Below are 41,735 nucleotides of genomic sequence, written 5' to 3'. Positions count from 1 at the left end.
TGTTCATTATATACTTGTTTGACTAACTTTATTTTGTTTTTCTTTTTCCTTTTTCTCTCTCTTGTTCCTCTTTCATCTGCATGACCTTCTAAAACTACAGTGATGTTAGAATTTTCTCTTAACCAAGCAGCTTGAGCTCTTAAAGTTTCTCTTGAAGCTGTAGTTAATATAGATTCGTTAGTTGCAAAGAACACTCTATCAGCAACACCATCTGCTAAATATTTTACGCTATCTGTTCCAACGTAAACGTCTCCTTGCATTTGACCTGCAATTTTTTCAATTTTAGTTACTTCTTTAGTTTCTTCTTTTGGCGCCTCTACAGCTACCTCTTTTTTTGTTGCACACGCTGTTAAGATTATTCCAGCTGAAATAACTAATAACGTGTTTTTTAAAATTTTGTTTAATCTCATTAATTTGCTCCTTGCTGCTTTTTCAAATACTATTTTTTTCACAACTAATTAGATGTTTCAACCCAAAAAATCAAGAAATTTCATCCTATTTAAAGATAAAATGATATTAATTACTTAATAAAGACGACCAAGATGGGTCAGATGCGTCAGTCTCAGTTGTTATCAATCTTTCATTATAACCAGTTAAATCAATAGACCATAATTTAGCAGAAAAACCTTCGCCTTTAGAATTAGTTTTTGTTTCTCTATAAAATATCAAAACTCTTCCATTGGGTGACCAAGATGGGGCCTCTTGATAATAGTTTTCTGTTAACAATCTTTCACCAGTTCCATCCGTTCTCATCACTCCAATATAAAATTTTCCTTTATGTAATTTTGTAAATGCAATTAAATCACCTCTAGGAGACCAAACTGGTGTTCCGTACAAACCATTACCAAAAGAAATTCTTTTCACGTCACTTCCATCATTTTTCATGACATAAATTTGTTGGTAACCACTTCTGTCAGAGTTAAAAGTTATATATTTTCCATCTGGAGAATAAGAAGGTGATGTATCAATTGAAGGATGATTTGTTATTCTCTCTACTAATCGAGTTTCTAAATTCATTGTATAAATATCTGATTTTCCATCTTTTGCGAAACTCATGATTATTTTTTTACCATCAGGTGAAAATCTAGGAGCAAATGTCATTCCAGGAAAATCTCCAACTACTTCCTGTGTTCCGGTTTCAATATCTAAAAGATAAACACGTGGCATATTTTTAAAATAAGATAGATAAGTAACCATTTGGCTAGCAGGGTTAAATCTTGGAGTAAGTACAAGCTCATTTCCTAAAGTTAGAAATTTGTTATTTGCACCATCTTGATCCATGATAGCTAATTTTTTTATTCTTTGTGTTTTTGGTCCTTCTTCAGCTACATAAATTATTCTTGTATCAAAATACCCTTTTTCTCCTGTTAACCTCTCATATACTTTATCTGATATTATGTGCCCAACTCTTCTCCAATTTGTTGGTACAGTTGTAAATGCTAAAGCCATCATCTCTTTTGCAGCAAGCACATCCCAAAGTCTAAACTCAACTCTTAATTTATCATTAATAAAATTTACTTTACCGGTGATAAGAGCTTGAGCTTTAATTAAATTCCAATCCTCAAATCTTGGTTTTAAATTTGCTATATCTGGAGCTTGTAAAAATGCTTTTTTATCCAAAGGATTAAATAAACCTGAAGTTCTTAAATTATTTTCAACAATTAATGATATTTCAGATCCAATGTTCTCTTTATCTAAAATTTGCTCAAAATTTTTTCTAGACGTTTCATCTATTGATAATGGTGAGACTGCAAGTGGAAGAGGGTTTAAATTTCCCCTTGTAATATCAACTTCAATTAACGCTAAAGCTTTTAATGGAAAAAAAACAAAAATGAAAATTATAAATTTTTTAATCATAAATTCTTTATACTAACCTCCTAACATCTCTCTTGCATCAAAATTTAATTGTAATTCTTTCCATCTCTCGTAACCAGAAGCTGGAACTCTCAAAGGTTGACATAATCTTACTGCTCTTAAGGCACTTTCTGCTAAGACTTTATAAAAACCTTGTCCAGGTTTATTCATTCTAGCATGATCTAAAATCTCAGTTTTGGTGACTGAACCATCTGGTTTAAGCTTTAACTTTATTCTAACTAGTAAATTTTCATCATAAGGCAAACCTAAAGGTATGCTCCAACAACCAAATATTTGGGCCTTTAAAGCATCTTCCTCACTTAAAGTTAGTTTAGAGTTTTCAATGTTTCTCACTTGATCTTGAGTAACATCATTATTGGTTTTCACTTTTTCTGCTGTTTCTTCTTTTGATTTATCTATTAATGCTGCAATATTGTTTGGATCAAATAAATCTTTTTTTTCAAACTCAGATACTTGCTTTACTTCATTATCCACTTTTTCTGGATTTTGTTTTTTTTCCTCTTTGGTCTTTAATTTTTTTACCTCTTTATCCGGCAAAGGGACAGCTTCAGGATTTTGTTTTTCTATCGTTTTGTTTTTTTTCTCTGAGACAACAGTCTTAGTTTTGGTTTTTTTTACTTTTTTAGGTGGAGCTTGTTCTGAAACCAGTTTTTTTTCTTTTTCTTTTACTTTTTCAATAATTTTTTTTGCTTTAGGCGCAAAAGGAATATTTGTTTCTTCTGTTATTTGAATTAATTCAACAGAGACTATGGGTGGAATATCAATGGGTTTTTTTGAGAGAAAAGGCAAACTTAAAGCTGTAAGAACAACTAATGATATATGTAAAGCTGAGGATATAGCGATACTACTACTCTTCACTGTAACTACCTTTGTTTAAGGGGCTCAGAGATTAGCGCAACCTTTGTAAAACCAGATCCAGATAATAAACCCATTATCTCTAAAACTCTTCCATAGTTTATTGTTTTATCACCTCTTACATAAATTCTTGTGTCAGTTCTATTTTTTGAAACAGCTAAAACTTTAGCAATTATATTGTCATACTCTACTTTTGATTCTTGAATAAAAATTTCACCTTTCGCATTAATAGAAAGTGTTAAAGGTTCTGTTTCCTCAGGCAAAGAATCTGCTGAACTCTCAGGTAGATCAACCTGAACACCTACTGTTAAAAGCGGTGCAGTGACCATGAATATAATTAATAGAACCAACATCACATCAACAAAAGGTGTTACGTTAATCTCACTCATTGGTTCTTTTGATGAGCGATTTAATTTAAAAGCCATTTAAATTATTGTTAAAAATCTTTTTGAAAAATTCTCTAATTTTTCTGAATATTTTTTTGCGTCTGTATTAAATTTATTGTAAGCAACTACAGCAGGTATCGCAGCTAACAGTCCTAATGCAGTTGCGAATAATGCTTCTGCAATACCAGGTGCAACTATTGCAAGACTAGTATTTCTTGAAATTGCAATTGATTGAAAAGAATTCATTATACCCCAAACAGTCCCAAATAATCCAATAAATGGAGCAGTTGAACCTACGGTTGCTAAAAATGTAAATCCCTTTTCAATTTTTGACATTTCCTTTTCTATTCCTCCCTCAAGGAACGCAGTCATTCTTTCACTTATATTTGTTTTTGATTTTTTCTTAAGTAAGTTTTCCATAGCATTTTGGAATACCAAAGACATTGGGTCTTCTAAATTATTTGGTAAACTGTTATAAAAATTTTCAGCAGATTTAGAGTTCCAAAATTTTTCTTCAAATTCTTCTGAAGATTTATTTATTTTTTTAAAAAGTCTATATTTTTCTATAATCACCGCCCATGAGTATACCGAGCAAAGTATTAAGCTAATCATTACTGCTTTAACAATTATGTCTGCTTTTAAAAATAAACTTAGAAGTGAAAAATCTGTATTTGTTCCTAAGTCTAATGCATTTGCGGCTATGTCTGCTTCCATAATCACTCTTCACACTTAATTGTGTCATGAATTTGACTATATAATTTTAAAGATTAGTCATTTTTGTATGTTTCATGAAAATAACTAGCTATCAGAATTGCATCAGCTTTATTGGAGTCTTTTTTTTTAGATAAATTTGACGAAAAATAAGGAAATATTTCAATAGCTCTTGTCCTACTAGCATCCTTTTCTGAATTAATTAAATTAAAATATTTTTTCCATTTTGCAGGTCTTACAAAATAAATTGGTAATTGCATTGCACTGCAAATACCTTTTAAAATTCCAAAAGATTGACCAAAATTAAACATACTAGTTACACCTTGACCTGGCATGGCTGAAACTTGTTCTACAACAACTTTAATATTTTTTTTTTCATATGTTTTTATTCTTGAAGAAATTTCATTAAATATCTGAGATCCATTTACTTGTTTTTTATTTTTTTTTCCTTCGATCATTGTTGGCATTTCAATCACATCTTTGATTATTCCATCTTCTAAAAAACAAATAGATCCTGATATACCTGGATCAATTCCGATTATTAACATTAAATATTTCCTAAATTTACGTTTGAAAAAACGTTCTGAACATCATCATCATCTTCAAGATTTTCTAAAAACTCAATCACACTTTCTTTCTCATCATTTTGAATATTAACACTATTTATAGGCACCCACTCAATTTCTGTTGAAATAAAGTTCGCTATTGTATTTTCTAAATTTTTTTTAACATTATATATTTCATTTGAAACACATTGAACTTCATGAAATTCTTCGTGAGAGATGCATTCCTCTGCACCGGCTTCTATTGCCAACTCAAAAATTTTATCATCTGATATTTCATTTTTATCAATCTTTATTATCCCAAGTTGTTTAAAGTTATGAGATGCCGATCCTTGCGTACCTAGACTTCCACCAGATTTCTGAAAAATTGTTCTCACATTGGAAGCTGTTCTATTTTTATTATCAGTTAAAGTTTCTACAATTACAGCAATTTTCTTTGGACCAAATCCCTCATATCTCAAATTTTCAAAATTTGCACCAGATGCAGCTGAAGATTTATCTATAGCTCTTTCAATATTATCTTTTGGCATATTTGCTGATCTAGCAGCCTGTACTGCTGATCTTAATCTTGGATTCATTGCAGGATCTTTGTCTCCGAGCTTTGCAGCTACTGTGATTTCTTTAGATAACTTCGAGAAAATTTTTGAACGTTGCTTATCAGCTTTTCCTTTTTTATGTTTAATACCTGCCCAATGAGAATGACCTGCCATATATAAATTAAATATTTTTTAGTTTATCTCCAAATATATAACTATTAATGTTTTTAGCTAAACCAGTATTTATATCACAATCAACAATAACACCAGATAAAGTCCCTTCCCCAACTGCAGGAAAATGTTTGACCGAGTCTTTTTTTAAAAATCTGTTTAATGAATTCTCTTTATCCATTCCAATTACAGAGTCGTAATCTCCACACATACCAGCGTCTGTTTGGTATCCAGTACCATTGTTTAGTATTCTTGCATCGTTAGTTGGAATATGAGTGTGAGTTCCAACAACTAACGTTGCATGACCATCAAAAAAGTGACCTATAGCATTTTTCTCACTGGTAATTTCACCATGAAAATCAACCACTAATAAATCGTAATCATCTTTTAATTTATATTCACTTAAAAATTTTTTTGAAGTTTCAAAAACATCTTCACACTTTTTCATAAAAACATTTCCCATGAGGTTAAGCACCCCAACTCTTATATTTTTATCTGTTTTGAAAATTTGAAAACCTCGACCAGGTGCAGGCTCAAAAAGATTTTTAGGACGTAACAATCTCTCTTCTTTTTCTATGTACTTCATGATTTCTTTTTGATCCCAAACATGATTGCCTGTTGTAATTACGTTAACACCACAGTTATAAAAATCTTTGCAAATTTCTTCTGTCAAACCCACCCCTTGGGCTGCAGCATTTTCACCATTGGCAATAACAAAATCAATTTTTTTTAATTTAACTTCACTAAGTAAGCTGCTCGTAAGTTTAGAGCACCCCGAAATACCAACAACATCGCCTAAAAATAAAATTCTCAAAATATCAAACCTCTTTCAGTAATTATTAAATCAAGCTTCTTATCATAATTGTTAACTGGTACCTCTTTCAATTCTTGGAAAGAAAAAGCAAATCCAACTTTAAAGACCTTTTTTTTAATTTCAATTTCTTCAATATAACGATCATAAAAACCACCACCATAACCTAAACGGTTAAATTGCTTATCAAAAGCTAATAATGGAACTAGTAATATATCTGGATAAACTTTCTTTTGAGATAATGGTTCAATTATCCCGTATTTATTTATCTTTAACGGATTATCTTTAGACCATTCATAAAAGTCCATTTGGTTATTTTTCTTGATGATCGGTAATGAGGTAATTTTTTTATTTTTACTAAATAGATTTAAAACTTCTAAATCATCTATTTCATGATTGCATGGATAATATCCTCCAACAATTTTTATTTTAAGCTTATTATCTCTTAAAAATTTTATTAATTTTAAAGAATTGATTTTCAAATTTTCTTTAAAATTTTTTTTTCTAAGTGATCTTATCTTTCCTCTTAATTTAGATTTATTCACAAATTTATTGAGATAAATTTTCTTGTTTTGCTTTTTCGACAAAACTTGAAATTTTCTCTGCAGCAGTTTCAATTAAATCTTCATATTTTTTTTGATTAGTTTCTATCTCGATTTTTAATTGGTCATGATTTAAATTTAACTCTTTTATTTCTTCCTCTTTTTTATCTTTATATTCATAAATTAGAGTTTTTAATTCTTTAAATTTATTTGATAAATCTTTTAATTCTTGTTTCTTTTGTTCAACTTTCTTTTTTGTTTCGTAGTATTCATCCATTATTTTAACTGCAGTAATTAATAAAAGTTTATTCTCTCCCAAATTGCCAAGATCATTTTTTAAATGATTAAATTTTTGGTTTATTTGTATTAACAATTCTTCTAGATGTTCCTCTTGCCCATCATCACAAGATAGTAAAAACTCTTTGTTATTAAATTTAATACTTACATTTGCCATTTATCAATCTCTTCCAACAAAGTATCTGTTTCTTGATTTAATTCATCAATTTTCTCAGAAAACTCTATTTGTTTTCTTTCTTCCGCCTTTTCTTTACTTCTGAACTCATCTAATCTTTTTGACAAAATTTCGTTCTGATCTGATAGCTCTTTATATTTTTTTTCTAGCTCATTTTTTTCAATCTCTAATTGATTTTTTTGCAAATTAAGATTTTGAATATTATTTTTCAAATCTGGATTAGTTAGATCTAAATTTTTTAATTCTTCTAAAGCTTGATTAAGTTTTTTTTCTTTTTCGTTTATAGAATTCATATATATATACTTATAATATTAAATAGAATCTTCTTAGTCTAGTCAGGATAATTTTGAGTAAAATACACAACGATTTAGCAAATTGTATTAGATTTTTATCTATAGATGCAGTTCAAAAAGCTAATTCTGGCCACCCAGGAATGCCAATGGGTATGGCAGACGTTGCGACAGTACTTTTTAGGTATTTTTTAAAATTCAATCCACAAAATCCAAATTGGATAAATAGAGATAGATTTGTTTTATCAGCTGGGCATGGCTCAATGCTTCTTTATTCTTTGTTGTACTTAACTGGTTATAAAAGTATATCGTTAAATTCTATTAAAAAGTTTAGACAACTAAACTCTATTTGTGCAGGTCACCCAGAGTATCATCCAAAAACTGGAATTGAAACAACCACTGGTCCACTTGGACAGGGAATAGCAAATGCAGTTGGATTCGCAATAGCTGAAGAAGTCCTCAAAAAAAAATTAGGTAAAAATTTAATTAATCACAAAACTTATGTTCTAGCTGGTGACGGTTGCTTGATGGAAGGCATTAGTCACGAAGCAATGAGTTTAGCTGGCCACTTAAAATTAAAAAATTTGGTGATGCTTTTCGATAATAATAATATTTCAATAGATGGTCCAACAAGTCTAGCTGTATCAGACAATTTCAAAAAAAGATTTGAAAGCTATGGATGGGATTACATATTAGTTGATGGTCACAATGAAAATCAAATTTATAGAGCTTTAAAAAGAGTTCAAAATGCAAAAAAACCAACAGTAATTTCTTGTAAAACAAAAATTGGATATGGATCTCCAAATAAATCTGGCAAGTCGTCTTCACATGGTAGTCCTTTGGGATTAGATGAAATTAAATTAGTAAGAAAAGTACTTAACTGGGAATATAAACCTTTTGAAGTTCCAAATAAGTTATTGAAAGAATGGAGAGCTATAGGAAGCAAGGGTCAGTTAATTGAAAAAAAATGGAACAAATTAATAAAAAAACAAAGTAAAAAATTAAATCTAATCAAAAATAATAATAACTTTAAAAATATTTTAAATTCAGAAAAAATACTTGCAATTAAAGAATCTAAAAGCTTAGCAACTAGAAAATGTTCTGAGCTAACTTTAAGTGCATTAACCAATTCAAATAATAATCTTATTGGTGGCTCTGCAGATTTAGCTGGATCAAATAATACAAAAACAAAAAAACATAAAATTATTACACCAGGAAATTTTAATGGAAATTATATTCACTATGGTGTCAGGGAACACGCAATGAGTGGGATAATGAATGGAATCTCACTCCACAGTAATTTTATTCCTTATGGTGGTACTTTTTTAATATTTTCTGATTACTGTAAACCATCGATAAGATTATCAGCTCTAATGCAACAAAGAGTTATTTATGTAATGACACATGATTCAATTGGCTTAGGTGAAGATGGGCCAACACATCAACCAATTGAACAATTATCTGGTTTAAGATCAATTCCAAATCTAAATGTGTTTAGACCTGCAGACAGAATTGAAACAATTGAATGCTGGGAGCATGCTTTAAAAACTACAAAGACTCCGAGTGTATTGTCTCTAACAAGACAAAATTTAGATCCAATCAGAAAAAAATATTCCTCAAATAATAAATGCTCACTTGGTGCTTATGAAGTGCTTAGAACAAATAAGAAAATTAAATTAACAATTTTGGCAAGTGGTTCTGAAGTAAATCTTGCAATCGAAGTGAGTCATAAACTTGCTAAAGATAAAATTTATTCTAAAGTTATTTCAGTACCTTGTATGGAGCTTTTTGATAAACAAAGTAAAACTTATAAAAATAAAATACTAAATGAAACTAAAAATAAAATCTCTATAGAAGCTGGATCTAGTGATTGTTGGAAAAAGTATGTTGGAGAAAATGGAAAAAATTTTGGAATTAATGAATTTGGTAAAAGTGCACCGTTTAAAGAAATATATAAATATTTTGGGCTAACAAAAGAAAATATAACTAACAAATCAAAAAATTTAATTAAAAACTAATTATGACAATTAAAGTTGGAATTAATGGAATGGGTAGAATTGGTCGAATGGTAGTTCGATCAATAATAGAAAGCCAAGATAAAAAAATAAAAATACAGCACATAAACAATAGATCAAATTCTGAGACTACTTGTACACTGATAAAATATGACTCAATTCATGGTAAATTTAATGCTGATTTAGATTTTGACGAAAGTCACTTAATAATAAACAATGAAAAAATCACATTTTCACAGGAGTCTAATATTGAAAATATAGACTGGAAAAAATTTGATGTTGATTATGTTTTTGAATGTACAGGAAAATTTAATTCTAAAGAAAAACTTTTAGCTCATATAAAAAATGGAGCAAAAAAAGTAATAGTATCTGCGCCATGTAAAAACGCAGACAAAACAATTGTATTTGGTGTAAATGAAAAAGATATAACCAGTAATGATCAAATAATCTCAGCCGCATCATGCACCACAAACTGTTTGGCTCCAGTTGTACATACGCTAAATGAAAATTTTGAAATTGAAAAAGGATTTATGACTACCATTCACGCGTTTACAAGTGATCAGAGAATTCTAGATAATTCTCATAAAGACCCAAGAAGAGCGAGATCAGCAAGTCAATCAATTGTACCAACATCTACTGGTGCATCAAAAGCAATTGGTGAAATAATTCCTAGCTTGAAAGGTAAATTAGAGGGAGTTGCAATGAGAGTACCTACCCCAAATGTTTCACTTGTAGAATTAGTTTTCACTACAAAAAAGAATATCGACAAAGAAAATATAAATAAATCCTTTGAATTAGCATCTAAAAATAATCTAAAAAATGTACTTGAAATTACTTATGAAAAGTTAGTATCAATTGATTTTAATCATAACCCCGCATCTGCCATAGTTGACGGATCGCTTACTAATGTTGTTGGTGACAATATGGGTAAAATTTCAGCATGGTATGATAATGAATGGGGTTTTTCAAATCGTATGTGCGATATTGCAGAGTTTATTCATCAAAATTCTTAATGCAAAGTATTTCCAGATTAACAGACCTGGCAGGTAAAAAAGTTATTTTAAGATTGGATTTAAATGTACCTCTTGAGAATGGTAAAATAACTGACACTACAAGAATTGACAAAGTTCTTCCAACAATTAAATTTTTATTAAAGCAAAATTCAAAAATAATTATCTTATCTCATGTCGGTAGACCTAAAGGAAAAATAATAAAAGATCTTTCGTTAAAACCAATTCAAAAAGATATAGAAAAAAAATTAAATGAAAAAATAAAACTTATTGAAAAAAATATTTATGAAATAAAAAAAGATATGCTTGATAATTTTAATGAAAAAATTTTATTAATTGAAAATATAAGATTTTATCCAGATGAAGAAAAAAATGATACTAATTTTGCAAAACATTTAGCAAGCTTAGGTGATATTTATGTAAATGATGCTTTTTCATGCTCACATAGAGCTCATACATCTGTTTGTGAAATTTCAAAATTTTTACCTTCTTTTTCAGGATTACAACTAGATTTAGAGATTGATGCATTAAAAAAAATTACATCTAATATAATTAAACCTGTTACTTGCATAATTGGAGGATCTAAAATTTCTACTAAAATCAATATTATTAAAAATTTAATTCCAAAATTTGATAACATAGTAATTGTGGGTGCAATGGCGAATAACTTAATTGAACACAATGGACACAATATAGGAAAATCTCTTAAGGAAGAAAATGTTAATTCTATAGTTAATGATATACTCTCATATTCAAAAGAAAAAGAATGTAATATAATTTTTCCAGAAGATGTAATCGTGGCAAATGATTTGAATGGTCAACCTGAAATTAAAGAATTAAATCAAATTAAATTAGATGAAATGATTTTGGATATAGGTCCAAAAACTGTTGAAAGTATATGTAACATTATAGATAATACAAAAACTATATTATGGAACGGTCCTGCTGGTTATTTTGAAAATCCCAATTTTGCTAATGGAAGTGCTGCAATTGCAAAAAAAATAATTGAAAGAAATAAAGAAAATAAAATTTACTCTGTTGTAGGTGGTGGAGATACCGTTTCATTAATTAATTCTTTAAATGCTGCTAAAGAATTTAATTTTGTTTCAACCGCAGGTGGAGCATTTTTGGAATATCTTGAAGGAAAAGAACTTCCTGGTATAAGCGCTTTAAATTGATATGTCAGAACTAAATAAAATAGCTCTTAAAATACTTTCAAATGGCAAAGGAATACTTGCGGCAGATGAAAGTAACGGAACTATGACGAAAAGACTTGAGGCTGTTAATGTTGAATCTACACCAAAAAACAGACTAGCTTTTAGAGAAACTCTTTTTAGTTCAGAAAGTATGAAAGATTGTATCGGTGGTGTGATCTTATACGATGAAACAATAAACCAAATTTCAAGTTTAGGTAAATCAATTCCTGAATTAATCTCTGCTAGTGGAGCAGTACCTGGAATTAAAGTAGATACGGGTGCAAAAAACTTAGCAAACTCTCCAGAGGAAAAAATTACAGAAGGGTTAGACGGGCTAAGAGAAAGATTAAAAAAATACTACGAGCTTGGTGCAAGATTTACAAAATGGAGAGGTGTTTATTCAATAAGCAATAACTATCCTAGCAAACTTGCAATTCATTCCAATGCTCATGCACTTGCAAGATATGCCGCTTTAGTTCAAGAATGTGGGATGGTTCCTATAGTAGAACCAGAGGTTTTGATGGATGGTGATCATTCAGCAGATGAGTGTTTGGAAAAAACTTCAGAAGTTATAAAAAATTGCTTTGAAGAATTAATTTTGAATAAAACTGATTTGTCAGGGATTATATTAAAGCCAAATATGATTTTAGCTGGCAGTAATTCAAAAAACAAAATCTCTAATGAAGAAGTTTCAGACAAAACACTTGAATGTCTTAAAAATTCAGTGCCAACGGAGGTCCCAGGGATAGCTTTCTTGTCTGGAGGTCAATCCGAAATAGAAGCAACAGAAAATCTAAATTTAATTAACATGAACAATAGTACCAATTTTATAATGACCTATTCATATGGTAGAGCTTTACAACAAAGTGCTCTTAAATTTTGGTCTAAAGATACAACTAAAATCACCGAAACACAGCATGTATTTAACCATAGAGCAAGAATGTGTACTTTAGCTGCTCAAGGCAAATGGTCAAGCGATCTTGAGAATAAATAAAAAAAAATTTATCTATCTTATCTCTCCAAATAAAATTAAGAAGGATTTTTACCAAAATCTAAACAAAGTATTAAAATCAGATAAAATTAGTTTTTTTCAAATGAGATTTAAACAATACTCTTTTAAGAAAAAAATTTTGATAGGAAAAAAAATTAGACAAATATGTAAAAATAATAGAGTAAAATTTATTGTTAATGATGACCCAATTATTGCAAAAAAATTAAACGCTGATGGATGTCATTTGGGGCAAAAAGATATGAATATTAAAGAGGCCAAAAAAATAATTAGAAATAAAATTATTGGTATAACATGTCATAACTCAATTAAACTTGCAAAAGAGGCAATTAAAAATAAAGCTAATTACATTGCGTTTGGTGCTTTTTTTCCAACAAAAACAAAAAAAGTTAAATACAGTGCTAAAATAGAAACTTTGAATAAAGTAAAGAAATTAACAAATATTCCTATCGTAGCTATTGGTGGAATAACAAATGAGAACTATAAAAAACTTTTATTGAACAATGTAAATTTTTTAGCTATCTCAGGCTATATTTGGAACAATAAAAAATACAAACCTGTAGAAGCTATAGAAAGTTTAATATGAAAATAAATGCAAGTGAAATTAGAGTTGGAATGCTATTGGAATATAAAAATGATCTTTGGCAAGTTTTAAAAACACAACATGTAAAACCTGGAAAAGGTGGTGCGTTTGCACAGGTTGAAATGAAAAGTGTTGGTAAAAATACCAAACTAAATGAAAGATTTAGATCTAGTGAAACTGTAGAAAAAGCATCACTAGATGAGAATAAATATAATTATATGTATGAAGATGATGTTAATTATTTTTTTATGGAACCCAAAACTTTTGAACAAATTGAAATTAAAAAAGAAATTATTGGAGAACAAGGTAAATTATTAACTGAAAATCTTGAGGTATCTGTAAGTTTTTATAATGAAAATCCAATTTCAGTTGAATTACCAAATCAGATACAGTGTAAAATTGAAACTACTGATGCAGCACTAAAAGGTCAAACTGTATCCTCATCTTATAAACCTGCAACCTTAGATAATGGTTTAAATATTCAAGTTCCACCGTTTATAGAGGCAGGAGACGACGTAATTGTTGATACTCGAAATTTAGAATACGTAAAAAAGATTTGAAATGATATCGATATCTTCAAATCTTAATTTAATGATAAAAGCTGCTGAAAAAGCATCTAAATCTGTAATAAGAGATTTTGGTGAAGTGGAAAAATTACAAGTTTCTAAAAAGGGCCCTTACGATTTTGTTACAAAAACAGATAAAAATGTAGAAAAAATTTTAATAGAAGAATTATCTAAATCAAAAAAAAATTACTCCTTTATAACAGAAGAAACCGGCAAGATAAATAACAAGGACAAGGAAAATTTTTGGATTATAGATCCAATAGATGGAACCACTAATTTTCTTCATGGAATTCCACACTTTGCTATTTGTATTGCTCACATCTCTAATAACGAAATTATAAGTGGATTAATTTTTGACCCAATAAAAGATGAAATGTTTTTCTCTGAAAAAAACAAGGGGGCATATCTAAATAATCAAAGACTAAGAGTGTCAAAAAAAAATTCTACCGAAGATTGTTTATTTTCAAGTAATCATGAAGGTACAAAATTTAGTGACCTAAATATGAGATGTAGTGGATGTGCAGCACTTGATCTCGCGTATGTGGCCTGTGGAAGACTTGATGGTTTTTTTCATAATAAAATAAATATTTGGGATGTTGCAGCTGGTGCTTTGATGGTTGTAGAGGCTGGTGGAATAATTAACGAAATCAACAAGTTTGATATAAAGAATATTGATATCCGAGCTTCAAGTAGTGCAATTAATAGTAAAATGCTTGAAAAATTAGTTAACTTTTAATTGTTTTAAAATTTTCTTTTGTTATAAGTCTCCGCATGAAAAAAAATATTCATCCAAACTATCATACCATAAAAGTAGAAATGACTGATGGCACACAATTTGAAACAAAATCAACTTGGGGTGCTGAAGGTGATTTACTTAAACTTGAAATTGATCCAAAATCACACGCTGCGTGGACGGGTGGAAAGCAGAAATTAATGGATAAAGGTCGAATAAGTAAATTTAATAAAAAATTTCAAAACTTTAAATCAGAAAAGAAAAATTAAATGTCAAATGCACCTCTAATGCCAATGGCTACTGCTGTTTGGTTAGTAGAAAACACAACTCTTACATTTAAACAGATTGCAGATTTCTGCAAACTACACGAAGTAGAAATACAAGGTATAGCAGATGGGGAAGTTGCGAAAGGGATTAAAGCTTATAATCCAATTATTTCAGGACAACTTTCAAGAGAAGAAATAGAATTATCATCTGAAGATGAGAATAGACCGCTACAAATCAAGAGTAGCGATATTGAGATTTCAAATGATGAAAAGAAAATAAAAAAGTATATCCCTCTTTCAAAAAGACAAGATAAACCTGATTCTGCTTTGTGGCTTATCAGACAACATAATATTTTAAAGGATTCACAAATAGCTAAATTGGTTGGAATTACAAAAAATTCTGTAACTTCTATAAGAAATAAAAGTTACTGGAATTACAATAATCTTAATCCTAAAGATCCAGTAGCATTAAATTTATTTTCTCAAAAAGATCTAATGGATGCAATAGAAAAAGCTGAAAGAAGAATTAAGAGAGAGAAAAAGGAAAAAGAAAAACAAAATAAAGTTAGTCAAACAAGTATATAATGAACAAAACTAATAGACATAAATTAATAAAAGTGATAACAAACCACTTTTTTGGAGGTAGTTATTAAAATAGAAGTTAAAGATAATAATGTTGAACAAGCATTAAGGGTTTTAAAAAGAAAACTGCAAAGAGACGGTTTTTTTAAAGTTATTAAATTAAAAAATACATACGAAAAACCTTCCGAAAAGAAAAAAAGAATTCTTCAAGAAAACATTAAAAGAGTTAAAAAGTTAAATAAACTCAAGAATAGAATTTGAATATATCGCGGGGTGGAGCAGTCTGGTAGCTCGTCAGGCTCATAACCTGAAGGTCGGCGGTTCAAATCCGTCCCCCGCAACCAATTAATCTATAATGTAAAATTAGATTTTTTGCTATCGATTAAAAATGCTTTGACTGTTTCAACAGTTAGCTGGTTAAAAGACTTACCGAACTTTTCAATTTTTTCAATTAAAGTTGGTGGGATAGTGATTATATGACACCCTATTTGTTTAGCTTGCAAAAAATTATATGGTTCTCTCACACTAGCCCATAAGATTTCTACATTTTTAAATTTCTTTGCTAATTTTATACTTTTAACAAATTCTGGAATTGGATCTTTGCCAGTGTCTCCTGCTCTTCCAGCAAAAATAGATATAATTACTTTTGTTTTCTTATTTATTACTTTAAGTATTTTTGAAGTTTGTTTGGCTGTGTATACTGCAGTTATATTCAACTTAATATTATTACTATTTAGCTCTTTAATAACTTTGCCTGAAAATTTATTTTTCGAATTCACTACCGGAACTTTGACGTAAACATTTTTCCCCCAAGAATTTATTTCTTTTCCTTGTTCAATCATAGATATTTGATCATCAGCAAATACTTCAAATGAAATTGGTTTGTTTTTACAAACTTTTAGAATATGTTTAGAGTATGATTTGTAATCTTTAGCTCCAGCTTTTCTCATTAGGCTTGGATTTGTTGTAAATCCTTTTACAATCAGTTTCTTATTAAATTTTTTAATTGAAGATAAATCTGCAATATCACAAAAAATTTTTGTATTCATTAAATCTTATAAATTCTTGGTAATATCTTCAGTCATTTTTTTTGCATCCGCAAATAACATCAATGTATTTTCTTTATAAAATAAATCATTATCAATTCCTGCATACCCAGGAGACAAACTTCTTTTAACAAATAACACTGATTTACATTTTTCCACATCTAGAACTGGCATTCCATAAATTGGGCTTTGTGGATCTGTTTTTGCTACAGGATTAGTAACATCATTTGCACCAATTACAAATGCAACATCTGCATTTGCAAAATCGTTATTAATCTCCTCTAATTCAAATACTTCATCATATGGTACATTTGCTTCCGCCAACAATACATTCATGTGTCCAGGCATTCGTCCTGCTACAGGGTGAATTGCATAAGATACCTTTATGTCGTTCTTTTTTAGTGTGTCGACCATTTCTCGAAGGGCATGTTGAGCTTGCGCAACTGCCATTCCATATCCTGGAACAATTATAACTGATGAAGCATTTTTCATTAAAAAAGCTGCATCGTCTGCATTACCACTTTTTACTGGTCTTTGTTCTTTACTTTGACCTCCAGTTGCTTGATCAGTAGCACCAAAACCACCTAATATTACATTAAAGAATGATCTGTTCATTCCCTTACACATTATATATGAAAGTATTGCTCCTGATGATCCAACTAAAGCACCAGTAATAATTAGTGCTGTATTTTCCAAAGTAAATCCAATTCCCGCTGCAGCCCAACCAGAGTAAGAATTCAACATCGAAATCACAACCGGCATGTCTGCACCACCAATAGGAATAATGATTAAAAATCCAATTAAAAAAGATACTGCTATTAATAACCAAAATAAATTGGTAGATTGTGTTGAGCAAAGATAAATTGTTAAAATTACAATTAATATTAATAATAATGCATTTAATAAGTGTTGACCTTTAAAGGTTATAGGCGCACCTGACATTATTCCTTGTAATTTTAAAAAAGCTATAACGGATCCAGAAAAAGTAATTGCACCAACAGCTGCTCCAATTGCCATCTCTATTAAACTTGCAAGCTTAATATTTCCTGGTGTACCTAAATTGAATGCAGCTGGATTTATAAATGCAGAGATTGCAACAAATACCGCAGCTAAACCAACTAAACTATGAAATCCAGCTACTAATTCTGGCATTGCAGTCATCGGTATACGGTATGCTATAAATGCACCAATGCTTCCACCGATAGCTAAAAATATCAGAACATAAATAAATCCAGAGCTAAAATTACCAACTGACAGAAATGTAACTGTTACAGCAATAACCATTCCGATTATTCCAAATAAATTACCTTGTCTCGAAGTTTCAGGTGAGGATAAACCTCTCAAAGCTAAAATAAATAATACCCCAGATACCAAATATAAAATTGCAGATAAGTTTGCAGACATTATTTATCCTTTTTCTTTTTTTTATACATAGCAAGCATCCTTTGAGTAACTAAAAAACCACCAAAGATATTAACTGCTGCTAAAATAATTGCTAAAAATCCATATATACTGGATGATGAAAAAACTTTTCCTTCACTTCCAGATAAAGCTGCAATTATTGCACCTACAATAATTACTGAAGAGATTGCATTTGTGACTGACATTAATGGAGTGTGTAATGAAGGCGTTACACTCCACACAACATAGTAACCAACAAATATTGATAAAATGAATATGCTTAATCTAAATATAAAGGGATCTATCTCCATAGTACTATTTAATAAGTGTTTTCTCTATTATTTCATCTTCTAAATTAATACTTAGTTTCTTATTTTCTTTATCATATAAATTAGAGATAAAATTAAATACATTTTTAGCATATAAATTAGAAGCTGATACAGGCAATTTGTTTAAAATATTTGCCTCCCCCAAAATTTTAATACCATCTTTTTCGACAGTTTTATCAGCTTCAGTAAAAACTGTGTTTCCTCCTTGAACAGCTGCTAAATCATAAATAACTGAACCTGGTTGTAAATTTTTAAACATATCTTCTTTAATAATTTTGGGAGCTTCTTTACCTGGAATTAAAGCAGTACAAATTATTATATCAATTTTTTTTAATGTCTCTGTTAATAATTCTTCCTGTTTCTTTTTAAATTCATCTGAAGCTTCTTTTGCATAGCCACCTTCGGTTTCTAAATTTTCAGATCCTTCAACAGTTAAAAATTTACCACCCAAACTTTCAACCTGTTCTTTAGATGTCATTCTGACATCAGTTGCAAATACAATGGCTCCCATTCTTTTTGCAGTTGCTATCGCTTGAAGTCCAGCAACTCCTGCTCCAACTACTAATACTTTTGCAGCAGGAACAGTTCCAGCTGCTGTCATCATCATTGGAATTGCTTTTTCATAAACTTGGAAAGCCTCCACTACAGCTTTATAACCAGCTAGGTTAGCTTGTGATGATAAAATATCCATTGATTGCGCTCTTGTTATTCTTGGTAGCAACTCTAATGAAAAACAATTTATTTTTTTGGATTTTAAATTCTCTAATTTTTCTTTATTTAAAAATGCATTTAACGAACCTATTAAAGTTTGGTTTTCTTTAAATAACGACAACTTTTCTTCAACTGGCAATCCTAATTGAATGACAATTTCAGAACTTTTAATTATTTCATCTTCATTATCTAAAAAATTAACTCCTAAATTTTTATAATCTTCATCACTGAAACCTAAGTGGGTTCCATAATTATTTGGTAATGTTAAATTAAATCCTAAACTAATATATTTTTTTGCAATTTCTGGAGTTATAGCTATTCGTTTTTCAATATTATGGTTTTCTGAAATTGAAGCTAAATTCATAAAAATTTAAGTTTGATATTATAATAGAAATATTGCCATTAAAACTAAAACTGTAATTACAGCAACTGTTCCCCATAAAACAAATTTGGTAAAATTATTCCAAGTATTTTTATGGTTTTCATTATCCATAAAACTATTTCTGTCTTGCTTTAAATTTTGGGTTCGTTTTGTTAATCACGTAAACTCTACCTCTTCTTCTAACAAGCTTAGAGTTTAAATCTCTTTTTTTAATAGATTTTAATGAGCTTTTAATTTTCATAATTTTAGCTTTTAATAAAGGAACTTACATAATCTTTCAATTGTAATTTTCCATATTTTTGTATTATTTTGTTATTACTTGACATTTTGGTTAAAGCAGAAGCATATCTTTCACCTAATCTTGGTTTTAAGAACTTGATTTTGCTTTTAAACATTTTTGCAACTTCTAATATTGAATATGAGTTTTTATTACTAATACTATAATATTTGCACTTATCAGCTTTGAATGCTTCATAACAAATTTGAACAGTGTCATTAATATGAGTAAATCGTCTTGTCTGAGTACCAGGTTTAACAACAGTTAAAGGTTTTCTATATTGATATTGATTTTCAAATATTCCAATTACAGTTGCCATATCTCCAACTTTAATTTGTCTTGGTCCATAAACATTATAAAAAAAAATAACCTCAAATTTAAAGTTAAACCATTTTTTTAAATTTTCTAACAATTCTAAATTTTTAGATTTTGTAAAAGCATAGGGAGAAAGATTTTTATCATCACCTTTGTTTCCCAAACTTGCAGAAGTTGCTGAATAAATTAATTTTATATTATTATCTAAGCAAAATTTAAAAACTGCTTTTGAACCAATTGAATTTGATTGATAGCATTCATCAAATTTTTTAAAACTTTGAAAAATTCTTGCAAACTCTCCAAAATGAAAAAAAGCATTAATTTTTTTTTTATATTTATTTAATATTTTATCAATTTTTGAAGTATCACCTTTTAAGTATTTAACTCTTTTATGATTGATATGATTTTTTTTTGATCCTGATGAATAGTTATCTAAACTAATTATTTTATAATTAGTTTTCTTCAATAATAATTCAATTAGATTTGATCCAACAAATCCCGCTCCACCTGTAACGATTATGAGATTTTTCATTTTAGATATGCCTGGCAATGTCCTACTCTTCCGTGTCTTAAGACAAAGTACCATTGGCGCTGAAAGGCTTGACTGCCGAGTTCGGAATGGGATCGGGTATTACACTTTCGCAATAATCACCAGGCACATGATGTATATTTTAATTTAGAGCAAAGTCAATTAATAAAAATTTTAAACTACAATAAGTATCTTTTTGTATAATCATTAATTGTTATTGTTAATCCCTTTTTAAGCGAGTTTTTATGTTTCCAACCATATTTTTTGGCTAATGAAACATCTAAAACTTTTCTCATAGTTCCATTGGGTTTATTTTTTCAGTAAGATATTTTAAATTTTACACCTAAGTGTTTCATAATTAGATGTACATATTCTGAGATACTTTTGTCAGTACCTGTTCCAATATTAATCAAACTTTTTGAAGTTTTTTTTAAAAAAAATAAACATGCATCCGCAATATCGTCACTATAAATTAATTCTCTTAATGGTTTGCCGTTACCCCAAATACTTATTTTTTTTGCCTAAATCTGATAGCATCAACAATTTTTTTGATCAGTGCTGAAAAAAAGTGAGACTTTAGAGGATCATAACTATCATTAAGGCCATATGCATTACATGGCATTAAACATTTATAATTTAATTTATATTGTTTGTGATAACTTTCGCACATTTTTACACCTACAATCTTTGCTATAGCGTAAGGTTCATTAGTTGGTTCTAACATTCCAGATAAAAGATATTTTTTTTTATTGGCTGTTTGCTAAATTTTGGATAAACACAGCTTGATCCTAAAAAAATTATGTTTTTTACATCAACTAAATAACTTGAGTGAATTACATTTGTTTGAATTTCTAAATTTTCATAAATAAAATCTGCTGCAAAACTATTATTTGCTTGAATACCACCCACTTTGGCTGCAGCTAAGACAACTGCATCAGGTTTGATTTTATTTAAATAATTCTTTACTTTTTCAAAATTTTTTGAATCAAGTTCATTTCTTTTTTTACATAGATATTTTTATATTTTTTTTCTCTTAATTTTCTTAAAATTGCAGAACCAACCAAACCTTTATGTCCAGCAACAAAGATTTTTGAACTTTTACTAATCATATAATAATCAAATATTATTTAATTCATAAATAATCATATCTTTAATAGATTATCTTATATTATGCTTTAAAAAAAACTAATCACTATATTTATCATGAAAAATTTTTGATAATCTTTTTGATGCTAATTTATGACCTAAATAATTAAAATGATGATCGTTTTTAATATAAAGATAATCATCAACTTTTAAATTATTTAACAAATCGTAAGTGAAAATATTTTTATCTTTTAAAAATTCTTCAATCAATTTTTGATAATAGTTTTTAGTACCAATTAGAGAATGATCAAAGTCAAAATTTAAATTTTCATAAAAATTTGAATACTTACTGTCTAAATACAAATGATCCTCTAGAAAAACTATATTACATGAAATTAAATTTTTTTTGCAAAAATTAGTTAAATAAGTGAAATCATCAATAATAAATCTATCTATTAAATCTTTATTCTTAACATAGCCTAAATGATTTTCAATTTTCATTTCCCTGAAAGTTAATGAAATTGACATCCAAAAAGAATTATTGATGTCTGATTGAGCATTTAAATAAAGTTCTTCATTTACCTCAGATAAATTTTTCAAATAATATTTTTCATCTACATCTAAAGTTTTAATCAGATAATCTACATTTTTTTTTAAAGAATTTCCAAAATCAACCTTCAAATATCTTTTGATAAAATGTCTATAAATATAATTTAATAAAATTGAATTTTTTAAAACATTTTTTAAATTGAATGAATCTCCATCAATATCTCTTATTAAAGAATAATCTATTTTACGTTCTTTTGATTTTTCTATAGCTTCCAAATAATAATCTAAAAAGTCTGATGCATTATCAATAAAAATATATACAGAATGTGGTTTCTCTTTATCATTAATTTTTGTTAAGATTTTCAGATAATGAGGTATTCCTTGACCCGAAAAACCAAAATTGAAAAAATCATAATTTGATTTGTTAAAATTTTGAGTTGAAATATCGATCATATTTTTATTGCTATCCAAAAATTGTTCAATCATAGAATCTCCAATAAAAACAATTTTTTTTAAGGAATTTGAACTTTCATAATTTTCTATTCTTTCACTTAATGATTTTTTTTTTTGCCATCCAAATTTTGACGTTAATTGAGTTTGTTGAATAATAAGTTCTATTGCAATTAGATAAAAAATAAAAAAACTAAAAAAAATAAATATTTTTTTCATTAAACGAAATTAACTTTATATTAAGTAAACTGATTTTGATTAATACTTAAATTAATTAAAAATGTAAAAAAGTTTAATTTTTTATAAAAATGTTGTAGAGATAAATTAATCATATGAAAAAAGCATTAATTTTTGGTGTAACAGGACAAGATGGTTATTATCTATCCAAACTTCTTATAAAAAAAGGCTATTTTGTTCATGGAGTTAGAAGACGAAACTCGATAGTCGAAAATTTAAGAATTGATGAAATTTTTTTTGATAAAACAAAAAATTGTGATCTGCACTATGGAGATGTTACTGACTCTATATCTACTCTCAATTTAATAAAGAAAATTAAACCTAATGAGATTTATAATTTAGCCGCACAAAGTCATGTTGGTATAAGTTTTGATTTACCTGAGTATACTTCAAATGTTGATGGTATTGGTACCTTAAACATTTTAGAGGCCATTAAAAATGTAAATAAGAAAATAAAATTTTATCAAGCTTCTACATCTGAATTATTTGGTGGAGTATCTAAAATACAAAATGAAAAAACACCATTTTATCCAAAAAGTCCTTATGGCGTAGCAAAACTTTATAGTTATTGGATAACTAAATGCTACAGGGAATCATACAAAATGTTTTGTGTTAATGGAATATTATTTAATCATGAAAGTAAATTTAGAGGTGAAAATTTTATTACAAGAAAAGTATCAAAAGCTGTAGCAAATATTGTTTGTAACAAAAATACAGTACTGGAAGTGGGTAATTTGAAATCAAAAAGAGATTGGGGTCATGCCGAGGACTATGTAGAGGCAATGTGGAAAATGCTTCAATTAAAAAATCCAGTAGATTTAGTTGTTTCAACTGGAAAAAGTATATCAATTAAAAGGTTAATAGAGTTATCTTTTAATATTGTTGGAATAAAGATTATTTGGAAAGGTAAAAATGAAAACGAGTATGGTATTGATAAAAAAACTAAAAGAAAGATTGTAAAAATCAATAAAAAATTTTTTAGACCCAATGAAGTTGATAATCTTAAAGGAGATAACAGATTATCAAAAAAAATAATTAATTTTAGACCAAAAAAAAATATACAAGATATTATGTCTGAAATGATTGAAAATGATATAAAATTAATTAAAAATTAAAGTTGAAAAAGATAAATTTTATTGTTTCATCTAAAGATAGATTCCACTCACTAGAATTAGCTTCTGAATTAAATAAAAAAAATTGTTTAAAAAAATTAATTACAACATACCCTAAAAATTTTATAGAAAAAAATTATTATATTCCTAAAGAAAAAATAATTTCTTTAACTTATTTGTTAATAGTAAGAAAAACTATAAATATTCTTCCACTAAAATATCGAAGAATATTCATTGGTTTTCTTAATGAAATTTATGATTTAATTGTTTCTTTTATTATTCCAAAGAATTTTAATGTTTTTATAGGTTGGTCATCAGTATCACTAAAAACTCTTAAAAAAATTAAGAATAAAAATAAACTTACTTTTATAGAAAAAGGATCAATTCATATTAAAGACCAAAATGAAATTATGCAAAAAGAGTACAAGAAATATAACATAAATTATCCTAAAATATTGAGCTCAAGCATAAAGAGAGAGGAAGAAGAATATAAATTAGTTGATAAAATTACCATTACTTCCAATTTTGTTAAAAAAACTTTTAATAAACGTAATATTAAAAATAAATTTTTTTTAAACCCCGTTGGAGTAAATGCCAAAAACTTTAATTTTAATAAAAAAAAAATACAACTAAATAATTTTAATATTCTCTATGTGGGTGGAATCACAATTGGAAAAGGGTTGCCTTACTTAATTAATGCATTTAATGATTTAAATTTAAAAAATTCAAAATTACATTTAGTAGGAAAATCTGAAAAATATATTAAAAATTTGGTAAATAGAATTAATAATCCGAATATTATTTTGCATGGTCATAAAAATATTAAAGAATTAAAGAAATTTTATCAATTTTCTAACATTTTCTGTCATCCTTCTCCTCAAGATGGAGGGCCACTTACTTTAATTCAATCAATGTTAAATGAAACACCAGCTATAATCACATTAAATACAATGTCAAAAGATGTAATAAAAAATGGTGTTGATGGTTTCATAATTAAACCATTCAGTACTAATGAAATAAAAAAAAAATTATTGTTTGCTTTTAAAAATAAAAAAAAAATTGCATTAATGGGTAAAAAAGCCAGACAAAAAGTTTTAGGTAAATTTACGTTTGAGGATTACGCAAAACGATATATTGATTATTCAAAAAAAATAATTTCAAAAAATTAATTCTTTGAAATCATTGCCACATTCCATGTCAGATATTTCAAAAAAGGAAATAATTTGATTAAGAAGTTATCAACTGCCTCTAATGGATAATATATTTTTTCCCAACTCTTATGTTCTTTAATAATATCTTTCCAGTATCTTACCTTATTTGGATTTTTTCTTTGTATGATAAACATGTAAAGAAAGATGAATAAAGTGGTTATCCAAAAAAATTTTAATTCTGTTTTTCTGAAGTTTGATTGAATTATTTTAATATCAATATTTTTTAGAGGAACTTCATCTTTTGTCCTAACTTTATATGCTATCTTTCTGTAGACATTAATTATTGGGTTATAATAATAAGGATCCCAACTAACAAAAATACCATCTTTTTTTAGAAATTTTTTTATTCTTAGAATAGTCTCTTCAATATTCACATGATGGAGTAAATTTCCACAATAAATTATGTCAAATTTTATGTCTTCACTTATGTTAATTTCTTCAGCTGACGATTGAAATGTTTCTAAATTTACATTAAATTTTTTTGCCAATTCATTTGTAGCTTTCAACATTTTTATTGATAAATCTGTTGAATACACCTCTGCTTTTTTAAGTGCAAAATAAACACTTACTTCTCCAAGTCCACATCCAATATCAAGAACTTTTTTATTTTCCAAACTTCCCAATTTTTTAAAAATCCATCTTAATTCTGGAGATGTACATGCTTCGCAAGTAGCAACAGGATCAATTAATTCAACCTGTTCAGACGATGCCCACTCATCATGAAACTTTTGTTCTTCTTTTATTTTATTATTCATTTAAATTTATTTTATCTAAAAAAATATTAACACAGGAAATGAAATATTTATCATTTTTATTTTTTATTTCTTTAATTTCATTAAATTTATTATTTTCTCTCTGATAAAAATAAACATTTTTAATATCAAAAATACAATCTCCTAAATTTGGATATTCCCAACTTACTTTCACACTTTTATCTATAGGTTTAAATTTAATATTATTTATAAGTTTTTCTTTATCAAATTTTCTAACAACTTGGTCATTTATAGTTTTTGATAATATTTTTAAAAAATGATACTTAAAACTTTCAAATCTTATTTTTTTTGGCATTTTTATTCTGTAAAATCTTTTCAATTATTTCCAATACATAATCTTTTGTAAGCGGCCATCTCTTTTGATGTGAATTTAAAAAAAACGTTTTTTGCTCTTTGAAGTTTTGCCTTCATAAATCTCATTGATATTGAAATTTCTGGGTAACTACCATACATACATCCATCACACTTACTAACAATTGATTTTACCTCATTTCTGAAATTTCTATCTTTATAAATACTTGGAAAATTATCATTGTATGCAAAATATTCATTTGACAATCTATAATCACAACAAGGTGCAAATTCACCATTTGGCAATAAAGCAAAATATAAATTTGGCGAGTCGCAAATTTTTTGATTTTTATCTCTCCATGTTATTTCTTTACCAGATATAAATTTTTTTATATCATCTAAATATTGGTCACTATCATAAAGCAAATAACCATTATTTCTCATTTCTCTTATTTCATCAATCAATTTAGTAGCTTTTTCAATTTCATGTTCGTTAAATTTTAAACTTTTATCAAATGTCCTAAATCCCCTTGGAACACTTTGCTCTGTAATATGAATGGGCACCAATGAAGTATGCCATGAAATTTTGCTACCAAACTCTATAACATCTTTTATATCATCAAGATTATTTTTAGACATCACACATCCTAATGATGCAAAACTGTTTTTTTTTGGTAAATACTTACTAAAGTTAACTATAGAGTCTATTGCTCTATCCCAAGATTTTTTAAAGCCACCATTAATTTTATCTTGTATCAATCCATTTAAGCTGTCTAAAGAAATCGAAATATCTTTTCCTCCCGATTCAACTACTTTTGCTATTTGTTCCTCAGATGCTAAACCATTTGTTTGCATCCTTACATGAATACCTCTCATTTCAAACTCTCTTATTATTTCAGGAAGATCTTTTCTCGCAAATGGCTCTCCCCCAGTTAGCAGGACAATTGCCACCTTGATTTTTGAAAAATTATCAGCAATTTTTTTTATTTTATCTATTGAAATTTCCTCTACATCAGCATTTGCATAAATTATATTGCATTGTTCACATGTCAAATTACATCTGGCTGTTATATAATATTGAACATATACTGGCGAATTCTGAATTAATGCACCTTTAGTTAAAGATATAAGAGAATTTTTTGAAAACATTTAATCTAAGTTTATTTTTGTTTTAATTAAAAATCTTGGTCTTTTTTTCACCTGATTAAATATTTTACTCAAATAAATTCCAATTAAACCAATTAAGAATATCTGAATACTACAAAAAAATATTATAACTAAAATTATAGATGCTAAGCCTGGTACAAAAATATCTGTAAATATTTTAATAAATAATACTATTAGACCTGATAAAAAACTAAATAAAGCCATAAATACACCTATTAAAAAAGTCAATTCTAAAGGTTTAGATGAAAATTGTATTAAGCCATTTAATGCTAAGTTTATCATTTTTTTGTTAGTAAATTTTGTTTCACCAGATATCCTTTTTGGCCTATCGTAAAATACTTTTTCACTTTTAAAACCTGTCCAAGATATCATGCCTCTCAAAAAAATTTCTTTTTCTTTTAATTCTAAAATCTTAATTAATACTTTTTTTGTAATTAATCTGAAATCGCCAACATTTTCCAACTTACTTTCAGAGCTTAAGTAGTTAAAGAATTTATAAAAAATTTTTGCTGAATTTTTTTTAAAAAACATATCAGAAGTCCTTTTTTCTCTAATTGCATAGACTACTTCGGCATCTGTATTTTCTATTTTTTTCAACATATCAATAATTAAACTTGGAGGATCTTGCATATCTCCATCCATTGAAATTATAAAATCTCCTTTTGCAAACTCATATCCAGCAAGTATTGCTGATTGGTGTCCAAAATTTCTAGTGAAAGATAATACTTTGACGAAATCATTTTTTTCAGCAATTGAATTAAGTATATTTAATGTATCGTCATCAGATCCATCATCTATAAAAATTAATTCAAAATTGTATTTTGAGATAAGTTCTTTCCTTATAATACTCAACTCATTAAATGTTATCTTTAGAGAGCTTTCTTCATTTAATAACGGTACTATAATTGAAACGAATTTTTTCATAGTTTACTCTTAAAATAATTATTTCAAAATACAACTATAGTTAACAATAAAATCCTCAATTTTTTTGGAGCAATTGTCATCAAATAAGTCTGAATTTATAAAATCATTTTGATCTTTTTCTTTAGAATATCTGCCCCTGTCGATATAAATATAATTTTTATTATTAATAGTATTAATAGCTACTTTAAATTTATTATGTTCTTTTGATTTATCATAATAATTTGGTATGTCATTCACTATATTTGAATGTAAAAATTCATTATCAAAATATAAAGATAAATCTAAATTATCAATAATAATAATAGTATCTTCATTTTTGATATCATTAACAAAATGAATTGTATGATCATAACCTTTCAAGTAGTTACCTTGAACATAATTTTTATAATCTGAGTTTACTTGAAAATAAATTATTAAAACTGATGGTAAAAATACATAAGTTATTAAAAAATTTATTTTTAAATTGCTCAAATTTTTATAATTAAAAATAAAATAAATTAATAAAGGAAAAAAAATAATTAAACTTTTATTTAAAGTATTTGAAAAAAAATTATTTGTTGTAATTGAAATATCTTTTGTAAAAAAAACTGTAAAAAAGAAGATAATAAATAAGGATGTTAATTCTTTTATATTGAATTCAAATTGGAAATTTTCAAACTTCCTTAGAACAATAATTAATAAAGGCAATAAACATTCGTTTAAATATCTTGGAAATAACGCTCCATTTAATAAAGAAATAATAACATAAATTGAAAAAAAAATTATAATTACTAGGTTAGAAAAATTACGAAATACATTTTTAAATAAATTAAAATTAAATATTAAAAAATAACACAATCCAACACCTACCCATAGAAATAAACCTTTTAAAAAATATAAATTACCAATTAGCAAATTTCCTAGACTAGAATTTTGATGAGATGAAAATAAATTTACTAAATTAAATGGTGCATCATAAATATTTAAATAAAAAATATAAGAAATTAAAAAGATAGAGATTGAAAATATTAATATAATTATGGAATAAAAAATCTTCCTTTTTAGTATGATAGAGGACAAAAAAATGCTTATGCAAAAAAACAATGCTGATATTTCTTTAGTCCAAAAATAGAAAAATATAGTTAATCCAATATAAAAAAAATCTCTTAATTTTATATGTTGTTTATCTAATAAATATAATAAAATTACTGGAAATATATATCCAAGTGACATACCGGGATCACTTGAATTAAATGAATGAAAAATAGTTGGGATAAATAACCAAACTAATACAGCTAAATAATCAAATTTTTCTCTAAAAAAGTTTAAATACCAAAATAAAAATACAACTAAAATAATGAAATTCAATATTTTAACATTCAAAAAATAATTATTAGAGAAATGATTTAATATAGTTAAAAGATGACTGTATAAAGTTGTATGAATATGTAAAAAATATCTCGTATCATCTCCAACAAAATTTATAAATAATTCACCATTCTTACTCAAATATTTTGATAAAACTGCATGAATTACTGTATTTCCTGAGATAAAATCAAAAAAATTAAAACTTTGTAAAAAAATAAAAACTAATAAAAATATAATAAAAATTATTTTTTTTTTGTTATTTAAGTTTATAGTCATAGAGTGTTTGCTTTTATCAGACAGAAAATAAATTTTGTTTTTTTTTTTATATCTATATTTTTAATTACAATTATATCATTAAATAATATCAAGAAATATCATATTGTATCATACGACGTACCTGCATTTTATTTAAAAAAAGGTAATAAAAAGTATCACACGAATGGCTTGAATAATTATAATTTTAAATTTTCGTCTCTTAATATTTTTAAAGAAGAATTAGAATTAAATATTGAAAACTCGATCAGACATATTCACTTCACGTCTAACCATGAAATAAGTTGGCTCATAAATAAAGAAAAGTTATTTGAAATACAGAAAGAATTAACACCCGAAAAACTTTTAAAAATTTCTAAGAAAATATTTATTAGTGGTGAAAATCAAAAAAATTACTTAAAATATTTAATTTTTCTTGATCAAATGAAACCAGCTCAACAATATGAGATTTTGTATGACGATACCTCAAAAGACTTTTACATTACTCTTGATAACAAGAAAATTTTTAACCTTCAAAAAAATATCATAAAATTAAATCAAAGTATTTCTGATCCTGAAATTAAAAATCTTTTAAAAAAAAAAAAATTTAAAAAAATTATTAATCAGCAAAGTAAAAATATAAATAAAATTAAAGAAAATATTATTAATAATCAATTTGATAATTTACTGACTTTAAAGGATATGAATATTTCACAAATTAATTTTATTCCTAGAGATATCTATAAAACTTCTAAAAGATATTTGAAAAACAATACCTATTACTATAACACACAAAAATTTGATGAAAAAAATGTCTTATTTGTTGATAAAAATAAAATTTTAAATCTAAAAATAAATGATTGTGAAAAGTATATACATGACAATGGTATTAAATTGGATTGTGTATATTTTCCATTTAAAATTTCTAATGATATTTTAAATTTCAATTTTTTTTAAAAGAAATTTTCTTAGAAATATTATGATTAATATAATAATCACATATTCAAAACCTGACAAAATTAAACTATCTTTAAAAATTAGAGATTTAAAAACAAATAATTGAAAAGCAAAATATAAAGTTTTGGGGAAATCATAGGTAAATTTATTAATTAAAAAAAAAGTAAATCCCAAAAATATTGAGTGGAAAAAAAATAAATTATTTTGAAATAAATAAGATTCAGCAATTATTCCTGGTGCAGCAGTAGTTGCGTATGGCGGTACAAGAGGTATCAATTTCAAGTCTAACATCATAGACCATTCATTATTAAAAAAAATTTTTTCTCCAATCAAAAAACTGGGTAAAAAAGATTTAAAAAATTCAAAATAACTTAATTTATCTAAATTTTGATTCAAATAATATATTGTAGTTATTTCTGTCAAAGTGCTTAAGCGTCCATAGATATTATTTATTAAACCAATGTAATTTAAAATTATTATTTCATAATCAAAAATATGTTGAAAAGATAAATTACCGCTTCTAATTTTAGTGAATAGTTCCCAAAGAATTGGTGAAAATATTGTCACTAAAAACAACATTTTGTATTTTTTTTTAAAATAAAAATATGATATTATAATAAAAATCATATACATCAGTTCTAATCGAGAAAATCTAAGAAAAACAATAATTGAAAATATTAATATTATTGTAATAATTAATTTTTTATCTCTAAATTTTTCAAGATTAAAAACATAAAAAGGTATCAGTAGGAAAAGGCAGGAGTAAATTTTTTTTAAAACTTGTCCAAAAAATTGAATCTTAAGAAAATACGTATTAAAATAATCATCTAATATTGTCAAAAATAAATAAGTTAATACAAAAATAAAAATAAATTTATTAATTTTCTCAAAAATATTATATTTAATTTTTAATTTTGTGACATCCTCTAACTTAAAAAAGTTAAACAATAATAAACAGCTAATAAAAATAGAGCATAAAATAAATATATTAATAAAAACTAAAAACTTAAAATTTAAATCAAAATTATAGTAAAAATTATCAATACCAGAATTAAAGAAATTTGGGAACAATGTATAATAAAATACAAATATTGTTGTAATGTAAAAATATAAAGATGAATATTTGATGTAAGAATTCTTACAAAAAAAAATACTTGCTAATAAAAATACTGAAGAAATAATTAGCAAAGTTATTGAATTATATATAACTAAAAAAAAGATTAATGCTAAGTTTGTAAAAAATATGATAGAAAAATATGTTTTTTTGTAAAAATTTTGTATCATTATTTTTTAATTATAACAGTGATGTAAATAAATTAAATTTGAAACATGAGCTAATTGTATATAATTACTTTCTTTATGAAATTTAATAAAAATTTAGATATAGATGAAGTTGTAAAAAGTATAAAAAAAAACACTTTTTTTTCAGAACAAAGAGTATTATCCAAAGAGGACCTTAGAGATATTCATAAAGAGTTAGATTTATGGAATCTTAACTTAAACAAAAATCAAATCAATCCAACTAAGACTTTTAATGGCTGGTATCATTCAATGGCAATGGCTAGATCAAAAAAAGTGTATGAAATATTAGCATCTGATTTTATTTTAAATACTTGTGAAAAGTATTTTAAAAAGAGTTTTAGGCTTAAAGCTCACAGAGTTTACTCTGTTACATCTGGTGCGCGAATGCCATGGCATTCTGACGATAAATCATCTGATAAAAAACACGATTATGAAGGATTAATTTTTATTTTTTACTTAAAAGATGTTAGCAAAGGACAATTTCAAATAATTAAAGATAGTGAAAACTTCAGTAAAAAATTTCCTGATGCCAAAATTGAAGAGAGAATAATTGACAAAAATTACAAAGATCAAATTATAGATTTCATAATGCCAGAAGGCAGTATGGTAATATACAATGACAAAGCAATACATAGAGCGAAACCATATTTTGATCCTTTTTGGTATAGAACTTCTCTATTTATCCAAGTAGATACAAATATAGACAATGGTGAAAAAACAATTATCAATCCATCATTTGTAAAAAATATAGATCAAAAGAAATTAGATTATTTTGGATTTGGCAAAAATTCTGATTTACCTCATGAGCCTGTTATATCTGGTTATCATACATTGGATTATAAAGACCTTTTTAAAATTATATTTAATTCTGTGCTAAGTATATTAATCCTTAAACCTTACTACTTGCTGCGTAGATCTTTTATATTGAAAAATATAATTAAGAAGTTGTTTCGATAAATTTAATGAAAAATTTTGTTATTATCTCAAATTCTGATCCACAGTATATTTTTTTTAAAAATAAATTAGAAAAAATCGGTTTCAAAAATTATTTTATTATAAATAATAAAATAAAGAAAAGATTTTTTTTTAATTTTAAATTGTCAATTAAAAATCAAAAATTTTTCTATTTTTTAAAATATTATTTGCTTAAATTTTTTTTTTTAAAAAAATATACAAACTTATATTTAAAAAAAAAAAAAGAGTTTTTTGATTTTTTTAGAAAAAATAATAATTATTATAAAACTCATAACTTGTCACATATCAAGAAGTTTAAAAATAAAACTTTAATTGTTTTTGGAAGTCCATTTTTAAATCAACACTCAATTAGAAATTTTAAAAAATGCTATAATGTACATATGGGGGACCTACCTAAATATTCTGGTTTAAAATCTTTTGAAAGAATGTATTTAAAAGAAAAATATATAGGTTTTTCAATTCATGAGATTAATGAGCAAATAGACTCTGGAGCAATTAATCTAAAAAAAAAAATTAAAATAAATAACAAATTAAGTCCATTCGTGAACTATATAAACCTCTACCTATATAGTTTTGATGTCATTGAAAAAATTATAAAAAATAAGATCAAATTAAGACCTAAAAAAAAAAATTATCAAAATAAGTACTATGGTTTTCAGTTTACTGAGCTTGAGTACAAAAAATTTTTAAAAAAATTTAAAGATTAATTTTATCAATTAATCTATTTAAAGCATTGGTAGTTGATAAATTAAGATCTAATATTCTTTGGTATCCATTTGATTTTACCTCATTAAGTTTGTCTAAATTTTTCTTCCAATAGATAATTTTTTCTAATAGATCCTCTTCATTTTGAAAATAATCTGCCTCGATTTTTTCTCTCAAAATTTTCTTTTGATATTTGGTATCTTCTGATAATAAAAAACCCCCATAAGCAGGTATTTCAATTGTTTTGAGATTGAAAAAATCTTGGGTAAAATCTCTCATAAAATTTAAACATATTGAGTTTGAAATTATTTTTTTATACTCAGTTCCGAATACTGGTCTATCTTCAATAATTAGGTTTTTATTTGTATTTATATAATTATTCCACCCACTTCCATAAACATTTATACAAATATTATTTTCAGCTAAATATTTACAATATTTGAGTCTTTTACTATCCATTTTTCCAATAAATAATACTTTTATATTTTTAGTATAATTTTCATCTACAATTTTTTTTTTTTCCAATTCAATAAAAGGTAAGCTTAAATATGTTTTTGGTGCGAGTTTTTTTACTTTACTATTAATTTTTCTATTTCTAAAGAAAGTGTAATAAATATCAGCAAGATTTAATATTTTTAAAAAATAAAATGATTTATTTTGGTTTACAAACATATTATCTTCACACCATATTATTGTTTTAATTTTTTTTTTTTTTATTTTCCTCATTAAAGAAAAGCTAATAAAAGAAGGTTTATTAAATAAAATTAGCTCTACTGGATATTTATTTATAAAATTTTCAATTTTTTTATTAACATTATTAGGGTCAAAGAATATACCAAGTTTCTCAAAAATTATTTTAAAATAATGATAAACATTTTTTTTTCTTTTGGAGTCTATAACATAATGTTTTTCCCTATAAAATTCTTTAACGTTATTATTGCTTATTTTTTTAAAACTATTTTTTAAAGCTGAAAATTTATTAGCAGCAGAACTACTTACATATAATCTGAATTCTTTTTGTTCAATAAGATACTCAGGATCTGAGATTCTGTTTGATAATTTCAAAAAAATTATTTTAAATAATGACTTTAGCTCTCCATGAATAATAGCAAATTGCTCTATACAAAAAATTAAAAACAACTTAAGTAACGAATTTCTGTTTGAAACAAAAATTAATTTTTGTTTAAGAGAAATTAAAGGTAGAAAAATTGAAATTATATAAAATATTTTTAAAATGTTTTTAACTAAAGTTTTAGTAAATAAACTAATTATTCCCAAATTATAATAATAAAAATTTAACTGTATAGTTCCATAACCTCTGATATATCTATTATAGTAAAAATCCTTAAATTTTTCTGGTATAAAATGTTTTATTTGCAAACTTGAACTAAAATTTCCGTATGGTTGTATTTCTCTAATCATATCTGCTAATATAAAATCTTCACCAGCTTTAAAATCATTTCCTCTAATTACTGGTATTCCACCAGATTCTAAATATATTTTTTTTTTGACGACAAATCCCTCTGTAAAAGAAATAAAATTTGAATTAATCAATCTAAAAATGTGATCATCTGATCTTAATCTATATTTATTTTGTAAATCAACATATGAGCCAAAAAATGAATTGTTATTTGCAACTGTATTCAGGGTACTTAGTACTTTAATTGCTTTATTGTTTTTTAGTATTTTCTCTAAATTTTCAATAAAATTTTCTTCAAGTATATTATCTGCATTAATTATACATATATAATCACCATTAGATAATTTTACTCCATCATTACAAGCTTTTGCTAAACCACGTCTATATTCTTTTTTGTCAACTATCAATTTTGAAAATTTTTTTTTAAATTCATAAATTATTTTTGTCGTATTGTCTGTGCTGTCATCAACAATAATTAGTTCAAAATTTTCTTTATTTTTTAACTGGATATAAATATTTTCTAATGTTCTTTTAATATCGTTTTCCTCATTAAAAGATGGGATAATAATACTTACTAAAATCTCATTCATAGATTTTATAGACATTGCAGGCTCTATATCCGTCATTCATTGTATCTATAGAAAGATGACTTCCAGTAATAGAGAACCTAGGATGTAAATCACATCTTAAATTTGTATTATCAAATTCAGGTAATGATCTAAGTTTTTTCAAAGTTTTTTTAATATTATTTTGAATATTGTAATAAAATAACGTTCCAGTGTTTCCATTATCATCATCTGGATAAGTGTCAGAAATAAAACCATCACTAAATCTATTATTAAAAGTCATATGACCATCTTCAAAATTGATATCATTTTCAATCATAATTCTTTCACCATTCACAACGTTAATTATTCTATATCCGTCACCAGTAATCTTTTTTGAAATTAACGAATTATCTTTAATAAAAAATTTGTAAAAGTATTTAAAAAATTTAAATAATAATTGAAACATTACGTGCTTCCTTAATTTTCCAATTTTAGATCCGAAACTTCCGTAGAAAATTAATTGTTCATTACTTTTCCATATAAAATGAGATATTCTTCCACTGTCTATTAATAAACGAAGTTCTTTTGTATTGATATCATACATAAACAATCTGGCATAAATTCCACCATCAAGGATTTTAAATCTGTGTAAAAAAACAAACTTAGTCCCATCAGGACAAAACATTAAATGTTCCAGATAATGAATGGTATTTTTTAATTCCTGTACTGGAAATTTTTTTAATAAATTTTTTATATCAATAATTTTTTCTTTTTTTTTATCTTTAATATTACACAATGAAATCCCATCATCTGAATCTAAATTTTTTTTTTTTTCATTTATTATTGCATCATAACTATAACCTCTCCTAAACCAGTAATTTCTCTCAAAATCATTAGTAATTGAATTTAGTCCATTGTTTGAAACAGAATAAATGGGGAAAGGTAAGATTTCAATTTTCATTGTTTCAATATCATATATTTTAGAAACATACTCTCCATCCATATAATCATTGAATATTATTTTTGTATTAAAGTCTGGTCCCAACCACTGTAATCGACACCCTTGTTGAAAATTTATTGTGCTAGTTGTAGTTAAAAATTTTTTTTTATTTTTTTCAATATCGAAGCAATAAATTTCATACTTTTTTTTTGCGGTTGGTAAAATGCCAATATCATCTATTTTAATTGTCAAAATTTTTTTGTTATCTTTTGACATTTGAGAAACATCATAGTAGCCAAAAAAATGATTTTCATTTTTGGGTGTAGAAAAAACTTTTTCGATTCTCATAAGTCTTAATCAATTATATTTTTGATTGCCACGTTAAAATTAAATTTTTCATCGAGAATTTTTATAGATTTAGTTGAAAAAATCTTTCTATAAATTTTATTTTTATTCAACAAAAAAATTTTTTTTCTTAATTCAATCACATTCTTTACAATAAAACCATTATAGTTATTTACTATTAGGTCTCCAGCAGTGCCTATTTTATCTGAGAGAATTATCGGGATTTTATAATTCATTATTTCATTAACAATCTTTGGAGAAGCATCAAAATTTGACATTAAACAAAAAACATCAGTTTTATTCAAAACCTTATTCATGTCTTTTTGATACAAAAAATCAAAAAAATAAGCATTAACTTTGTACAATCTTGCAAGTCTAATAAGATTTGCTTTTTCAGGTCCATTACCAACTACCAATAAATTAAAGTTAGTATTTTTTAATGCCATAATAATTTTATCAACATTTTTTCTTTTTGTTAGCCTACAAGCTGTCAAAATATTAAAATTCTTACTAATTTTTTTTTTTAATTTAAAATCTAATTTATTTTTATTGATAGATGAAAAGTATCTAATTTTTTTATTATCAACTAAGCAAGGATAAAAAAATAATTTATCTTTATGACAATATCTCTTTAATGAATCCTTATTTCTATTACATGAAAAAAAAACTCTGTTTACAAAATAAAAATATATTTTTAAAAAAAAAAACTTAATAAATCTCTTGAAAAAACTTTGTTTTTTCATCAATGTCTCACCTCTCCAGTAAATTTTTTTTCTTAGTAAAATTGAAGTAATATAAGCGATTAAAGATGTGAAAGTATCATATCCAAAAATAAAAACTATGTCAGGATTAAATTTATAAATTTCTTTTGCAACATAAAGATTTGATCTTGAAAAAAAACCAACTTTTTTTTTTTTATTGAAATAATTATCTAAAAATTTGAAATTATAGCCTTTAAAAACTTCAGGATTTCTTTTTATATAAGTTTTATACTCTGCACTATAGTATCCTTGAAATAGATCTTTTTCACCAAATAAAACTTTGAGTTCGCACACTTTTGATAAGTTTCTAAATACTGGTGCATGATAAGTTGATGCATTACTACAAGTTATTAAAATCTTTTTCATCAATTAAAAATTTAAATTTGCCTGCTATAGTTTTTATTGGTTTATTAGTTTTTTTAAATTTAATATTTTTTATTTTATCATTAAAATAATTATTAATATTTTGTATCGCTTCTAACTCATCAAGATTACCAAAATAAATTATATATAAAAATTTATTTTTAATAAAAAATTGAACAGAATATAAACTATGAAATTTTTTAAATATATGATCAAGGACAATTAATGAATAGTGATGTTTTTTTGTATTAGATATAAATTCAAATGTTTCCCTTCGTTTTCCGATTAAATTTTCTAAAGTATAGATTGTTTCTTCATATATTTTCTCATCTTCATTTCCCAAGTAATCATCTGGAAAATATTTAATTAAAGGGAATGGCTTGTAACTTAGATCTGTTAAGCAAAGCGAATTTTTATAATTTTGTATAAGAAAATCTGACCAAATTAATCTAATTTTTTTAAAATCCATTTCGCTATATCCTATCACACCAGTCTCGGCCATGCCAAATTCAGAAATTATTTTTCCTTTTGGAAAAACATCTTTAAGATTATTTTCACATTCAACAGATAGATTTTCTGAAGTAAAAATTAAATTTATATCTTTATTGTAGCAAAATTTTTTTTCTTTGAGGTAATTTGCTAAAATTGATAATGATGACCCATAAGATAAGATTACCTTAAATTTTTTTTTTTTTATAATTGATTGAATATAATCTAAATTTTTTTCACTTAAATTATATGCAGATACTCTATAACGATTATGATAAGAATCTTTCAAATTATTTAATATATTTCTAAATATTTTTTGGATGTAATTGCCACTAAATTTATGTGAGTGCCCCCATATATATAAAGTTTTGTCCGTAACATCTAAATTATGCCAAGATCTACAAATTTTTGTATTTATGTAATTATTTCTGGAATTGATATATGAAGTTGGAAATTTTGTAATTTCTCCACTGGTCCCACCTGAGTAGGTAAATTTAAAATTATTTAGATCTTTAACAATTAGATCTAAATTCTTATTTATAATATCTTTTGTAAGATAAGGAAAATTTTTAAAATCATTTAAACTCTCAAAACTATTAGGTATTTTATTGTTTATTTTTATATTTCTATAAAATTCTAAATTATTATAACAATAAGACCAGATATAATTTAATTTATATAACTGTATTTCCTTTTTTTTAATATCATCATCAATTTCGAGAATGACCTTTTTTTTATAAATATCCTTTTCAATAGATGGATATTTAATCTTTTGTAATATGCTCATTTAATTTTTCAAAGTAGTTATACCAAATTAACTTTTTGAGTTTAATTTCAACTGATGACCAATCAATCATAAGGTTATTTTTATATTTTAAATTATTAAAGGTGTTTATCAAACTTTTGATATCAACATCTGTATAATTAAAACAATTGAGATTATCAAAATCCTCATTAGGGAATGATTCTTTTGTTAATATTACTGGTGTTTTTGAATTTAATGCCTCAAAACAGCTAATTCTAAAATCAGCCATATCCACACATACAAAATAATCATATTGATTTATTATTTCTGTTTTATTTCTTTCTTCTAAAAATCCTTTTAATTTTATTCTATCGTCGAGATTTAATATATTTATAAGTCTTTTTAGGTGAGATGAATATTCACCAACTCCATAGATATCAAGATTTATTTTTTTATTAGATTTTTTAATTGCTCTTATTACCTTAGAAATTCTTTTGTTAATATCTATTCTGCTTACAATAACCAAATTGATGTTTTTATTATCATCTTTTTTGTAATTTGTTTCCAATTTGTTTATTTTTTGAATTGCTCCTCTAATTGAAATTGCAGGTTTATTATATAATGCTTGTTTTTCCTGTGCTGAAAAAGATGATAAGACAAAAACTTTTTGTGCCTTTCTAATAGATAAATATGAAAAAAAAAATCTTAGAGTTATAAGAATTTTATTTAAAACAGTTATTCTTTTTTTTAACTTTTTAAAAATTCTTATATTCCTCAATAATTGTTTATTTTTTATAAAGGCCTTTTTCAATTTTTTCAAATTATTGAATGCAAATTTGTCTGTTTCATTAAATGATAAAAGACTAGGTTGATGTATATGTAAAAAATAAGAAAAAACGCCCACAATTGATGCTAAATAAATATCAATATGTCCAGACGAGCAAATTATTTTATGAGGTTTAATTTTTTTTATTTGAAAAACTAAGTCAATAATATTTTTTATTTTTACAACTTTATAAGATTTATTTAGAATTTTATTTTCATATGTAAAAATTATAGGATAAAAACCTATATTTTCAAAATATTCATATTCTCTAATTAATAAATTCTCAGCACCACCAATATTATTTAAAGATTTATAAAATAAAACAATGGCTTTATCTTTTTTTAAAAAATTCATTGCAAGCTTTTGATACTCTTTTTATTTGATTATTTGTTAAATCAAATCCTGAAGGAATATAAAGTCCATGATCATATAGATATTTTGAATTAGGACATTTCTGTTTTTTTCCTTTTATATATTTTAAGTCATTAAGTGGCTTAAAAAGCTTTCTGCTATCTATATTTTTTTTATTCAAAAATCTTATTAGATCATCTGATTTCTTGTTTTTCATAACAAACGCGATCATCCACCAGACATTTTGAACATGGTTATCTATTTTTTGAAATTCTATTGATTTTTTATCTAAATACTTTTTGTACAAAATTACATTTTTTTTCATTTTTAATATATTTTTTTTTGCATTGATTGCTTGAGAGTATGCAACAGCAGCTTGGAGATCTGTCATTCTAAAATTAAAACCTATATCTTCATGATCAAATCTTTTTAAATTTTTATCGCCAAAATATAAATTTTTATACTTTTCTATAATCTTATGAAAATTTTTATTTCTTGTGATAACCATTCCACCTTCACCTGATGTAATTGTTTTATTTGCGTAAAATGAAAAAGTACCCAAATCACCAAGTGTTCCTACGTATTTTTTTTTGAATTTGGCAAATGGTGCTTCAGCACAATCTTCAATAATTTTTATTTTATTTGAAATTTTTTTTTTTAAATCAGGAATATTTAAAACATTTCCAAAGATGTGAACAACTATAATTGCTTTTGTTTTTTTTGAAATTTTAGATAATATTTCATCTAAACTTGGTAACCAAGTTTCTTTTTTAACATCTACAATAATAGGTTTTGCACCAAATTTTAGAATTGTATTCAAACAAGAGACTATAGTAAATGCAGGTACTATAACTTCATCACCTTTTTTTAAATTAATTGCTTTAAGTGCACATTCCAATGCACTTGTGCCACTGCTTACTAATGATACATAATCAGTTTTAAATTCTCTTTTAATAAAATTTTCAAGTTTTTTTGAAAATGGACCATTAGATGAAATCCAATTATTTCTTAAAGCTTTTAGTGCAAATTTTTTATCAAGTGGACCGAATTTTCTTGAAAAAACACTAATTCTTTTCATAAATTTTATCTTTCAGTGGTTTATGTGGACCTTGTTTAATTTCAATTATTTTGGTTCTCTTTAAAATTTTAAATGACATTGCGCCATAAAAAACAAGTATGCAATCTCCAGTATTTAGAATTATTGATTTTATTGGTCTTTTACTTTTTATATTCTCAAATATATTTATAGAAATTTTTCCACTTTTAATAAACATAAATTTTGATATGGAATTAATTTTTTTTGGTTCTTTAAAATGCTCATGTTTTTTTATAACTTCATCTTTAGGTCTAAGCATAGTAGCAAGTTGAAAATCTATTTGATTTTTTGTGTAAAATTTTAAATTATCATATTTATGATTGTTCAGTATTGCTATTGCAAAAATTTTAT

The 41,735-nt window shown here is 25.7% G+C and carries 51 protein-coding genes, 1 tRNA gene and 1 rRNA gene (1 of these 53 only partly in view); 16 read left to right on the top strand and 37 right to left on the bottom strand.

Translation table 11 applies throughout. From position 1 onward, the window contains the following. From AMN99_RS01365 to AMN99_RS01315, 11 genes are all read right to left on the bottom strand, one after another. On the bottom strand, positions 1-410 hold a 410-nt coding region (locus AMN99_RS01365; RefSeq protein WP_179850421.1), incomplete at its 3' end, for an OmpA family protein. A gap of 106 nt (positions 411-516) precedes the next feature. After that, entirely contained in the window at positions 517-1,857 is a 1,341-nt protein-coding gene (gene tolB, locus AMN99_RS01360) for a Tol-Pal system beta propeller repeat protein TolB (protein ID WP_075506060.1), read from the bottom strand. Between the two features lie 12 nt (positions 1,858-1,869). Next, entirely contained in the window at positions 1,870-2,733 is an 864-nt protein-coding gene (locus tag AMN99_RS01355) for an energy transducer TonB (RefSeq protein ID WP_075506059.1), read from the bottom strand. 5 nt (positions 2,734-2,738) lie between these two features. Next, the gene (tolR, locus tag AMN99_RS01350) at positions 2,739-3,155 is read right to left on the bottom strand and encodes a protein TolR (protein ID WP_075506058.1); all 417 of its coding nucleotides are present in this window, start codon (positions 3,153-3,155) and stop codon (positions 2,739-2,741) included. After that, positions 3,156-3,830: a protein TolQ gene (tolQ, locus tag AMN99_RS01345; RefSeq protein WP_075506057.1), complete on the bottom strand. Its 675-nt coding sequence runs from the start codon at positions 3,828-3,830 to the stop codon at positions 3,156-3,158. Between the two features lie 53 nt (positions 3,831-3,883). After that, positions 3,884-4,375: a RuvC family protein gene (locus tag AMN99_RS01340; protein ID WP_075506056.1), complete on the bottom strand. Its 492-nt coding sequence runs from the start codon at positions 4,373-4,375 to the stop codon at positions 3,884-3,886. Continuing rightward, a complete protein-coding gene (locus AMN99_RS01335; RefSeq protein ID WP_075506055.1) occupies positions 4,375-5,100 on the bottom strand; it encodes a YebC/PmpR family DNA-binding transcriptional regulator in 726 nt (241 codons plus the stop codon). Before AMN99_RS01335 ends, AMN99_RS01340 begins: the two co-directional genes overlap by 1 nt. 7 nt (positions 5,101-5,107) lie before the next feature. Continuing rightward, positions 5,108-5,911, bottom strand: a complete 804-nt coding sequence (locus tag AMN99_RS01330) for a TIGR00282 family metallophosphoesterase (RefSeq protein WP_075506054.1) — start codon at positions 5,909-5,911, stop codon at positions 5,108-5,110. Next, positions 5,908-6,453: a 5-formyltetrahydrofolate cyclo-ligase gene (locus AMN99_RS01325; RefSeq protein ID WP_075506053.1), complete on the bottom strand. Its 546-nt coding sequence runs from the start codon at positions 6,451-6,453 to the stop codon at positions 5,908-5,910. The genes AMN99_RS01330 and AMN99_RS01325 overlap by 4 nt, the downstream gene beginning before the upstream one ends. 4 nt (positions 6,454-6,457) lie before the next feature. Next, complete coding sequence (locus AMN99_RS01320) at positions 6,458-6,904, bottom strand: cell division protein ZapA (protein ID WP_075506052.1); 447 nt, start codon at positions 6,902-6,904, stop codon at positions 6,458-6,460. Further along, positions 6,892-7,215 (bottom strand): 5-formyltetrahydrofolate cyclo-ligase, encoded by a 324-nt coding sequence (locus tag AMN99_RS01315; protein ID WP_075506051.1) that lies wholly within the window; start codon positions 7,213-7,215, stop codon positions 6,892-6,894. Before AMN99_RS01315 ends, AMN99_RS01320 begins: the two co-directional genes overlap by 13 nt. Before the next feature lie 53 nt (positions 7,216-7,268). Between AMN99_RS01315 and tkt the strand changes: the two genes are divergently transcribed. From tkt to AMN99_RS01260, 11 genes are all read left to right on the top strand, one after another. Beyond that, positions 7,269-9,230 carry a transketolase gene (gene tkt, locus AMN99_RS01310; RefSeq protein ID WP_075506050.1) on the top strand — a complete coding sequence of 654 codons (1,962 nt, stop codon included), beginning with the start codon at positions 7,269-7,271 and terminating at the stop codon, positions 9,228-9,230. A 2-nt stretch (positions 9,231-9,232) separates the two neighbouring features. Next, positions 9,233-10,240, top strand: coding sequence for a type I glyceraldehyde-3-phosphate dehydrogenase (gap, locus tag AMN99_RS01305; protein WP_075506049.1), 1,008 nt, complete (start codon positions 9,233-9,235; stop codon positions 10,238-10,240). Further along, positions 10,240-11,415, top strand: a complete 1,176-nt coding sequence (locus AMN99_RS01300) for a phosphoglycerate kinase (protein WP_075506048.1) — start codon at positions 10,240-10,242, stop codon at positions 11,413-11,415. Before gap ends, AMN99_RS01300 begins: the two co-directional genes overlap by 1 nt. Position 11,416: 1 nt before the next feature. Continuing rightward, positions 11,417-12,427, top strand: coding sequence for a class I fructose-bisphosphate aldolase (locus AMN99_RS01295; RefSeq protein ID WP_075506047.1), 1,011 nt, complete (start codon positions 11,417-11,419; stop codon positions 12,425-12,427). Then, a complete protein-coding gene (gene thiE / locus AMN99_RS01290; RefSeq protein WP_075506046.1) occupies positions 12,414-13,028 on the top strand; it encodes a thiamine phosphate synthase in 615 nt (204 codons plus the stop codon). The genes AMN99_RS01295 and thiE overlap by 14 nt, the downstream gene beginning before the upstream one ends. Continuing rightward, positions 13,025-13,585, top strand: a complete 561-nt coding sequence (gene efp, locus AMN99_RS01285; RefSeq protein ID WP_075506045.1) for an elongation factor P — start codon at positions 13,025-13,027, stop codon at positions 13,583-13,585. Before thiE ends, efp begins: the two co-directional genes overlap by 4 nt. Before the next feature lies 1 nt (position 13,586). Then, complete coding sequence (locus tag AMN99_RS01280; protein ID WP_075506044.1) at positions 13,587-14,327, top strand: inositol monophosphatase family protein; 741 nt, start codon at positions 13,587-13,589, stop codon at positions 14,325-14,327. Positions 14,328-14,362: 35 nt separating this feature from the next. Continuing rightward, positions 14,363-14,593: a 50S ribosomal protein L31 gene (rpmE, locus tag AMN99_RS01275; protein ID WP_075506043.1), complete on the top strand. Its 231-nt coding sequence runs from the start codon at positions 14,363-14,365 to the stop codon at positions 14,591-14,593. Then, a complete protein-coding gene (locus tag AMN99_RS01270; RefSeq protein ID WP_075506042.1) occupies positions 14,594-15,175 on the top strand; it encodes a cell cycle transcriptional regulator TrcR in 582 nt (193 codons plus the stop codon). It abuts the gene before it with no gap. 63 nt (positions 15,176-15,238) lie between these two features. Next, a complete protein-coding gene (gene rpsU / locus AMN99_RS01265; RefSeq protein ID WP_075484443.1) occupies positions 15,239-15,433 on the top strand; it encodes a 30S ribosomal protein S21 in 195 nt (64 codons plus the stop codon). A 6-nt stretch (positions 15,434-15,439) separates the two neighbouring features. Then, positions 15,440-15,516: transfer RNA gene (locus AMN99_RS01260), tRNA-Met, on the top strand. 6 nt (positions 15,517-15,522) lie between these two features. On the opposite strand, the gene AMN99_RS01255 is transcribed toward AMN99_RS01260, so the two are convergent. From AMN99_RS01255 to AMN99_RS01210, 13 genes are all read right to left on the bottom strand, one after another. Further along, a complete protein-coding gene (locus tag AMN99_RS01255) occupies positions 15,523-16,221 on the bottom strand; it encodes a transaldolase family protein (RefSeq protein WP_075506041.1) in 699 nt (232 codons plus the stop codon). Between the two features lie 6 nt (positions 16,222-16,227). Further along, complete coding sequence (locus AMN99_RS01250) at positions 16,228-17,622, bottom strand: NAD(P)(+) transhydrogenase (Re/Si-specific) subunit beta (RefSeq protein ID WP_075506040.1); 1,395 nt, start codon at positions 17,620-17,622, stop codon at positions 16,228-16,230. After that, positions 17,622-17,930, bottom strand: coding sequence for a proton-translocating transhydrogenase family protein (locus AMN99_RS01245; protein ID WP_075506039.1), 309 nt, complete (start codon positions 17,928-17,930; stop codon positions 17,622-17,624). Before AMN99_RS01245 ends, AMN99_RS01250 begins: the two co-directional genes overlap by 1 nt. A gap of 4 nt (positions 17,931-17,934) precedes the next feature. Continuing rightward, positions 17,935-19,023, bottom strand: coding sequence for an NAD(P) transhydrogenase subunit alpha (locus AMN99_RS01240; protein WP_075506038.1), 1,089 nt, complete (start codon positions 19,021-19,023; stop codon positions 17,935-17,937). 18 nt (positions 19,024-19,041) lie between these two features. Then, positions 19,042-19,152, bottom strand: a complete 111-nt coding sequence (locus AMN99_RS01235; RefSeq protein ID WP_075506037.1) for an aa3-type cytochrome c oxidase subunit IV — start codon at positions 19,150-19,152, stop codon at positions 19,042-19,044. 4 nt (positions 19,153-19,156) lie between these two features. Further along, positions 19,157-19,282, bottom strand: a complete 126-nt coding sequence (gene ykgO, locus AMN99_RS01230; RefSeq protein WP_008545413.1) for a type B 50S ribosomal protein L36 — start codon at positions 19,280-19,282, stop codon at positions 19,157-19,159. A gap of 4 nt (positions 19,283-19,286) precedes the next feature. Then, on the bottom strand, positions 19,287-20,165 hold the full coding sequence (locus AMN99_RS01225) for an NAD-dependent epimerase/dehydratase family protein (protein ID WP_075506036.1): 879 nt from the start codon (positions 20,163-20,165) through the stop codon (positions 19,287-19,289). 9 nt (positions 20,166-20,174) lie between these two features. Beyond that, a 5S ribosomal RNA gene (rrf, locus tag AMN99_RS01220) occupies positions 20,175-20,289 on the bottom strand. A gap of 190 nt (positions 20,290-20,479) precedes the next feature. Next, positions 20,480-20,635, bottom strand: a complete 156-nt coding sequence (locus tag AMN99_RS05875; RefSeq protein ID WP_256998088.1) for a hypothetical protein — start codon at positions 20,633-20,635, stop codon at positions 20,480-20,482. Positions 20,636-20,670: 35 nt separating this feature from the next. Then, positions 20,671-20,886 carry an NAD-dependent epimerase/dehydratase family protein gene (locus tag AMN99_RS05870; RefSeq protein WP_256998084.1) on the bottom strand — a complete coding sequence of 72 codons (216 nt, stop codon included), beginning with the start codon at positions 20,884-20,886 and terminating at the stop codon, positions 20,671-20,673. After that, entirely contained in the window at positions 20,880-21,107 is a 228-nt protein-coding gene (locus tag AMN99_RS05930; RefSeq protein ID WP_338140310.1) for an NAD-dependent epimerase/dehydratase family protein, read from the bottom strand. Before AMN99_RS05930 ends, AMN99_RS05870 begins: the two co-directional genes overlap by 7 nt. A gap of 17 nt (positions 21,108-21,124) precedes the next feature. Beyond that, positions 21,125-21,271, bottom strand: coding sequence for a hypothetical protein (locus tag AMN99_RS05925; RefSeq protein ID WP_338140309.1), 147 nt, complete (start codon positions 21,269-21,271; stop codon positions 21,125-21,127). 76 nt (positions 21,272-21,347) lie between these two features. After that, on the bottom strand, positions 21,348-22,466 hold the full coding sequence (locus AMN99_RS01210) for a hypothetical protein (RefSeq protein WP_075506035.1): 1,119 nt from the start codon (positions 22,464-22,466) through the stop codon (positions 21,348-21,350). Positions 22,467-22,579: 113 nt separating this feature from the next. Between AMN99_RS01210 and gmd the strand changes: the two genes are divergently transcribed. Then, positions 22,580-23,599 (top strand): GDP-mannose 4,6-dehydratase, encoded by a 1,020-nt coding sequence (gene gmd / locus AMN99_RS01205; protein ID WP_075506034.1) that lies wholly within the window; start codon positions 22,580-22,582, stop codon positions 23,597-23,599. A gap of 2 nt (positions 23,600-23,601) precedes the next feature. After that, positions 23,602-24,765: a glycosyltransferase family 4 protein gene (locus AMN99_RS01200; protein WP_075506033.1), complete on the top strand. Its 1,164-nt coding sequence runs from the start codon at positions 23,602-23,604 to the stop codon at positions 24,763-24,765. Here AMN99_RS01200 and AMN99_RS01195 read toward each other — a convergent pair. From AMN99_RS01195 to AMN99_RS01175, 5 genes are read right to left on the bottom strand one after another with little or no spacing between them, the layout of a single operon-like run. Next, positions 24,762-25,562 carry a class I SAM-dependent methyltransferase gene (locus AMN99_RS01195; protein ID WP_075506032.1) on the bottom strand — a complete coding sequence of 267 codons (801 nt, stop codon included), beginning with the start codon at positions 25,560-25,562 and terminating at the stop codon, positions 24,762-24,764. The genes AMN99_RS01200 and AMN99_RS01195 overlap by 4 nt on opposite strands. After that, the gene (locus AMN99_RS01190; RefSeq protein ID WP_143323903.1) at positions 25,555-25,875 is read right to left on the bottom strand and encodes a hypothetical protein; all 321 of its coding nucleotides are present in this window, start codon (positions 25,873-25,875) and stop codon (positions 25,555-25,557) included. The genes AMN99_RS01195 and AMN99_RS01190 overlap by 8 nt, the downstream gene beginning before the upstream one ends. 20 nt (positions 25,876-25,895) lie before the next feature. Next, positions 25,896-27,020 carry a radical SAM protein gene (locus tag AMN99_RS01185; protein ID WP_075506030.1) on the bottom strand — a complete coding sequence of 375 codons (1,125 nt, stop codon included), beginning with the start codon at positions 27,018-27,020 and terminating at the stop codon, positions 25,896-25,898. Continuing rightward, on the bottom strand, positions 27,021-27,962 hold the full coding sequence (locus AMN99_RS01180; protein ID WP_075506029.1) for a glycosyltransferase family 2 protein: 942 nt from the start codon (positions 27,960-27,962) through the stop codon (positions 27,021-27,023). Positions 27,963-27,980: 18 nt separating this feature from the next. After that, positions 27,981-29,585 carry a hypothetical protein gene (locus AMN99_RS01175; RefSeq protein ID WP_075506028.1) on the bottom strand — a complete coding sequence of 535 codons (1,605 nt, stop codon included), beginning with the start codon at positions 29,583-29,585 and terminating at the stop codon, positions 27,981-27,983. 3 nt (positions 29,586-29,588) lie between these two features. Between AMN99_RS01175 and AMN99_RS01170 the strand changes: the two genes are divergently transcribed. Continuing rightward, a complete protein-coding gene (locus tag AMN99_RS01170; protein ID WP_075506027.1) occupies positions 29,589-30,518 on the top strand; it encodes a hypothetical protein in 930 nt (309 codons plus the stop codon). On the opposite strand, the gene AMN99_RS05685 is transcribed toward AMN99_RS01170, so the two are convergent. Beyond that, a complete protein-coding gene (locus AMN99_RS05685; protein WP_143323902.1) occupies positions 30,498-31,097 on the bottom strand; it encodes a hypothetical protein in 600 nt (199 codons plus the stop codon). The two genes, AMN99_RS01170 and AMN99_RS05685, sit on opposite strands and share 21 nt — an antisense overlap. A gap of 780 nt (positions 31,098-31,877) precedes the next feature. On the opposite strand from AMN99_RS05685, the gene AMN99_RS01160 reads away from it, so the two are divergent. Then, a complete protein-coding gene (locus tag AMN99_RS01160; protein WP_075506025.1) occupies positions 31,878-32,777 on the top strand; it encodes a hypothetical protein in 900 nt (299 codons plus the stop codon). Between the two features lie 5 nt (positions 32,778-32,782). Then, on the top strand, positions 32,783-33,502 hold the full coding sequence (locus tag AMN99_RS01155; RefSeq protein WP_075506024.1) for a formyltransferase family protein: 720 nt from the start codon (positions 32,783-32,785) through the stop codon (positions 33,500-33,502). Here the strand turns inward: AMN99_RS01155 and AMN99_RS01150 are convergent. The 7 genes in view from AMN99_RS01150 to AMN99_RS01120 are tightly spaced (at most 5 nt apart) and all read right to left on the bottom strand, a layout consistent with a single transcriptional unit that may run on beyond the window. After that, entirely contained in the window at positions 33,492-35,546 is a 2,055-nt protein-coding gene (locus AMN99_RS01150; RefSeq protein ID WP_082255131.1) for a glycosyltransferase, read from the bottom strand. The genes AMN99_RS01155 and AMN99_RS01150 overlap by 11 nt on opposite strands. Next, entirely contained in the window at positions 35,503-36,756 is a 1,254-nt protein-coding gene (locus AMN99_RS01145) for a hypothetical protein (RefSeq protein WP_075506022.1), read from the bottom strand. The genes AMN99_RS01150 and AMN99_RS01145 overlap by 44 nt, the downstream gene beginning before the upstream one ends. Before the next feature lie 5 nt (positions 36,757-36,761). Beyond that, complete coding sequence (locus AMN99_RS01140) at positions 36,762-37,880, bottom strand: glycosyltransferase (protein WP_075506021.1); 1,119 nt, start codon at positions 37,878-37,880, stop codon at positions 36,762-36,764. Beyond that, on the bottom strand, positions 37,855-39,153 hold the full coding sequence (locus AMN99_RS01135) for a hypothetical protein (RefSeq protein ID WP_075506020.1): 1,299 nt from the start codon (positions 39,151-39,153) through the stop codon (positions 37,855-37,857). Before AMN99_RS01135 ends, AMN99_RS01140 begins: the two co-directional genes overlap by 26 nt. Then, positions 39,131-40,291 carry a glycosyltransferase gene (locus AMN99_RS01130; protein ID WP_075506019.1) on the bottom strand — a complete coding sequence of 387 codons (1,161 nt, stop codon included), beginning with the start codon at positions 40,289-40,291 and terminating at the stop codon, positions 39,131-39,133. The genes AMN99_RS01135 and AMN99_RS01130 overlap by 23 nt, the downstream gene beginning before the upstream one ends. Continuing rightward, positions 40,269-41,366 (bottom strand): DegT/DnrJ/EryC1/StrS family aminotransferase, encoded by a 1,098-nt coding sequence (locus AMN99_RS01125; RefSeq protein ID WP_075506018.1) that lies wholly within the window; start codon positions 41,364-41,366, stop codon positions 40,269-40,271. Before AMN99_RS01125 ends, AMN99_RS01130 begins: the two co-directional genes overlap by 23 nt. Continuing rightward, positions 41,353-41,735, bottom strand: the 3' portion of a protein-coding gene (locus AMN99_RS01120) for a hypothetical protein (RefSeq protein ID WP_075506017.1). Its footprint extends 40 nt past the window's final position; 383 of the gene's 423 nt are visible here — the last part of the coding sequence; its start codon lies beyond the right edge, outside the window; it ends in the stop codon at positions 41,353-41,355. Before AMN99_RS01120 ends, AMN99_RS01125 begins: the two co-directional genes overlap by 14 nt.

This window comes from Candidatus Pelagibacter communis (assembly GCF_001180225.1).
GTDB lineage: Bacteria > Pseudomonadota > Alphaproteobacteria > Pelagibacterales > Pelagibacteraceae > Pelagibacter > Pelagibacter ubique_D.
The sequence above is the reverse complement of the archived record's forward strand: the minus strand, read 5'-3'. Positions and strand labels throughout refer to the sequence as shown.

Bases quoted from the DNA above. Each gene is read 5' to 3' on its own strand.
- tolB (WP_075506060.1), bottom strand. From the start codon at position 1,857: ATGATTAAAAAATTTATAATTTTCATTTTTGTTTTTTTTCCATTAAAA.
- tolR (WP_075506058.1), bottom strand. From the start codon at position 3,155: ATGGCTTTTAAATTAAATCGCTCATCAAAAGAACCAATGAGTGAGATT.
- tolQ (WP_075506057.1), bottom strand. From the start codon at position 3,830: ATGGAAGCAGACATAGCCGCAAATGCATTAGACTTAGGAACAAATACA.
- AMN99_RS01340 (WP_075506056.1), bottom strand. From the start codon at position 4,375: ATGTTAATAATCGGAATTGATCCAGGTATATCAGGATCTATTTGTTTT.
- AMN99_RS01335 (WP_075506055.1), bottom strand. From the start codon at position 5,100: ATGGCAGGTCATTCTCATTGGGCAGGTATTAAACATAAAAAAGGAAAA.
- AMN99_RS01320 (WP_075506052.1), bottom strand. From the start codon at position 6,904: ATGGCAAATGTAAGTATTAAATTTAATAACAAAGAGTTTTTACTATCT.
- AMN99_RS01315 (WP_075506051.1), bottom strand. From the start codon at position 7,215: ATGAATTCTATAAACGAAAAAGAAAAAAAACTTAATCAAGCTTTAGAA.
- gap (WP_075506049.1), top strand. From the start codon at position 9,233: ATGACAATTAAAGTTGGAATTAATGGAATGGGTAGAATTGGTCGAATG.
- AMN99_RS01300 (WP_075506048.1), top strand. From the start codon at position 10,240: ATGCAAAGTATTTCCAGATTAACAGACCTGGCAGGTAAAAAAGTTATT.
- AMN99_RS01295 (WP_075506047.1), top strand. From the start codon at position 11,417: ATGTCAGAACTAAATAAAATAGCTCTTAAAATACTTTCAAATGGCAAA.
- efp (WP_075506045.1), top strand. From the start codon at position 13,025: ATGAAAATAAATGCAAGTGAAATTAGAGTTGGAATGCTATTGGAATAT.
- AMN99_RS01280 (WP_075506044.1), top strand. From the start codon at position 13,587: ATGATATCGATATCTTCAAATCTTAATTTAATGATAAAAGCTGCTGAA.
- rpmE (WP_075506043.1), top strand. From the start codon at position 14,363: ATGAAAAAAAATATTCATCCAAACTATCATACCATAAAAGTAGAAATG.
- AMN99_RS01270 (WP_075506042.1), top strand. From the start codon at position 14,594: ATGTCAAATGCACCTCTAATGCCAATGGCTACTGCTGTTTGGTTAGTA.
- AMN99_RS01255 (WP_075506041.1), bottom strand. From the start codon at position 16,221: ATGAATACAAAAATTTTTTGTGATATTGCAGATTTATCTTCAATTAAA.
- AMN99_RS01250 (WP_075506040.1), bottom strand. From the start codon at position 17,622: ATGTCTGCAAACTTATCTGCAATTTTATATTTGGTATCTGGGGTATTA.
- AMN99_RS01245 (WP_075506039.1), bottom strand. From the start codon at position 17,930: ATGGAGATAGATCCCTTTATATTTAGATTAAGCATATTCATTTTATCA.
- AMN99_RS01240 (WP_075506038.1), bottom strand. From the start codon at position 19,023: ATGAATTTAGCTTCAATTTCAGAAAACCATAATATTGAAAAACGAATA.
- AMN99_RS01235 (WP_075506037.1), bottom strand. From the start codon at position 19,152: ATGGATAATGAAAACCATAAAAATACTTGGAATAATTTTACCAAATTT.
- ykgO (WP_008545413.1), bottom strand. From the start codon at position 19,282: ATGAAAATTAAAAGCTCATTAAAATCTATTAAAAAAAGAGATTTAAAC.
- AMN99_RS01225 (WP_075506036.1), bottom strand. From the start codon at position 20,165: ATGAAAAATCTCATAATCGTTACAGGTGGAGCGGGATTTGTTGGATCA.
- AMN99_RS05870 (WP_256998084.1), bottom strand. From the start codon at position 20,886: ATGTTAGAACCAACTAATGAACCTTACGCTATAGCAAAGATTGTAGGT.
- AMN99_RS05925 (WP_338140309.1), bottom strand. From the start codon at position 21,271: ATGATTAGTAAAAGTTCAAAAATCTTTGTTGCTGGACATAAAGGTTTG.
- AMN99_RS01210 (WP_075506035.1), bottom strand. From the start codon at position 22,466: ATGAAAAAAATATTTATTTTTTTTAGTTTTTTTATTTTTTATCTAATT.
- gmd (WP_075506034.1), top strand. From the start codon at position 22,580: ATGAAAAAAGCATTAATTTTTGGTGTAACAGGACAAGATGGTTATTAT.
- AMN99_RS01195 (WP_075506032.1), bottom strand. From the start codon at position 25,562: ATGAATAATAAAATAAAAGAAGAACAAAAGTTTCATGATGAGTGGGCA.
- AMN99_RS01190 (WP_143323903.1), bottom strand. From the start codon at position 25,875: ATGCCAAAAAAAATAAGATTTGAAAGTTTTAAGTATCATTTTTTAAAA.
- AMN99_RS01185 (WP_075506030.1), bottom strand. From the start codon at position 27,020: ATGTTTTCAAAAAATTCTCTTATATCTTTAACTAAAGGTGCATTAATT.
- AMN99_RS01180 (WP_075506029.1), bottom strand. From the start codon at position 27,962: ATGAAAAAATTCGTTTCAATTATAGTACCGTTATTAAATGAAGAAAGC.
- AMN99_RS01175 (WP_075506028.1), bottom strand. From the start codon at position 29,585: ATGACTATAAACTTAAATAACAAAAAAAAAATAATTTTTATTATATTT.
- AMN99_RS05685 (WP_143323902.1), bottom strand. From the start codon at position 31,097: ATGTTGTTTTTAGTGACAATATTTTCACCAATTCTTTGGGAACTATTC.
- AMN99_RS01160 (WP_075506025.1), top strand. From the start codon at position 31,878: ATGAAATTTAATAAAAATTTAGATATAGATGAAGTTGTAAAAAGTATA.
- AMN99_RS01155 (WP_075506024.1), top strand. From the start codon at position 32,783: ATGAAAAATTTTGTTATTATCTCAAATTCTGATCCACAGTATATTTTT.
- AMN99_RS01150 (WP_082255131.1), bottom strand. From the start codon at position 35,546: ATGACGGATATAGAGCCTGCAATGTCTATAAAATCTATGAATGAGATT.
- AMN99_RS01145 (WP_075506022.1), bottom strand. From the start codon at position 36,756: ATGAGAATCGAAAAAGTTTTTTCTACACCCAAAAATGAAAATCATTTT.
- AMN99_RS01140 (WP_075506021.1), bottom strand. From the start codon at position 37,880: ATGAAAAAGATTTTAATAACTTGTAGTAATGCATCAACTTATCATGCA.
- AMN99_RS01135 (WP_075506020.1), bottom strand. From the start codon at position 39,153: ATGAGCATATTACAAAAGATTAAATATCCATCTATTGAAAAGGATATT.
- AMN99_RS01130 (WP_075506019.1), bottom strand. From the start codon at position 40,291: ATGAATTTTTTAAAAAAAGATAAAGCCATTGTTTTATTTTATAAATCT.
- AMN99_RS01125 (WP_075506018.1), bottom strand. From the start codon at position 41,366: ATGAAAAGAATTAGTGTTTTTTCAAGAAAATTCGGTCCACTTGATAAA.